46 protein-coding genes and 1 riboswitch are annotated in these 48,295 nt (G+C 72.4%); of the genes, 19 read left to right on the top strand and 27 right to left on the bottom strand.

Going from position 1 to position 48,295, the window contains the following annotated elements:
• Positions 1–106 precede the first annotated feature (106 nt).
• Positions 107–877, bottom strand: a complete 771-nt coding sequence (locus tag E1285_RS11125; RefSeq protein WP_243722716.1) for a polysaccharide deacetylase family protein — start codon at positions 875–877, stop codon at positions 107–109.
• Positions 878–1,019: 142 nt separating this feature from the next.
• Here E1285_RS11125 and E1285_RS11120 point away from each other — a divergent pair, with 142 nt between their 5' ends.
• Together E1285_RS11120 and E1285_RS11115 are read left to right on the top strand one after the other, a co-directional pair.
• The gene (locus tag E1285_RS11120) at positions 1,020–1,781 is read left to right on the top strand and encodes an ABC transporter permease (RefSeq protein ID WP_132150844.1); all 762 of its coding nucleotides are present in this window, start codon (positions 1,020–1,022) and stop codon (positions 1,779–1,781) included.
• Positions 1,782–3,038: an amino acid deaminase gene (locus E1285_RS11115; RefSeq protein WP_243722715.1), complete on the top strand. Its 1,257-nt coding sequence runs from the start codon at positions 1,782–1,784 to the stop codon at positions 3,036–3,038.
• A gap of 8 nt (positions 3,039–3,046) precedes the next feature.
• Here the strand turns inward: E1285_RS11115 and E1285_RS11110 are convergent, their stop codons facing one another.
• From E1285_RS11110 to E1285_RS11095, 4 genes are all read right to left on the bottom strand, one after another.
• Positions 3,047–3,676, bottom strand: a complete 630-nt coding sequence (locus tag E1285_RS11110) for a TetR/AcrR family transcriptional regulator (RefSeq protein WP_132150842.1) — start codon at positions 3,674–3,676, stop codon at positions 3,047–3,049.
• 314 nt (positions 3,677–3,990) lie between these two features.
• Positions 3,991–4,821, bottom strand: coding sequence for a LuxR C-terminal-related transcriptional regulator (locus tag E1285_RS11105; RefSeq protein WP_132150840.1), 831 nt, complete (start codon positions 4,819–4,821; stop codon positions 3,991–3,993).
• Positions 4,822–4,959: 138 nt separating this feature from the next.
• A complete protein-coding gene (locus tag E1285_RS11100) occupies positions 4,960–6,603 on the bottom strand; it encodes an AMP-binding protein (RefSeq protein WP_132150838.1) in 1,644 nt (547 codons plus the stop codon).
• Entirely contained in the window at positions 6,600–8,282 is a 1,683-nt protein-coding gene (locus E1285_RS11095; protein WP_132150836.1) for an AMP-binding protein, read from the bottom strand. The genes E1285_RS11100 and E1285_RS11095 overlap by 4 nt, the downstream gene beginning before the upstream one ends.
• Positions 8,283–8,522: 240 nt before the next feature.
• Here E1285_RS11095 and E1285_RS45490 point away from each other — a divergent pair, with 240 nt between their 5' ends.
• Positions 8,523–8,738, top strand: a complete 216-nt coding sequence (locus E1285_RS45490) for an EF-hand domain-containing protein (RefSeq protein ID WP_165966554.1) — start codon at positions 8,523–8,525, stop codon at positions 8,736–8,738.
• Positions 8,739–8,750: 12 nt separating this feature from the next.
• Here E1285_RS45490 and E1285_RS11085 read toward each other — a convergent pair whose 3' ends face one another.
• Positions 8,751–10,568, bottom strand: a complete 1,818-nt coding sequence (locus E1285_RS11085) for an asparagine synthase-related protein (protein WP_132150832.1) — start codon at positions 10,566–10,568, stop codon at positions 8,751–8,753.
• A 78-nt stretch (positions 10,569–10,646) separates the two neighbouring features.
• Positions 10,647–11,378, bottom strand: a complete 732-nt coding sequence (locus E1285_RS11080; RefSeq protein WP_132150830.1) for an aminoglycoside 3'-phosphotransferase — start codon at positions 11,376–11,378, stop codon at positions 10,647–10,649.
• Between the two features lie 105 nt (positions 11,379–11,483).
• Between E1285_RS11080 and E1285_RS11075 the strand changes: the two genes are divergently transcribed.
• Positions 11,484–11,939 carry a hypothetical protein gene (locus E1285_RS11075; protein WP_132150828.1) on the top strand — a complete coding sequence of 152 codons (456 nt, stop codon included), beginning with the start codon at positions 11,484–11,486 and terminating at the stop codon, positions 11,937–11,939.
• Positions 11,939–12,253: a transcriptional regulator gene (locus tag E1285_RS11070; RefSeq protein WP_132150826.1), complete on the top strand. Its 315-nt coding sequence runs from the start codon at positions 11,939–11,941 to the stop codon at positions 12,251–12,253. Before E1285_RS11075 ends, E1285_RS11070 begins: the two co-directional genes overlap by 1 nt.
• 7 nt (positions 12,254–12,260) lie before the next feature.
• Here the strand turns inward: E1285_RS11070 and E1285_RS11065 are convergent, their stop codons facing one another.
• From E1285_RS11065 to E1285_RS11055, 3 genes are all read right to left on the bottom strand, one after another.
• On the bottom strand, positions 12,261–13,496 hold the full coding sequence (locus E1285_RS11065) for a DUF6596 domain-containing protein (RefSeq protein ID WP_132150824.1): 1,236 nt from the start codon (positions 13,494–13,496) through the stop codon (positions 12,261–12,263).
• Complete coding sequence (locus E1285_RS11060) at positions 13,478–13,855, bottom strand: YciI family protein (protein WP_132150822.1); 378 nt, start codon at positions 13,853–13,855, stop codon at positions 13,478–13,480. Before E1285_RS11060 ends, E1285_RS11065 begins: the two co-directional genes overlap by 19 nt.
• Before the next feature lie 104 nt (positions 13,856–13,959).
• The gene (locus tag E1285_RS11055; RefSeq protein ID WP_132150820.1) at positions 13,960–14,781 is read right to left on the bottom strand and encodes an SDR family NAD(P)-dependent oxidoreductase; all 822 of its coding nucleotides are present in this window, start codon (positions 14,779–14,781) and stop codon (positions 13,960–13,962) included.
• 118 nt (positions 14,782–14,899) lie between these two features.
• On the opposite strand from E1285_RS11055, the gene E1285_RS11050 reads away from it, so the two are divergent.
• The gene (locus E1285_RS11050) at positions 14,900–15,493 is read left to right on the top strand and encodes a TetR/AcrR family transcriptional regulator (RefSeq protein WP_243722714.1); all 594 of its coding nucleotides are present in this window, start codon (positions 14,900–14,902) and stop codon (positions 15,491–15,493) included.
• A gap of 31 nt (positions 15,494–15,524) precedes the next feature.
• On the opposite strand, the gene E1285_RS11045 is transcribed toward E1285_RS11050, so the two are convergent.
• From E1285_RS11045 to E1285_RS11020, 6 genes are all read right to left on the bottom strand, one after another.
• A complete protein-coding gene (locus E1285_RS11045) occupies positions 15,525–16,106 on the bottom strand; it encodes a TetR family transcriptional regulator (RefSeq protein ID WP_132150816.1) in 582 nt (193 codons plus the stop codon).
• A gap of 15 nt (positions 16,107–16,121) precedes the next feature.
• On the bottom strand, positions 16,122–18,254 hold the full coding sequence (locus tag E1285_RS11040) for an MMPL family transporter (RefSeq protein ID WP_132150814.1): 2,133 nt from the start codon (positions 18,252–18,254) through the stop codon (positions 16,122–16,124).
• Between the two features lie 138 nt (positions 18,255–18,392).
• On the bottom strand, positions 18,393–19,163 hold the full coding sequence (locus E1285_RS11035) for an antibiotic biosynthesis monooxygenase (protein WP_132150812.1): 771 nt from the start codon (positions 19,161–19,163) through the stop codon (positions 18,393–18,395).
• 72 nt (positions 19,164–19,235) lie between these two features.
• Positions 19,236–19,853: a copper resistance CopC family protein gene (locus E1285_RS11030; RefSeq protein WP_132150810.1), complete on the bottom strand. Its 618-nt coding sequence runs from the start codon at positions 19,851–19,853 to the stop codon at positions 19,236–19,238.
• Positions 19,850–20,557, bottom strand: a complete 708-nt coding sequence (locus E1285_RS11025) for a YcnI family protein (protein ID WP_132150808.1) — start codon at positions 20,555–20,557, stop codon at positions 19,850–19,852. Before E1285_RS11025 ends, E1285_RS11030 begins: the two co-directional genes overlap by 4 nt.
• Before the next feature lie 77 nt (positions 20,558–20,634).
• Positions 20,635–21,288, bottom strand: a complete 654-nt coding sequence (locus E1285_RS11020; RefSeq protein WP_132150806.1) for a hypothetical protein — start codon at positions 21,286–21,288, stop codon at positions 20,635–20,637.
• Between the two features lie 107 nt (positions 21,289–21,395).
• Positions 21,396–21,619, top strand: a riboswitch (cobalamin riboswitch).
• A gap of 102 nt (positions 21,620–21,721) precedes the next feature.
• Between E1285_RS11020 and E1285_RS11015 the strand changes: the two genes are divergently transcribed.
• Positions 21,722–24,085, top strand: coding sequence for a ribonucleoside-diphosphate reductase subunit alpha (locus E1285_RS11015; RefSeq protein ID WP_243722713.1), 2,364 nt, complete (start codon positions 21,722–21,724; stop codon positions 24,083–24,085).
• Positions 24,082–25,101, top strand: coding sequence for a ribonucleotide-diphosphate reductase subunit beta (locus E1285_RS11010; RefSeq protein ID WP_243722712.1), 1,020 nt, complete (start codon positions 24,082–24,084; stop codon positions 25,099–25,101). The genes E1285_RS11015 and E1285_RS11010 overlap by 4 nt, the downstream gene beginning before the upstream one ends.
• A 52-nt stretch (positions 25,102–25,153) precedes the next feature.
• Here the strand turns inward: E1285_RS11010 and E1285_RS11005 are convergent, their stop codons facing one another.
• Entirely contained in the window at positions 25,154–25,654 is a 501-nt protein-coding gene (locus tag E1285_RS11005) for a MarR family transcriptional regulator (RefSeq protein ID WP_132150804.1), read from the bottom strand.
• A 106-nt stretch (positions 25,655–25,760) separates the two neighbouring features.
• Here E1285_RS11005 and E1285_RS11000 point away from each other — a divergent pair, with 106 nt between their 5' ends.
• From E1285_RS11000 to E1285_RS10990, 4 genes are all read left to right on the top strand, one after another.
• Positions 25,761–26,705, top strand: coding sequence for an EamA family transporter (locus E1285_RS11000; protein ID WP_132150802.1), 945 nt, complete (start codon positions 25,761–25,763; stop codon positions 26,703–26,705).
• Between the two features lie 34 nt (positions 26,706–26,739).
• A complete protein-coding gene (locus tag E1285_RS10995; protein WP_132150800.1) occupies positions 26,740–27,930 on the top strand; it encodes an MFS transporter in 1,191 nt (396 codons plus the stop codon).
• A gap of 117 nt (positions 27,931–28,047) precedes the next feature.
• Complete coding sequence (locus tag E1285_RS45485; protein ID WP_165966553.1) at positions 28,048–28,206, top strand: hypothetical protein; 159 nt, start codon at positions 28,048–28,050, stop codon at positions 28,204–28,206.
• A gap of 162 nt (positions 28,207–28,368) precedes the next feature.
• Positions 28,369–29,493: a hypothetical protein gene (locus E1285_RS10990; RefSeq protein ID WP_132150798.1), complete on the top strand. Its 1,125-nt coding sequence runs from the start codon at positions 28,369–28,371 to the stop codon at positions 29,491–29,493.
• Here E1285_RS10990 and E1285_RS10985 read toward each other — a convergent pair.
• From E1285_RS10985 to E1285_RS10970, 4 genes are all read right to left on the bottom strand, one after another.
• Positions 29,441–30,829 carry an acyltransferase gene (locus tag E1285_RS10985; RefSeq protein WP_243722711.1) on the bottom strand — a complete coding sequence of 463 codons (1,389 nt, stop codon included), beginning with the start codon at positions 30,827–30,829 and terminating at the stop codon, positions 29,441–29,443. The genes E1285_RS10990 and E1285_RS10985 overlap by 53 nt on opposite strands.
• A gap of 70 nt (positions 30,830–30,899) precedes the next feature.
• Complete coding sequence (locus E1285_RS10980; RefSeq protein WP_207946529.1) at positions 30,900–31,373, bottom strand: hypothetical protein; 474 nt, start codon at positions 31,371–31,373, stop codon at positions 30,900–30,902.
• A 273-nt stretch (positions 31,374–31,646) separates the two neighbouring features.
• Positions 31,647–32,372 (bottom strand): HEAT repeat domain-containing protein, encoded by a 726-nt coding sequence (locus tag E1285_RS10975; protein WP_132150794.1) that lies wholly within the window; start codon positions 32,370–32,372, stop codon positions 31,647–31,649.
• Positions 32,373–32,431: 59 nt separating this feature from the next.
• Complete coding sequence (locus E1285_RS10970) at positions 32,432–33,949, bottom strand: alpha/beta hydrolase (RefSeq protein ID WP_132150792.1); 1,518 nt, start codon at positions 33,947–33,949, stop codon at positions 32,432–32,434.
• A 136-nt stretch (positions 33,950–34,085) separates the two neighbouring features.
• Here E1285_RS10970 and E1285_RS10965 point away from each other — a divergent pair, with 136 nt between their 5' ends.
• From E1285_RS10965 to E1285_RS10935, 7 genes are all read left to right on the top strand, one after another.
• A complete protein-coding gene (locus tag E1285_RS10965) occupies positions 34,086–35,216 on the top strand; it encodes a histidine kinase (protein WP_132150790.1) in 1,131 nt (376 codons plus the stop codon).
• A 17-nt stretch (positions 35,217–35,233) separates the two neighbouring features.
• A complete protein-coding gene (locus E1285_RS10960) occupies positions 35,234–35,884 on the top strand; it encodes a response regulator transcription factor (protein ID WP_132150788.1) in 651 nt (216 codons plus the stop codon).
• Positions 35,885–35,946: 62 nt separating this feature from the next.
• Positions 35,947–36,240, top strand: a complete 294-nt coding sequence (locus E1285_RS45480) for a hypothetical protein (protein ID WP_165966552.1) — start codon at positions 35,947–35,949, stop codon at positions 36,238–36,240.
• A 377-nt stretch (positions 36,241–36,617) separates the two neighbouring features.
• Positions 36,618–37,475 carry an ATP-dependent sacrificial sulfur transferase LarE gene (gene larE / locus E1285_RS10950; protein WP_132150784.1) on the top strand — a complete coding sequence of 286 codons (858 nt, stop codon included), beginning with the start codon at positions 36,618–36,620 and terminating at the stop codon, positions 37,473–37,475.
• Positions 37,472–38,140 (top strand): AIR carboxylase family protein, encoded by a 669-nt coding sequence (locus E1285_RS10945; protein ID WP_132150782.1) that lies wholly within the window; start codon positions 37,472–37,474, stop codon positions 38,138–38,140. The genes larE and E1285_RS10945 overlap by 4 nt, the downstream gene beginning before the upstream one ends.
• Positions 38,137–38,754: a nickel pincer cofactor biosynthesis protein LarB gene (gene larB / locus E1285_RS10940; protein ID WP_207946528.1), complete on the top strand. Its 618-nt coding sequence runs from the start codon at positions 38,137–38,139 to the stop codon at positions 38,752–38,754. The genes E1285_RS10945 and larB overlap by 4 nt, the downstream gene beginning before the upstream one ends.
• Positions 38,751–39,479, top strand: coding sequence for a LarC family nickel insertion protein (locus tag E1285_RS10935; RefSeq protein ID WP_132150778.1), 729 nt, complete (start codon positions 38,751–38,753; stop codon positions 39,477–39,479). The genes larB and E1285_RS10935 overlap by 4 nt, the downstream gene beginning before the upstream one ends.
• 146 nt (positions 39,480–39,625) lie before the next feature.
• On the opposite strand, the gene E1285_RS10930 is transcribed toward E1285_RS10935, so the two are convergent.
• From E1285_RS10930 to E1285_RS10905, 6 genes are all read right to left on the bottom strand, one after another.
• A complete protein-coding gene (locus E1285_RS10930; RefSeq protein WP_132150775.1) occupies positions 39,626–40,534 on the bottom strand; it encodes a lysophospholipid acyltransferase family protein in 909 nt (302 codons plus the stop codon).
• Positions 40,535–40,562: 28 nt separating this feature from the next.
• Positions 40,563–42,140, bottom strand: coding sequence for a lactate racemase domain-containing protein (locus E1285_RS10925; protein WP_207946527.1), 1,578 nt, complete (start codon positions 42,138–42,140; stop codon positions 40,563–40,565).
• The gene (locus E1285_RS10920; RefSeq protein ID WP_132150773.1) at positions 42,140–43,450 is read right to left on the bottom strand and encodes an alcohol dehydrogenase catalytic domain-containing protein; all 1,311 of its coding nucleotides are present in this window, start codon (positions 43,448–43,450) and stop codon (positions 42,140–42,142) included. The genes E1285_RS10925 and E1285_RS10920 overlap by 1 nt, the downstream gene beginning before the upstream one ends.
• Entirely contained in the window at positions 43,447–45,744 is a 2,298-nt protein-coding gene (locus E1285_RS10915) for an HAD-IB family hydrolase (RefSeq protein ID WP_165966551.1), read from the bottom strand. Before E1285_RS10915 ends, E1285_RS10920 begins: the two co-directional genes overlap by 4 nt.
• 135 nt (positions 45,745–45,879) lie before the next feature.
• Positions 45,880–47,805: a histidine kinase gene (locus tag E1285_RS10910; RefSeq protein WP_132150769.1), complete on the bottom strand. Its 1,926-nt coding sequence runs from the start codon at positions 47,803–47,805 to the stop codon at positions 45,880–45,882.
• Positions 47,806–48,074: 269 nt separating this feature from the next.
• The coding region (locus tag E1285_RS10905) for a helix-turn-helix transcriptional regulator (protein WP_132150768.1) at positions 48,075–48,295 on the bottom strand (221 nt) is incomplete at its 5' end.

Here is a 48,295-nt window from a genome sequence, read left to right as displayed (position 1 = left end):
CACCACCCCCGAACCGGCCCCGGAGCCGCAGCCGGTACGGCCTTCGCAGTACCCCCGGCCCCTCGTCCCGCACAGGTAGGAGCGGAGTCGCGCGGCCTTGCCTCCGTCAGAGGGTGACGAAGGTGAGGCCGCGCTTCTTCAGTTTCGGGATGGCGTCACCCAGGGCCTTGAGGGTCTGGGAGCGGTCGCCGCCGCCGTCGTGGCACAGGAGGATCTCGCCGTCCTTGCCCTTGAGGAGGGCCTTGCGGATGCGCCGGACGCCCGGCCGCGCCCAGTCGCGCGGGTCGACGGCCCGGTCGATCGGCAGCATGTCGTGCTCGGCGGTCAGTTCGAGGATGGTCTTGGACCAGGCTCCGCCCGGCGACCGGAAGAACTGCGGCACGACGCCGGTCGCGTCGGCGATCCGGTCGTGCGCGTCGACGATCTCCTTGCGCACCTTCTTCTTCGGCAGCCCGTCGAAGGACATCGGGTGCGTCTCGGTGTGGTTGCAGATCTGGTGCCCCGAGTCGGCGATGCGGCGGGTCAGCTTCGGATGCTCCTTGACCTGCTCGCCGACGATGAAGAACGTCGCGCGGACCTCCTCCTCGGCCAGCAGGTCGAGGATCCGCGGCGTCCACTCCGGATGGGGCCCGTCGTCGAGGGTCAGCGCGATCGACTTCGGCGGCGCCGCCGGCGACAGCTGGGACAGTTCCCGGACGGGCGTCTCCAGCGCGGTCAGCTTCGCCGGCGTCCAGGCCGCGGGACGCGGTGTCGGCGTGGGGGTCGGCGTCGGTGTCGGCTTGATGGGCGGTCTGGCCCGCGGAACCGTCTGCGCCGCTGCCGACGACCCGTCCTGCGGGCGGGCGCCGTCCGCGCCGAGGGCGGTGAGGCCGGTCACCGCCCCCAAGATCAAGAGCGCTCTGCGGCGGGATGTCCCACCGGCAACATCAACCTCCACGACCTCAACGCTATCGGTGTTTTTACGGGTAAGAGGGGCTCTATGAGATCACAATCGGCTCACTTGGCGGGCGGGTGAGGGCTTGAGTGCCGCGCCCGAGGTCGGGCCGGTCCTGGGGCTCGTGCTCATCGCGCTCGCCGCGTCCGCCGCGCTGCTCGTCCGGCTCGGTCGCCTCGGGGTCGGCCGGGACATGGTGGTCGTCTCGGTGCGGGCCGCCGTCCAGCTCACGGTCGTCTCGCTGCTCATCGCGGCGGTGCTGCGCAGCGCGGGGTGGACGGCCGTCTTCGTCGCGGGCATGGTCGTGGTCGCCGCCGCGACCGCGGGACGGCGCATCACCGGGTCCGCGGTGTCCGGACGGTGGACGGTGCTGCCGATCGCCGCCGGGGTCGCGCCCGTCCTGGCGCTGCTGCTGGCCTCCACGCTGGTGCCGGCGCGTCCGGTGGCGGTGCTGCCGATCGCGGGGATCTTCATCGGCGGCGCGATGACGGCGACCGGGCTCACCGGGCGCCGCGCGCTGGACGAACTCGAGACGCGGCGCGGCGAGTACGAGGGCGGTCTCGCGCTCGGCCTCGTGCGCCGGGACGCGGCGCTGGAGGTGTGCCGCCCGGCCGCCGCGCTCGCGCTGGTCCCCGCCCTGGACCAGACCCGTACGGTCGGGCTGGTCACGCTGCCGGGCGCGTTCGTCGGCGTGCTCCTCGGCGGCGCCGACCCCGTCGAGGCCGGCGCGATCCAGCTTCTCGTCCTCATCGGCCTCCTGGCCATTGAGTCGATCGCCGTTCTCATCACACTGGAACTGGTGGCGACCGGACGCCTGCACGGCACAACATCGAAGGGAAGGTCGTAAGTGGGTATCGACGGCAAGGCCGTGGACGCGCTCGGCGACGAGCGGCTCGACTGGCGGTTCAAGGCGATCCCGGTGTCCGCGCACGGGATGACGGTCGCCGAGGCGCGCCGGGCGCGGCTGCCTCTGGACGACTTCGGGACGCCGCTGCTCACCCTCGACGCCGGCGCCCTCGGCCACAACGTCCAGGCGATGGCCGGGTGGGCGGACGCGGCCGGGCTCGACCTCGCGCCCCACGGCAAGACGACCATGGCCCCGGCCCTGTGGCGGATGCAGCTGGACGCCGGCGCGTGGGGCATCACGATCGCGAACCTGCCGCAGCTCCGCGTCGCCCGCGCGTTCGGCGTCCGCCGCGTCGTGCTCGCGAACACCCTCATCGACCCGGCCGGTCTCGCCTGGCTGGCGGCCGAGCTGGAGTGGAACCCCGAGTTCGAGTTCCTGTGCTGGGTCGACTCCTTGCGCGCGGTCGAGCTGATGGACGACGCCCTGCGCCTCACCCGCGCGCAGCGCCAGGTCGACGTGTGCGTCGAACTCGGCGGCCCGAACGGGCGCACCGGCGTACGGGACGACGGCGACGCGCGGACGGTCGCCGACGCCGTCCGCAGGGCCCCGACCCTCCGCCTCGCCGGGATCGCCGGATACGAGGGCGCCCTCGCCCACGACGCGTCCGAGGAGGGGCGCGGCGCGGTGGACGCCTACCTGCGCAGGCTCGCGAACCTGTACGAGGGGCTGGACTTCGAGACCGGCGAGCCGGTCGTGTCGGCGGGCGGCAGCGCGTTCTTCGACCAGGTGGCGGAGATCCTCGGCGCCCTCGAAGGCCGGATCGTGCTGCGGTCGGGCGCGTACATCGTCCACGACGACGGCTTCTACCGGGGCATCTCGCCGTTCGCGCGGGGCGCGGGCGGCGCCGGCTCGCGACTCCGCTCCGCCATGCACGCCTGGGCGCGCGTCGTGTCCCACCCGGAGTCCGCGCTGGCGATCCTGGACGCGGGCAGGCGCGACCTGCCGTTCGACCAGGGCCTGCCCGAGCCGCAGCTCGTCCGGGGCAAGGGGCCCGAACCGCTGGACGGCGCGCGGGTCACCGCCCTCAACGACCAGCACGCCTACCTGGTGGACGGCTCGCCCGAGATCGGCGACGTGGTCAGGCTCGGCCTCTCCCACCCCTGCACGGCACTCGACAAGTGGACGATGATCCCGGTCGTCGACGACGCCGACGCCGGACACCCCACCGTCGTCGACTACATCCGGACGTGGTTCTGAGCCCCGGCTCAGTGGTCGAGGAGCGACGCGAAGTGCGCCAGGATCGGCGCGCACAGCTTGGGGAGCGCGGCGTGCTGCCCCATCGCGACCTTCCCCGTCACCAGCGACGCCACCCCGCCGACGAGCATCCGGCACGCGAACTGGGGATCGGGCAGCGAGCGGAACCGCTCGTCCTCCGCCAGCAGCCCGCCGACGATCTCGACGAAGCCGCGCTGCACGGCGTACCGCAGCGACGTCCCGGCCGGTCCCGCGGCGTAGATCTCCAGCAGGAACGTCCGCGCCGCGCCCCCGTCGGCGGCCAGTTCCCGCAGGTAGGCGCGCAGCGCCTCCTCAAGCCGCAGCATCAGCGGCTGGTCGCGGGCCGCGAGCGCGTCGTTGACGACGCCCATGAAGCGCGCGGCCGTCGCCTCGTAGGCCGCCAGGAAGCACGCCTGCTTGTCGGCGAAATGCTCGTAGAACGTCTCGCGGGACACGTGCGCTCGCTTGAGCACGTCCGCGACGGAGGTGCGGGCGTATCCCTTCTCCCCGACCGCCTGCGTCATGCCCTGGAGCAGACGGTCCCGCTGGGAGGCCGCGACCTGTTCGCGGGTGAGGTGATGGCGCCCGCGCGGCAGCGAGGTGAAGCCGTCGGAGTCCACCCGCACAAGTTACCAACGGGCCCGGCCCGCATGAGGAAATCCATTTATCACGAACAATGCTGTTCGCCGAGCTGTTACGGTTTCCAGTGCATATCGGGGGCCGGACGTCCCTGCCCGGGAACGAGGCGGGACGCCCGTGCGATCACGGCCCGGCGCAGCCGGCACGTGGTGACCGTTCCGTCCAGGCAGTGCGCCACGGGGGCCGATCTGTCCTGGACGACGTGCGCCAACGTGCTGCTGACCCCGTCGCCGGGCCCGATCCGCTTGAAGAACCGCGCGGCCCCGCGGTTCCCCTTCAGCCCCCCGGCCTGCCCTCAGGGCAGTAGGGCGGCGCGGCGGGCGGTGGTCACCGCCTCCAGGCGGGTGTGGCTGTCTAGCTTGCGCATCGCCGAGCGCAGGTAGCTCTTCACCGTCTCGGGGAGCAGGCCCAGGCGTTCGGCGGCCTCCGCGTTGGTGCAGCCGATCGCGACGCACGACAGGACGTCCAGCTCGCGCGGCGACAGGACGGGGCGCGGGGAGCCGTCCGGCTCGTCCAGGCCGGCGGCGGCCAGGCGCAGCGACGCCTCGCGGAGCCGGTCGCGTGTCGGCTGGTCGTGAACATCCTCCGCCAGGGCCCGCAGCTCGGCGTGCACGGCCCTGACCTCTTCCCACCGGGCCGTCGACGAGCTGGGCCGCGTGCGGGCGAGCGCCTCCTCCGCCCGGTCCTGGACGGCGAGGTCCTGTTCGACGTCGCGGGCGGTCTCGACGGCGGCGCCCACGACGCGGTCGGCGAGCGACAGCGGCTCCCGCAGCGCCCCGTACAGGACGCCGCGCACCCGCCGCCGGACGACGATCGGGACCGCGACGATCGACAGCAGCCCCTCGCGGCCGACGGGCTTGTCGTAGTCGTGGCTGATCGACGCCGAGCACGGATAGTTGCTCACCCAGAGGGGGCGTGCCGTGGCCATCGCCTTGCCGCCGAGCCCGTTGCCGTGCTGGACGACCAGGCCGTCCAGCGAGTCGGTGGTGTTGCCGACCAGTTCGGTGATGTGCAGGCGGTCCTGCCCGCCGCCGGACACGGCGCCGCCGAACACCACGGGCAGGCCGGTCGTGCGCTGCAACGTCAGCACGGCCGACCGGACGGCACCCGCGTCGTCGCGCGTCATCCTGGCGGGACGACCCCTCGGGCCCCCCGGCGTAGGCGCACCCATCCTCAGAGCATGCCCCGCCCGGGACCCGTCACGAAAGGGCCGCCCGCACCAAAAGTCGAGCGTGTCCGGTGTGGCCGGCGGACACCCCCTCGCTCAGGCGTCTCCGGTGGCGGCCGCATCGTCCAGGCCGAGGATTTCGACGGCCTCGGTGCGCATCTGCACCTTGCGGACCTTGCCGGTGACCGTCATCGGGAACTCGTCCACGACGTGCACGTAGCGCGGGATCTTGTAGTGGGCGAGCTTCCCCTCGCAGAATGAGCGCAGCTCCCCGGCGGTCAGGCCCGGCGCGCCCTCGCGCAGCCGCACCCACGCCATCAGCTCCTCGCCGTACTTCTCGTCGGGGACGCCGATGACCTGCGCGTCCACGATGTCCGGATGGCCGTAGAGGAACTCCTCGATCTCGCGCGGGTAGATGTTCTCGCCGCCCCGGATCACCATGTCCTTGATCCGGCCGGTGATGTTGACGTAGCCGTCGCCGTCCATGACCGCGAGGTCGCCGGTGTGCATCCAGCGGGCCGCGTCGACGGCCTCGGCCGTCTTGTCCGGCTCCTCCCAGTAGCCGAGCATCACCGAGTAGCCGCGCGTGCAGAACTCGCCGGGCTCGCCGCGCGGGACGGTGACGCCGGTCGACGGGTCGATGACCTTGACCTCCAGGTGCGGGAGGACGGTCCCGACCGTGGAGACGCGGCGGTCGAGGGAGTCGCCCGCGCGGGTCTGCGTCGACACCGGGGACGTCTCCGTCATGCCGTAGCAGATCGCGACCTCGCTCATGCCGAGCCGCTCGATGACCTGCTTCATCACCTCGACCGGGCACGGCGACCCGGCCATGATGCCGGTGCGGAGGCTGGACGTGTCCAGGTCGTCCAGCGACGGGTCGCCCAGGACGGCGATGAACATCGTCGGCACCCCGTACAGCGACGTGCAGCGTTCGGCCGCGACCGCCTCCAGCGTCGCCCTCGGGTCGAACGCCGGTGCCGGGATCACGACGCACGCGCCGTGGCTGGTCGCCGCCAGGTTGCCCATGACCATGCCGAAGCAGTGATAGAAGGGCACGGGCACGCAGATGCGGTCCTCCGCGTCGTAGCCGCAGAGTTCGCCGACGAAGTAGCCGTTGTTCAGGATGTTGTGGTGCGACAGCGTCGCGCCCTTGGGGAAGCCCGTCGTCCCGGACGTGTACTGGATGTTGATCGGGTCGTCGGTGCTGAGCGTCCGGCCGATCTCGGCGAGGACGGACGGGTCGCCCGCCCGGCCCGACTCCACGAGCGCGTCCCACTCCGGGCCGCCGATCAGCACGACGTCCCGGAGCGCGTCGCACTCCGGCCTGACCTCCTCGATCATCGCGGCGTAGTCGGACGTCCTGAACGCCTTCGCCGCGACCAGTGTCCGGATGCCCGCCTGGTTGAGGACGAACTTCAACTCGTGGACGCGGTACGCGGGATTGATGTTGACGAGGATCGCGCCGAGCTTGGCGGTGGCGTATTGGACGAGCATCCATTCGGCGCAGTTCGGCGCCCAGATCCCGACCCGGTCGCCCTTGACGACGCCGAGTTCGCGCAGGCCGAGCGCGACGGCGTCGACGTCGTCGGACAGCCGCTCGTACGTCCAGCGGCGGCCGGTGGCCCGGTCGACGAGCGCGTCGCGTTCGGGGAACGCGGCGACCGTCTTGCCGAGGTTCGCGCCGATGGTGTCGCCGAGCAGCGGGGTGGCGGAGACGCCGGACGCGTAGGAGAGCGTCATCGCAGGTCCTCTTCGCGGAACTCGCCGGCCGGGCGGGCGTCCGCGGCCCGGTGCTTGTCGATCTCGCTCGTCCGCAGCTCGACGCGGCGGATCTTGCCGGAGATCGTCTTGGGCAGCTCGCCGAACTCCAGCAGCCGGACCCGCTTGTACGGCGACAGCTGCGCCCGGCCGTGCTCGAAGATCGCCTTCGCGGTCTCCGCGTTCGCCTCCCAGCCGGCGGCGAGCGTCACGTACGCCTTCGGCACGGCCGCCCTGACCGGATCGGGCGACGGCACCACCGCGGCCTCCGCCACGGCCTCGTGCTCGATCAGCACGCTCTCCAGCTCGAACGGCGAGATCTTGTAGTCGGACGCCTTGAACACGTCATCGGCCCGCCCGACGTAGGTGATGTATCCGTCCTCGTCCCGGGAGCCGATGTCGCCCGTGTGGTAGTAGCCGCCCGCCATCGCCTCTTCGGTGCGCGCCTCGTCGCCGTGGTAGCCGACCATCAGCCCGAGCGGACGGTCCTCCAGCTCAAGGCAGATCTCGCCCTCGTCGCCGGGCTGCCCGGTCAGCGGATCGATCAGCGCCACCTTGTAGCCGGGCACGGCACGTCCCATCGAGCCCGGCTTGACCGGCTGGCCCGGCGTGTTGGCGATCTGCACGGTCGTCTCGGTCTGCCCGAACCCGTCCCGGATCGTCAGGTCCCACGCCTCGCGGACCCGCTCGATCACCTCGGGGTTCAGCGGCTCACCGGCCGCGACGACCTCCCGCGGCGGCGTCGCGAGGCGTCCCAGGTCGGACTGGATCAGCATCCGCCATACCGTGGGCGGCGCGCAGAAGCTCGTGATGCCGCAGCGCTCGATCGTGTCGAGCAGCCGGTCGGCGTCGAAGCGCGTGTAGTTGAAGATGAACACGCACGCCTCGGCGTCCCAGGGCGCGAAGATGTTGCTCCACGCGTGCTTCGCCCATCCCGGCGACGAGATGTTCAGGTGGACGTCCCCGGGCCGCAGCCCGATCCAGTACATCGTCGACAGGTGCCCGGCCGGGTACGTGGCGTGCGTGTGCTGGACGAGCTTCGGCTTCGCCGTCGTTCCGGACGTGAAGTACAGCAGCAGCGTGTCCTGCGACATGGTGAGGCCGTAGGGCGTGAACGCCTCCGCCTCCCCGTACGCGTCGGCGTATCGCACCCACCCGTCCACGGAGTCGCCCGCGGCGATCTTCGTGAACTCGCCCTCCACACCGTCGAACTTGCCGGTGTCGGCCGAGCCGGCCACCACGTGACGGGCGTTGCCGCGCGTCAGCCGGTCCTGGAGGTCGGCCGTGCCGAGCAGCGGCGTGCACGGGATCAGGATCGCGCCGATCTTCATCGCGGCCAGCACCGTCTCCCACAGCTCGACCTGGTTGCCGAGCATCAGGATGATCCGGTCGCCGCGCCGCACCCCCGACCGCCGCAGCAGGTTCGCCACCTGGTTCGACCGCCGCGACAGCTCCGAGAACGAGTACTTCGCCTCCGACCCGTCCTCCTCCACGATCCACAGCGCGGGGGAGTCGTTGCTATCGGCGATCTTGTCGAACCAGTCCAGCGCCCAGTTGAAGCCGGTCAGCACCGGCCAGCGGAACTTCTCGTACGCGGTCGCGTAGTCATCGCGATGCGCGAGCAGGAAGTCGCGCGCCGCACGGAACTCGACTGCGGGCATGGTCTCTCCTCGAAGCCGCACGGACACCCGGTACGAAGGATGGTCGTCATGCAGGGTGACGCACACCACCCCCGAACGGGGGTACCGGCATGTTTCTTTGCGCTCCCCCTACCCGACCGCGACGAAAGGTCCCTGTCATACCGCACCCTGTGTGGCCGGCATCGAGGAATCCGGCCCGGCGGGGCCAGGGGTCTGCTTCGATGTTGTTTGTCTGGAATGTGTGTATCGAAAGGATTCGTCATGGCCGACCTCGACCCGACAGCCACGTTCAAAGAATTCGACGCCGACGGCGACGGTTACATCACTCGTGAAGAGTTCACCGCCGCCATGAAGGCGCGCGGTGAGGAGGTCACCCCGGACGAACTCGACTCGATCTTCCGGGCGGCGGACGGACGCGACGGCGACGCCGACGGCCGCATCTCGCAGGCCGAGTTCCTCGTCGCCTGGGAGCGCTGAACGCCCGGCGGGTCACGGCGTGGGGATGGGCACCGCGACGTCCGGCAGGCCGTCCGGCTCGGGCTCGCGCCAGGCGCCCGACAGCAGGACGCTCAGGGAGAGCAGGTGCCAGCTCTGCCCGGGCCGCCGCGGCGGCACCTCGGCCAGCCGCCGCTCCACCGCGCCGCGGTCGGCGATGGAGAACAGCTCGGGCGGCCCGTCGAGGATGTGCTCGCGGAACACCTCGGCCAGCTCCGGCCCGTACGACTTGCGCCAGTTGAACCCGGCGGCGCCCGTGCTCGGCGGCGTGGCGCGGCGCCGCCAGCCCGGCCATTCGCGGAGCGAGCGGGCCCGCTCGTGTTCGAACCGCCACCGCTTGCCGTCGAACGGCACGTCCCGCAGCCGGGGCGCGAGCATCCGCATGACCAGCGCGACCGGCTCCTCGCTCAGCCGCCATTCGACGGGCAGCGCCAGCGCGGCGCGCACCACCCGGTTGTCCAGGAACGGGTGGTAGTAGGCCCAGTTCATGAGCGTTGCGGTGTGCGAGCCCGCCAGCCAGCGGCCGGTCTTGTAGAACATGTGCAGCTTGTCGAGCACATCGACGCCGTCGCGCTCGTAGCGGGCGACCCACTCGTTGTAGTGGCTCTCCGCATGGGCGTTGGCGTCGTCGCTGAGGAACTCGCGCTGAGCCAGGAAGATGGTCTTGAGCCGCCGGTGGACGCCGTCACGGGTGAGATCGCCCTGGTCCGAAAGGAAGCCGCCGCGCAGCCGCTCACCACCCGAGCCGGAGCTGCGCGGCTCGGGATCGTAGGCCGCCCACCGGTTGACGCCCTCGTACGCCGAGTTCATGCCCTCGCACATGCGGACCAGCGCGTGGGCGCGCCGCAGCGGGTGGCGGACGAGGACCGCGCCGGACTTCTGCCTGTCGATCGTGACCCGGCACTCCACGCCCAGCGCCCCGGCCACCCGCTGCGCCAGCACCACGTCGGGGCTGTCGGCCAGGCCGTGGGTGGCGCCGAAGAACGGCACCTCCGCGGCGTGGCAGGCGGCGGCGATCAGCCGGCTGTCGCGTCCGCCGGACAGCGCCAGCCGCATCGGCCGGTCATGCCGCCTGAACGGCTCCACGGCGGCCAGCAGCGCCTCGGCCAGCGGCTCCACCCGCGCACGGGCCTCCTTGCGGCCGCGCGGCGCGGTCCCCTGCTCGGGCAGCGGCCGCGCGACGACGGCCCCGGCCCGGCCGCGCCGCGCGACGAACGCGGCCGCGTTCGGGACCGCCCGCACGCCCTCGAACGGCGTCTCGTCGGAGACGAGGAACCCGTGCCGCACCATCGACTGCAGCGCCATCAGGTCGTAGGCGGGCGCCGTGCGGGTCAGCCCGGTCGCCGCGGCCCGCGCCGCCAGGTGCGCCAGCAGGGCCCGGGACGCCGCGAATCGCAGCCCGCCCGCCTCGGCGTGGTAGACGGGGCACGCGCGCGTGACGGACGTGGCGGCCTCGAACCCGTCCGCCCCGGCGCGGAACACGGAGAAGCAACCGCCGATGTCGTCCAGTTCGTCCCCGAGGGCGGCGGCACCCAGCAGCAGATCGGCGTCGCCCTTGCCGCCCAGGTAGCCGCAGTAGGTCATGGCGCGGTCGCCGGAGGTGAGGATCGGCTCCGGGAACGGTTCCTCGACCGGCTCGTTGGACCAGGCCAGTAGCGCGGTGCCACCGTCCGGCGAGACCCACTCCGCGGTACGCCACCGATCAACGGGCACGGGCACGGCCTCTTCGATGGCCCACCGAGCCGCCGCGAGCACCCCGTCCGCGATCCGCTCCTCACGCTTCCACGCGGAGACGACCAAACAAGCACGCATTCGAGCACCCAACCACCACCCGGCGAACGCACCATGAACACCGAACGGCCTCCCGTGGACGTCCCCGCTGCGTAGCGGTCAGAGGAGTTCGTCCAGGAGGCGGTAGTAGTACAGGCGGCCTTCGTCGACCTCGGTGATCAGCCCGTAGGAGGAGAGGAACGCGTCCCACGCCGCCGGTCCATGGTCTTCGGATAGGTCGCGGTGGACGATGGCCAGGTCGCGGTAGCGGTCGGCGACCCCGAGGGCCGGAACATCGATGACGACGGGTTCTCCCGTGGCGAGCAGCAGGACGTTGGACGGCGCGTAGTCACCGTGGGCGACCACGAGGTCCTCTGCGGGGCGGGCGGCGAGGAGTCGCTCAAGGACGGCCTCGGGCGTGAGGCCCCGGTGGTCGGCGTCGAAGTCGTCCGCGTCCACGAGACCCTTGCGGACGAGATCGGCGGCCCTTTCCAGAACCCTCGCCAGCCGCCCGTCGAAGGGACATGTCGAGACCGGGAGTTCGTGCAGGCTTCGCAGCACCCGTCCCATGACCGAACTCGCGGACGCGGGCTCGGCGCCGTCCAGGGACGGTGCTTTCACGTCGGCCAGCACGAGAAGGCCTTCTTCGAACGCGACAACGTCGGGGACGGGGACACGTTCTTTGAGCCATCGCAGGCGTTCGTACTCGGCGAGTGCGAGCGGCCCGTGCTTGACGTAGAAGGTCTCGGACCCGGACGTCACCCTGAGGGCCGTGCCGCTCACGCCTTCATGGTCGTCCGACCAGGCTGCGTCCGGGCCGAACATCCGGCGAAGTCGGTCGGAGATCTCCATACGCACATTCTCGGGCACCGATCGCTCCCCGGAGCCCGACGGGCTACTTTCCTGTGGGGCAAGTGAATGCTACTTTCTTCATAGGAAAGTACCTGGGAGGTGCACATGAACCCTGATGAGGCCCGTGGTTCGCTCGACGAGATCCACCGTCTTCAAGACCGGACGCGAAGCGAGTACGTCCGGCACACGTTCGCCCGGCCCTACACGCTGGCGTCGGCGCTCGGCCTGTTCATCGCCCTGGCGTCGCTCGACTTCCCGCAGCCCTGGCAGATCATCGTCTTCCTGGTCGGTGAGGCGATCCTGATCGGCGTGCTGTTCGTGCAGAGGCGCCGCGCCCCCGTCCGGAGGAAGCTCACCGCACCGGAAGTGATGTTCCAGGTGGCGATGGGCGTAGCCCTGATCGGGGCCTTCATCGCCTTCAGTATCGCGGCCTCGCTGGGGGCATTCGAATTCGGCCTGCCCATTCAGCACACGATCGCCGCCGCCGCGCTCGCGCTCACGGTGGTGGCCGTCTCGGTGCCCGTGCGCCGCGTCTACGACTCGATCGTCCGTCACAGCTGATGGACGCCCGGTTCGACGAGTTCCTGCACGTTCCGGCGCGGCTGTCGATCGTCGCGCTGCTGGCCCCCGCGGGCTGGGCGGAGTTCGGCTTCATCCGCGACAGCGTCGGGACCAGCGACTCCGCCCTGTCCAAGCAGGTCTCGGCGCTCGCGAACGCCGGGTACGTCACCGTCCGCAAGAGGCGGGACGGGGCCGTGCGGCGGACACACGTGCAGCTCACCCCGCAGGGGCGGGAAGCGTTCCAGCGCCATGCCGCCGCGCTGGAGGAGATCGTCAACGCCGCCCGGTTCCCCCAGCCGCCGGCCAATGCGTGAGGACGGGCTACGGCCGGCCGGCGCGCTGTTCGAGGAACAGCCGCGCCGATGGGTCGTCGGTGAGCGCGGCCGCCTCGGTGTAGGCGGCCGCCGCGTCCTCCGGTCGTCCCAGGCGTGCCAGCAGGTCGCCGCGGGCCGCGTGGTACGGCTGGAACCGTTCTCGCTCCGGCGGCAGCGCGTCGAGCAGTTCGAGGCCGCGTTCCGGTGACTCGGTCCGCCCGACGACGGCCGCGTTCGCCACGTGGCTTCCCAGGCTGGGGGCGACGGCGATCAGCGCGGCGTAGAGGGTGCGGAGCGAGCCCCAATCCGTCTTGCCCGTGCGAGCACGGCCGCAGTGGACGGCCTGGATCGCCGCCTCCAACTGGAACCGTCCGGGTGCCTGCCCTGGCCGCTCCGCCTTACGCAGGTAGGACTCGCCCTCCGCGATGAGACGGCGGTCCCAGTCGGACGGGTCCTGCTCGTCCAGCGGCAGGAACGGCAGGCCGGGCGCCCTCGCGCGTGCCGACGCCAAGGTGAGCAGGGCGGCCAGTCCCCACGGCTCCGGCTGGTCGCGGAGCAGCGCGGCCAGGGTGACGGCGAGGTACCGCGCCTCCCCGGCGAGCGAACCGCCGTCGCCGCGTTCCGGCCACGCCAGCGTGTAGCAGCCGTACACCGCTTCGAGCACCGGCGGCAGCCGTTCGGGCATCGCCCGCCGTTCCGGGACGGCGAAGGGGATCCGGGCGTCCCGGATCCGCCGCTTGGCGCGCACCAGGCGTTGCGACATCGCCCCGCCCGGCACGGCGAACGCCCGCGCGATCTGGGCGGAGTCGAAGCCGAGGACGGCCTGCAGCATCAGCGGCGTGCGGACGTTCGCGGCGATCGCCGGGTGCGCGCACACGAAGAGCAGGGCCAGCCGCCGTTCCGGGATCTCGTCCGGGTCGGCGTCGCCCAGGGCGTGTTCGTCCAGCACGGACTCGCCGGTGGCCGCCCCCAGCGGGGCGTGGCGGCGGTGCGCGGCGGACTTCCAGAGGTCCCGCTGCCGGTTCCGCGCGACCGTGAGCAGCCAGCCCTCCGGGTTGTCCGGGACGCCGTCGCGCGGCCACGTGGTCAGCGCCCGCTCGAACGCCTGCGCCAGGGTGTCCTCGGCGAGCTCCAGGTCACCCGTGGGCGCGGCGAGCAGCGCGACCAGCCGGCCGTACGACGTCCGCGCGGTGCGCTCCGCGACGTCCGCCGCCGTCCCGCCCGTCACGCGGACGGGACCCATTTCCCGGCCTCGGTGTGCACGGCGCCGGGCCGGACCTCGACCGTGCCCCACGAGGCGGGCGGCGCCTGCCGCGCCCACTCCAGCGCGGTGTCGAGGTCCGGGACGTCGATGACCATCACGCCGCCGAGCTGCTCCTTGGTGTCGGCGAACGGGCCGTCCTGGATCCGCGGCTCGCCTCCGGCGAGCGTGAGCGTCGTCGAGGCGGCCGACGGCTGGAGCACCTGGCCGCTCACCAGGATCCCCGCCTGCTCCAGCGTGGCGGCGTAACCGTCGAACGCCCGCCTGCCGGCGGCCATCGCCTCGGCCCCGAGCGACTCGTCGGTCTCCTCGGTGTAGTGGAACAGCAGCATGTAGCGCATATCCGGCTCCTTCCCGCTGTCGCCCCGACGTTCCCGTCGTGGCGCTGACGTAGTGCTGACGTAGTGATGACGATCCCAGGGCGGGTGAACAGACATCCTGGGCGTCAGCCCGGCGCCTTCCGGCTGAGGTGCCTCCACGCCCGGTACTCCGCGGTTCGGAACCCTTCCATCTGCTGGACCATGTCGTAGGAGGCGCCGCCGACGATCAGCCGCAGCGGCGGCTCCGGCAGCTCGACCAGTTCCATGATCACGGGTGCCGCGGTGCTCGGGTCGGGGCCGGCGTCCTCGCCCCACATCTCGGCCAGTTGGGCGCGCAGCGGCTCGTACTCCGGGCGCGGTTCCGTCATCGTGGTGCCTCGCGTGAACAGGTCCGTGCCGTACCCGCCGGGTTGCACGATCGTCACCTTGACCCCGAACGGCGCCAGCTCCATCGCCAGCGCCTGGCTCAGCGAGTCGAGCGCCGACTTGCTCGCCCCGTAGAACCCGGTGGAGGCGACGCCGCCGCCGGTCCCCATTGAGGTGACCTGGAGGAGGTGGCCGGAACCTTGAGCGCGCAGGTGCGGTACGACGGCCTGCGTCACCCAGACCGCGCCGAAGAAGTTGACGTCGAACTGCGCGCGGATCTGCTCCTCGCTCGCCTCCTCGACCATGCCGAGCAGCATCGTCCCCGCGTTGTTGACCACGACGTCGAGTCGCCCGAACGCCGCCGCGGCCTGATCGGCCACCTTCTGGACGGCCTCCCGGTCGGTGACGTCCAGCGCCAGCCGTACGAGGTCGTCCGGGTGGGCGGCGGCCAGATCCGCGAGCGGGCCGAGGTCGCGTGCGGCGGCGACGACGCGGTCTCCGGCTTCGAGTGCCGCTTCGGTGAACGCCCTGCCCAGGCCCCTGGAAGCGCCGGTGATGAACCAGACTCTCGCGGTCGTCATACGATCCCATTCCTTGGTGAGACGAGACGGTTCGTCTCGTTGTGTTGGAAGTATGCGACCCGTTCCCGGCAATGTCAAGACGGACCGTCTCGTCTCGTTAAGTGCTACGCTCCCGGACGTGTCTCACCCCGGAAAGCCGAACCCGGCCCGGCGCAGCGAACGGTCCCGGCAGGCCGTCCTCGGCGCGGCGCGCGAACTCGTCTCCGAACTCGGATACGCCAAGGTGTCCATCGAGGCCATCGCGGCCCGTGCCGGCGTCGGCAAGCAGACGATCTACCGCTGGTGGCCGTCCAAGGGCGCGGTGATCTTCGACTCGTTCCTGGAGCTCAGCGAGACCGGCGAGGGGGTGCGGCTGCCCGACACCGGGGACCTCGCGACCGACCTCAAGGCGGTCATGCGGGCGACCGTCGCCGAGTTCGCCGACCCGGGGTTCGAGGCGCCCGTCAGAGCGCTCAACATGGAGATCATCGCCGATGCGGCCCTCGCGGCCCAGTACCGCGAGAAGCTGGCAGGCCCCGTCGACGAGGCCAAGAAGGAACGGCTGCGCAGCGCCCAGCAGGTGGGCCAACTCGCCGCGGACGCCGACCTCGACCTGCTGCTGGAGCTGCTCTACGCCCCGCTCTACCAGCGCTGGCTGCACCGATCGGGGCCGCTCACCCCCGAGTACGCCGACGCGCTGGTGGAGGCGACTCTCCGCGCCTTCGCCCCCTGAAACCACAGGTGGGCCACACCCTCGCGGGGCCTCAGCCGGCGGGGTCGAGGGTGGTCAGGGCTTCGTCGAGGGCTGCGGGGAGGTCCAAGGACGGGTCGTCCTTCCAGCGCAGCATGATGTCGAGCATGATGCCGAAGGCCGCGCCGGTGAGGGTGCGGACGGCGACGTCGTCAGGGCCGCGGTCCATCCGCTCGGCGAGGATGGAGGTCACCGTCCGCATGGTCTCGATGTAGTTGCCGAAGGCGGCGCCGCGCAGCGCGGGGACCGACAGGATGAGGACGGTCCGTTCACGCCCGGCGGCGAGGTCGTCCGGCGACAGGGTGACGAGCATGGTGCGGACGGCCGCGCGCAGCGTCTGGATGGGGGTCAGCTCCGGCGGCTGGGTGCGAAGCACTTCGAAGAACTCCGGGTCGGCCTCGTCGGTGATGACGAGGTCCTCCTTGGTGGGGAAGTAGCGGAAGACGGTGGTGTGCGCGACCTCCGCCGCCTGGGCGACCTGTTCGACGGTCGTCGCCTCGTAGCCGCGCTCCCGGAACAGCCGCAGCGCCTCCCGCTGGATCGCGGCGCGGGTCCTCGCCTTCTTCAGCTCCCGCAGTCCCGGCTTCGGCGCCATCACCCCGGCCCTTCGTCACTCCGTCCTGGACGTGGAGCCTACAAGCGCCGGTTCCGCGTGGAGGCGTTCGCCTTCCACGTCCACGTGGGGGATGAGGCCGTCCAGGCGGGCGGGCAGCCACCAGCCGGCGCGGCCGAGCAGCGCCATCACGGCGGGGACGATCGTCATCCGGACGAGGAACGCGTCGAAGAACACCGCGGCGGCCAGCGCGAAGCCGAACGACTGCACCATCGGCGTATCGGACAGCATGAACCCGGAGAACACGCTGATCATGATGATCGCGGCGGCGGTGACGACGCGGGCGCCGTGCGCCAGGCCGGTGACGGCGGCGTCGGTGGGGGACGCGCCGCGGACGTGCTCCTCGCGCATCCGGGTGACGAGGAAGACCTGGTAGTCCATGGCCAGCCCGAACACCATGCCGATCAGCATGACCGGCAGCAGGTGGACGATGACGCCGGACGAGTGGACCCCGAGAAGGCCGTTCAGCCAGCCCCACTGGAACACGGCGACGACCGCCCCGAACGTGGCGGCCACGCTGAGCAGGAAGCCGAGCGTCGCCTTCAGCGGCACCAGGATCGAGCGGAACACCAGCGTCAGCAGCAGGAACGCGAGGCCGACGACGACTGCCAGGTAGGGGACGAGTGCGCCCGCGAGCTTTCCGGACGTGTCGATGTCGATGGCCGTCTGCCCGGTGACGGCGACCGTGACCCCGGCGCTGGAACCGAATCGCTCGCGGACGGTGTGGATGAGGTCCTCGGTGGCTTCGCTGGTCGGTCCGCTTTCGGGAACGACGCTGAGGAGCGCGGTGTCACCGGCCGCGTTCAGCACCGGGGCCTCGACGGAGGCGACGCCGGTCAGTGACGTGACTTCCGCCGCGACGCGGTCTGCGGCCGACCTGGTGTCGCGGGGGGCCTGCACGACGAGGGTCAGCGGTCCGTTGACGCCGGGGCCGAACCCGTCCGCGAGCAGGTCGTAGGCCGCGCGCTGGGTCGTCCCGGCCGGGGCGCTGCCGTCGTCGGGCAGCCCGAGCCGCAGGCCGAGCGCGGGCATGGCCGCGACGAGCAGCGCGGCGGCCGCGGCGAGCGCCACCGGGAGCGGGCGGGACGTGACGAACCGTCCCCAGCGGCGTCCGCCGGAGGCGGTGGGACGTCCGCGGGCCAGGGCGCGGTGCCCGGCGAACCCGAGCAGGGCGGGCAGCAGCGTGAGGGCGACGAGCACCGCGATGGCCACGGTGAACGCGGCGGCGAACCCGAGCTGGGTGAGGACGGGGATGTCCATGACGGCCAGGCCCGCCAGCGCGATGATGACCGTCAGGCCCGCGAAGACGACGGCGGATCCGGCGGTGCCCGCCGCCTGTCCGGCCGCGTCGACGGGTTCCCGCCCGCCCGCGACCTCCTGCCGGTAGCGGGAGATGATGAACAGCGCGTAGTCGATCGCGACGGCGAGGCCGAGCATGAGCGCGAGCGCCGGGGTGTCGGAGTTGAGTTCGACGAAGGCGCCGGCCGCGGTGACCGCGCAGACGCCGATGACGATCCCCGCGGCGGCCGTCAGCAGCGGCAGCCCGGCGGCGACCAGCGACCCCAGCGTGACCAGCAGGACGATCGCGGCGGCCGCCACTCCGAGCAGCTCACCGGCGCCCTCCCCGGGGGGCGGCACGGCGTCGCCGCTCATCTCCACGCGCAGGCCGGGGACGGCGGCTGCCTCGCGAAGCGCGTCGCGGTCCGCGCCGGTCAGCTCGTGACCGGGGACGTCGTAGGCGACCTCGGCGAGCGCGGTCCGGCCGTCGCGCGAGACGGTGCCCCGGGCGTAGGGGGCGGCGACCTCCGCGACCTTCGGGGTCGCCTTGACCCGGGCGACCGCGCGTTCGACGGCGTCGCGGTTCGCGGGGTCGGTGAGCGGTCGTCCGGTGGGGGCGGCGAACACGATCCTGGCGGACGCTCCATCCGTGGCGACCTGCGGGAACCGCTCCGCGATCAGGTCGTTCGCCCGCTGCGACTCGGTGCCGGGCACCGAGAACGTGTCCGGGGCCGGCTGGGCCAGGACGGCCGCTCCCGACACGGCGGCGATCAGCAGGCCGGTCCACACCAGGACCACCGGCAGCCGCCGCCGGAAACAGAACCGGCCGAGCCGGGACAGCAACACCGCCATGACGAACACACCCTCTCGCTAGTTCGATAGCAAGTGTTAGTCAGATAGCGATTTCTGTCAACGTCTTGCCGAACGCGAACGTGCCGCCCTTCCGCGTGGAAGGACGGCACGTTGGATGCTGAGTCTGGATCTGGCGCGCTAGGACTCGGCCGGGATGTAGGGCGGGGCCACGCCCCAGCCCCAGTGCGGCATGGGGGCCTCAAGGGGCGGCTTCGCGTCCGGTTGCGAGTTGGTGAGGGCGATGCGGGTGCCCCACTCGATGTAGGACGTGAACGCGGCGCGGAACTCGGGGTCGCCGGGGAGGCCGATCTCGTCCGCGGCGTCCATGAGGAGGGCGACCCAGCGCCGCCGCTGCGGTTCGGCGATGGCCCTGCCGAGGTGCTGCCGGACCATGTGGTGGTAGCCGCCGCGCTCCCGGCTGTAGCGCTCCGGGCCGCGGAAGACCTCGCCCAGCCAGATCGCGACCCACTTCGGATGGTCGGCGTCCATGTGCTCGAACAGGGGCTTGAGCAGGTCGTCCTTCAGGACGTTCGAGTAGAAGACCTCGGTGAGCCGTTCGAGCGCCTCGCCGCCGCCCGCCCAGTCGTACATCGTCGGGACGGACGACCCCGCACCGAGCACGGACGTCCGCTCGTAGTGCCGCATCTCCTCGATGGCCTGGACGTACGGCTTGATCTCGGCGAAGAACCCGGGGAAGTGCTCGCCGCCCCGGAAACCCTTCATGTGGTCGTCGGCGGACGTCCAGCCGATGCGCAGGATGTAGACGGAGGGCTCCTCCACGCACCTGGACAGTTCAAAGTCCACGCACTGCGGAGCGGCGGCGAGGGAGGCGGACGCCCGCCCGTAGGCGGTCTCGAAGGCCTCCGTGTCCTGCGGGTCGATGCGGTAGCGGATGTACTCGACGATCATTCGGCCCCCAGGGGTGCAACCGGTCGGGTGAACACTGTAATCCAGTAATCACCCGACCGGTCGCGGAAACGATCAGTCCCCGGAGGCCGGGGAGCGGCGGAACCAGGCGACCGCGCCGGCGGCCGCCGCGATGACGAGCGCGATCAGGCCGATCCACAGCCAGCCCGACGACCCGCCCGAGTCCCCGGTGCCCGCGGCGTTCGTCGCGGACGGCTCCGGGGCAGGGGGCTCGGCGGCGGCGCTGGAGGGCGCGCTGGGCCCGTCGCCGGGCGACGCGGCCGGCGCGCCCTCGACGGTGAACGTGTAGGTGCCCTGGATCGGATGCCCGTCCGACGACACGACCCGCCAGGCCACCGTGTACTCGCCGTTGGGCGGTGCGCTGCCGAGCGCGGCCGTGACCTTGTTGTCGACCGCCTCGGGCTCCCCGGCCTGGTACTCCTTCTTCGACGCGTCCGTGACGATCACGCGTGGCAGCCGCACCGAGCCCGAGAACGTCAGGACGATCTCGGACGGCGCCTCGACCGTCGCGTCCTCCTTGGGGCTGGAACCGGTCAGCGTGTCGTGCGCCGCCGCCGGAGTCGCGGACACCACCAGGACCAGCAGCACCGCGGCGGCGCCCGCCACGGCGAGCCTCGCCGCGCGCAGCAGCGGCCGCACGGCCCGCACCGAGCGCTTCACCGGGCGGTTCATGACCGGCTCCGAGCGCGCGTCAGGCCGAGGCCGCCGACGCCGACGCCGATCACTCCGGCGGCGATGCCGAGGCCGCCGAGCAGCCGGGCCGTCCCGTCGTCGGACGTCGCCTCCGCCGCCTCGGCGGGCTTCTTCCCGGCGACGAGCCCGGCCGTTTCCGTGCCGCCCTCCGGGAGCAGCTTGAGCACCGGCGCGGGATGCTCGGGCTCGGCTCCGCCCTCGACCGGCGGTTCCTCCCACTTGACGACCTCGCCGTTCGAGTACGTCTGGTCGGCCTTGAAGACCATCTGGTCGGTGCCGGTAGGCAGCTGCCCCATCGAGACGTCGAACTCCTGGAACTGGCCGGGCTCGATCTCGCCGCCCGTCCAGGTGATCTTGCTGACGGCCTCGGTGAGCTTGCCGCCGTGCGCCTCGATCGGCTCCGGGAGCTCGGACTTCTCCACCTTCACCTTCCAGCCGGGAGTGGGGCGGACCGACACCGACGACAGCGGGTGCTCGGCGGGCAGGTGCACGACGACCTCGGTGGTGGACGCGTTGTCGCGCTCGTTCGGTACCCGGAACGCCACCTTGGCGTACGAGCCCTGCTCGGCGGAATCGGGGTTGGCGGTGACGTGCGCGGACGCGGCCGTGGCCAGCCCGACCACGGATATGGACGACAGCGACGCGATGGCGCCGGCTCTGCGGACATGCGGAGCGAAGGACATGACGGAACTCCGTTCGAGTCGTACGAGAGGGAACCGGATGCGCCGGGAACAGGCGTCCGGTGACGTACGGCGCTCGCTCAGCCGGGGGCGAGCACCCTCGAACGCGGCGGGGGACCCCGCCTGACGACCTGGTGCCGCAGGACGCGGCCGACGGCCATGACGGCGGCGGCAGCCGTCACCACCGGGGTACGCCGCGGGGGCGCGGCGGGTTCGACGGTGAGGAGGGCGATCAGCAGCCGGATCGGACGGTCCGCCGCCGCGGCGACCCGCCGGGCCAGCGACCACGCGGCCCGTTCGCCGCGACGCAGCCACCACGCCGCGACCAGCGCGGCCATGGTGTGCGAGAGCGTCATCGCCGTCCCGCCCGAGCCGTGCGCGACCGGGAGCATGACGTCCGTACCGGCCTGCACGGCCGCCCCGTGCATGGCCCCGTCCATGCTTCCGTGCATCGCCGTGGAGTGGTGGTACATCGGCTCGGACGCGGCCGTGAACAGGGCGTGCAGCGCGAACTGGCCGCCGAGGAGACCGCCCAGGATCGTCGCCAGCGAGCGTTCGTGGCCCGCCAGCATGAGCGTCACGCCCAGCACGGCGCAGAACCCGGCCGCCGCCGCCCAGACCGGAACCGTCCCCGCCGCCAGCACGTGCCCGACGATCGCAAGCGTCACGCACACGGTGGCGAACACCACCGCGCGTGCGGTTCGGAACGCGGGTCGCGGGACATGCGGGGACATGGCGCCACCATCCTCCCACCCGGGTCGCCGCGACCGCAGCCGACCCCGCCAATCCACTCCGACACGCCCAACATCTTGGGGTTGCGCAAAGATCGCGAACTAGATGTAGGGTCGAGTCCCGTGCTGGTCCGCCCCCGCCGTTTCGCGGCGGGGGCGGCGTAAGAGGGAACCCGGTGCGAGTCCGGGACTGCCCCGCAGCGGTGAGCGGGAACGACCGCCGTCAGGAAGCACTGGGCCGTCCGGCCCGGGAAGCGACGGCCAGTAGGACGCGCCTCGTCCAGAGGCGCGGCGCCCGCGAGTCCGAAGACCTGCCCGCACGTTGTTCGTCCAGGCCTCGCGGGTGGGCCGGGGACGGAGCGCGGCGCGCCCCGGCAGGGCGGCTCGCGTCCCGTTCGCACGCCTCCGCGAGGCGGCTTGCGAGGGGAGAGAGCACGTGACACAGGACCTGGCCGCGCCACCGGCACCGGCACCGGCACCATCACCGGCACCGGCACCGCCCGCCGAGATCATCGCCGAGGTGGAGGCCGCCTGCGCCGGGATACCGGACGTCGAGGCGGGACGGGTGCTGGCCGCCGTCCGGGCCGGGAACGGGACGGACACGGCGGCCCTGCGGGACCTCGCGATCGGCGAGGCGGGCGCGCTGGTGCCCGCCGAACCCGGATACTCCAGGGTCGCCGCGCGGCTGCTCGGCACCCGGATCCGGGACGAGGCGCGTGCCGCCGGAGTCCGGACGTTCGCCGAATCGGTCGCCGCCGCGCACCGGGAGGGGCTCCTGGCCGGCGCCCCGGCCGCGTTCGTCGCCGCCAACGCGCCCGCGCTCGACGCCCTCGTCGACGAATCGGCCGACGACCGCTTCGAGTACTTCGGCCTCCGGACCCTCTACGACCGGTACCTGCTGAGGCATCCGCGGACCAGGCTCGTCCTCGAACGCCCGCAGCACTTCCTCCTGCGCGTGGCTTGCGGTCTCTCATATCCCGACGAAGTCGGGCCGGGGGGTGTGGGGGGTCGTCCCTCCTCGGGAAGCACCGAGTCGGTGGACGACGCGGCCGAGCTGTACGGCCTGCTCAGCACGCTCTCCTACCTCCCCAGCTCGCCGACGCTGTTCAACTCCGCCGCCCGCCGCCCCCAGCTCTCGTCGTGCTTCCTGCTCGACTCGCCCCGCGACGAGCTGGACTCGATCTACGAGCGGTACGGGCAGGTGGCGCGGCTCAGCAAGTACGCGGGCGGCATCGGGATCTCCTGGACGAAGGTGCGGTCGCGGGGCTCGCTGATCCGCGGCACCAACGGGCACTCGAACGGGATCGTCCCGTGGCTGCGGACGCTCGACTCGTCCGTCGCCGCCGTCAACCAGGGCGGACGGCGCAAGGGCGCGGCATGCGTGTACCTGGAGCCGTGGCACGCCGACGTCGAGGAGTTCCTGGAGCTGCGCGACAACACCGGCGAGGACGCGCGCCGCACCCACAACCTCAACCTCGCCAACTGGATCCCGGACGAGTTCATGCGCCGCGTGGAGGACGACGCGACGTGGTCGCTGTTCGACCCCAAGGAGGTCCCCGAACTGGCCGACCTGTGGGGCGACGCCTTCGACGAGGCGTACCGGGCGGCCGAGAAGGAGGGCCGGTACGTCCGGCAGCTCCCGGCCCGCAAGCTGTACGGGCGCATGATGCGAACCCTCGCAGAGACCGGGAACGGGTGGATGACGTTCAAGGACGCCGCCAACCGCGCCTGCAACCAGACCGCCGAGCCGGGCCAGACCGTCCACCTGTCCAACCTGTGCACGGAGATCCTGGAGGTGACCAGCGACGGCGAGGCGGCCGTCTGCAACCTCGGATCGGTGAACCTGGCCGCGCACGTCGGCCCGTCCGGCATGGACTGGGAGCGGCTCCGCGCGACCGTCCGCACCGCCGTGCGGTTCCTGGACCGCACCATCGACCGCGGCTACTACCCGACGCCCGAGGCGGAGGCGGCGAACACCAAGTGGCGCCCCGTCGGGCTGGGGGTGATGGGTCTGGCCGACGTGTTCTTCACCCTCCGCCTCCCGTTCGACTCGCCGGAGGCCCGCGACCTCTCGGCGCGCATCTCCGAGGAGATCGCGCTGGCCGCCTATGGCGCGTCCGCCGATCTGGCCGCCGCCCACGGCCCGCTGCCGGCCTACGACCAGACCCGCACGGCCCGCGGTCAACTCCACCCGGACCATTTCCCGGACGCGGAGCCGTCCCGTCCCGCCGAATGGGACAGGCTCCGGGAGCGCGTCGCCGAGGTCGGCCTCCGCAACTCGCTCCTCATCGCCATCGCGCCGACGGCCACGATCGCGTCCATCGCCGGCTGCTACGAGTGCATCGAGCCGCAGGTGTCCAACCTGTTCAAGCGCGAGACGCTTTCCGGTGAGTTCCTGCAGATCAACGCCTACCTGGTGGACGATCTGAAGTCACTCGGTCTGTGGACCCCGGCGGTGCGCGAGGCGATCAAGAAGGCGAACGGCTCCGTCCAGGGCCTCGTCGATCTCCCGGACGAGCTGCGCGCCCTCTACCGGACGGCGTGGGAACTGCCGCAGAAGTCCCTGATCGACCTCGCCGCCGCCCGCACCCCGTACATCGACCAGTCCCATTCGCTGAACCTGTTCATGGAGACGCCGACGATCGGCAAGCTCTCCTCGATGTACGCCTACGCATGGCGGCAAGGCCTCAAAACGACCTACTACCTGCGCTCCCGCCCGGCCACGCGAATAGCGCAGACAACGGTCGCGGCGGCCACCTGCTCCCTGGAGAACCCCGAGACCTGCGAGGCCTGCCAGTGAGCGCGCGAAACGGCAACGCCATGCTGCTCGACCCCGGCATGGACCTGACCCTGCGGCCCATGCGCTACCCCGACTTCTACGAGCGCTACCGCGCCGCGATCCGCAACACGTGGACGGTCGAGGAGGTGGACCTCGCGTCCGACCTCGTGGATCTGGCCCGCCTCACACCTGCCGAACTGCACCTCGTCCACCGTCTGGTCGCCTTCTTCGCCACCGGCGACTCCATCGTGGCGAACAACCTGGTGCTCAACCTCTACAAGCACGTCAACGCCCCGGAAGCCCGCCTCTACCTGTCGCGGCAGTTGTTCGAGGAGGCCGTCCACGTCCAGTTCTACTTGACGCTCCTGGACACCTACCTGCCCGACCAGGATGAGCGGGTCAAGGCGTTCGCTGCGATCGAGCACATCCCGTCCATCCGTTCCAAGGCCGAGTTCTGCTTCCGCTGGATCGACTCGCTCGGCTCCCTGGACGAGCTCCGTACGGCCGACGACCGGCGTACGTTCCTGCTGAACCTCATCTGCTTCGCGGCGTGCATCGAGGGCCTGTTCTTCTACGGCGCCTTCGCCTACGTCTACTGGCTGCGTTCCCGCGGCCTCCTGAACGGCCTCGCCTCCGGAACCAACTGGGTCTTCCGGGACGAGTCGATGCACATGGAGTTCGCGTTCTCCGTGGTGGACACCGTCCGAGCCGAAGAACCCGAACTCTTCGACGACGCTCTGACCGGCCAGGTCGTCCAGATGGTGGAAGAGGCCGTCCAGGCGGAACTCGACTTCGCCCACGACCTCTGCGGCGACGGCCTTCCCGGCATGAGCGCGGACGACATGCGCGCCTACCTCGAGTACGTGGCCGATCAGCGCTTGGTCCGCCTGGGCCTCCCGGCCCGCTACGGCACGGCGAACCCGTTCGCCTTCATGGAGTTGCAGGACGTCCAGGAACTGTCCAACTTCTTCGAACGCCGGGTCTCGGCCTACCAGAGAGGCGTGGAGGGCAGCGTCGCCTTCGACGAGGCGTTCTGAACCGACCGGCCTTGCAGTGGTGCCCGTCCCGGGGTCCTCCTGGGGCGGGCCACTACTTCAGGGATGTGTCGCCGAACGATTCCAGGAGGCCCCGCAGTACACCCGCCAGTTGCTCCCGCTCCTGCGGGCCGAGGGACTCCAGGAGGCGCGCCTCGTTCGCCGCGTGCAGCGGGAGGATCTCCTCGATCTTCGCCCATCCCCGCTCGGTCAGCCGGACCCGTACCGACCGCCGGTCGCCCTCGTCGCGGATCCGCTCGACGAGGTCCTTGGCGGCCAGCCGGTCGATCCGGTTCGTGATCGCGCCGGAGGTCACCATGGTGGCCTTGTTCAGGGCGCCCGCCGTCAGCTCGTAGGGCGGGCCCGACCGGCGCAGCGTGGCCAGGACGTCGAACTCCCATTTCTCCAGCCCGAACCCGCCGAAGAACTCCTTGAGCTCGCGGTCCAGGAGCTGCGACAGGCGGGAGATCCGTCCGACGATCCCCATCGGCCAGACGGCCACGTCGGGTCGCTCCCGCTTCCACTGTTCCAGTACCTGGTCCACCGCGTCGCCCATCGCCGGTCCTCTCCACGCTAGAAATCTTAACGTTCATCTACTTGACGTTGAAGCTCATCGCGGGTCATTATCTCAACGTTGAGATTATGAGTGGAGAGGCAACGAGATGTCCAGTACCACGCCAGGCGCCTCCGGGACGGTCGCGCTCACCGCCCTCACCCCCATCGTCTGGGGATCGACCTACGCCGTCACCACCGAGCTCCTCCCGCCCGGCCGTCCCCTGCTGACCGCGCTGCTGCGGGCCCTGCCCGCCGGCCTGGCGCTGCTGGCCATCACCCGGACCCTGCCCCGCGGCGCGTGGATCGGGCGGGCCGCGATACTCGGCGCCCTGAACATCGGCGCGTTCTTCCCGCTGCTGTTCCTGGCCGCCTACCGGCTCCCCGGCGGCGTCGCCGCCGTCCTGGGCGCGGTCGGCCCGCTGTTCGCGCTCGGCTTCGCGGCCATGCTGCTGTCCGAACGGCCCACGAGCCGGAAGGTCCTGGCCGGGCTCGCCGGGATGCTGGGCGTGAGCCTGGTCGTGCTGCGCGCCGACGCGGCCCTCGACACCGCCGGGATCATCGCCGGGCTGGCCGGAGCCGCGTCCATGTCCGCCGGAACCATCCTCACCAAGCGCTGGGGACGGCCGGAAGGGGTCGGGGCGCTGGCCTTCACCGGCTGGCAGCTCACCGCCGGCGGCCTGCTGCTCCTGCCCCTGGCCCTGCTGGTGGAAGGCGCGCCGCCCGCGCTCGACGGGCACGCCATCGCCGGCTACCTCTACCTCGGCGTCGCCGGCACCGCCGTCGCGTACTGGATCTGGTTCCGCGGCATTTCCCGCATCCCCGCCACCTCGGTCGCGTTCCTCGCCCTGCTGAGCCCGCTGTCCGCGGCCGTCATCGGCTGGGTCGTCCTCGGCCAGGCGCTCTCCCCGCTCCAGCTGCTGGGCATGGCCATCGCCCTCGGCGGCACCCTGCTCGGCCAAGCCCCCGCGAAGACCCCGGCACCGCCCGCCGCCACGCCGCCCACCGCCATGAAGACCCCGCGGAGCCGGGCGTCAGCCGACCTGGCCGCCTGAGACCGGCCGGCCGATCCAGAAGGAATCGAGAACCATGAACCCCATCGACGCGCCCGCGTCCACCGCCCCCGTCTCCGAGCACGTGTCCCTCAAACGCTGGCTGGCCGTGGTCGCCGTCGCGGTCGGGACGTTCCTCGTGGTGACGGCGGAACAGCTGCCCGTCGGCCTGCTCACCTCCGTCGGCGCCGACCTCGGGATCTCCGAGGGCACCGCGGGCCTGATGGTCACCGTGCCCGGACTGGTCGCCGCCGCAAGCGCGCTGCTGGTCCCGGTGGTGATCGGACGCCTGGACCGCCGCGTGGTCCTGCTCGGCCTGATCACGCTGATGGTCGCGGCCAACGTGCTGTCCTTCCTGGCCCCCAACTTCCCGATCCTGCTGGCCTCGCGCTTCCTGGTCGGGATCAGCATCGGCGGGTTCTGGGCGCTGGCGGCGGGCATCGCCGTCCGGCTGGTCCCGGACAGCCACGTCCCCCGCGCCACCTCGATCGCCTTCGGCGGCGCCACCGCCGCCAACGTCCTGGGCGTCCCGGCCGGAACCCTGATCGGCGGGCTCACCGACTGGCGCATCGCGTTCCTCACCCTGGCGGGACTCGGCCTCCTGGCCATCACCGCGCTGTTCGCGCTGCTGCCGAAGATCCCCGCCGCCGGCTCCATCCGGCTCGGGGCCCTGCTCGGCCTGTTCGGCAACCCCGTCGTCCGCGCCGCCACCATGACGACCTTCCTGCTGGTCAGCGGGCACATGGCGGCCTACACCTTCGTCAGCCCCATCCTCCAGGACGTCTCCGGCATCAGCGAGAACCTCATCGGCCCCCTGCTGCTCGTGTTCGGCGCAGCCGGCATCGTCGGCACCTTCGTCGCCGGAGCCGCCGCCGGACGCAACGTCCGCGCCACGATCGTCGCCGTCAGCGTCCTGCTCACCCTCGTCCTCGTGCTCTTCCCGCTCCTCGGCACGACCCAGGTCACCGCCATCGCGTTCCTGATCCTGTGGGGCCTGGCCTTCGGCGGCGTCCCGGTGGGCGTCCAAATGTGGATCTTCAAGGCCGCACCCGACCACGCCGAAGCCGCCACCGCCCTCAACACCGTCCTGTTCAACCTCGCCATCGCCGTAGGCGCCCTGCTCGGCGGCTTCGTCGTCAACGCAGCCTCCACCACCACCGTCCTGTGGTTCGCCGCGATCTTCACGGCCCTGACCTTCCTGGCCGTCCGGAGCGGCCGGAAGGCGTGACCCGCCGGCATGTCCGGCGAGGCGGCGCCGAGGGGAAGGTCTCGCCAGACGGCACGTTCCGAACTATCGAGAGCGGGCAGGCGTTGAGGGGGTAACGCTAGGCCCAGGAGGAAGAAGATGGCTTCCATCGTCGACCGGATCAAGAAGTTCATCCAGAGCCCGCAAGGGCAGAAGGCGCGGGCCAGGGCGGAGGGGATGGCCCGAAATCCCCGCACGCAGGCCAAGGCCCGCCGCCTGCTCACCAAGTTCCGCGGTGGCGGCGGAGGCCGCCACTGACCGCGACTCCCCCGCACCGATCGGCGAAGGCTCCGTTCCACTCCCCGGGACGGAGCCTTCGCCGTGCCGAGCCCCGCGTCATGATCGCGGATCCTGGGAACCGCCGGGGCCGGAGGACCGCCTAAGCGGTGATCCTTTCGCCGCCGCCCCGGAGACCTCCTCATGACCACCGAGATCGTCGTCGTCACGTCGCCGCTGACCCAGATCGCCGAGTTCGGTGGTCTGCCTGTGCTGGACGCGGCGCCCACACAGAGCAGCTGGAACCTGCGGCAGGACGCCGTGAAGGCGCTGGGTCGCCTTGGCGCGGCCGTCCCGCCCCATCTCGAGCCCGATGAGGATCGTGACGCCGCGCGCCTGGCCGCGGCGCTCGGCGACCCGGGTTCGGTCGCGTGGTGGCTGCCACTCGTGTCCTGGGAGGACGACGCTTTCCGCTACGCGGACGACCACCTGGACTGGCTCGTACGGCAGGTGGGCGGCGAGGCGATCACCACGCTGGTGATCGGCGGCATCGTCGACCACCTCCAGGCCGAGGACGACGGAGAGGAGCCCGTCACCGGACCCCGTCCCCGGACCTTCGCCGCCCCCGCGAAGGAGGATCCGTCGAGCGACGAGGAGGCGCTGCCCGAAGCCGTCCAGGCACTGGCGCGGCGTGCCGCGGACCTTCCGAACCTGCGCGCCCTCTACGTCGGGGAGATCGACACCGGCCAGCAGCACCACTGCGAGGACGTCGACGTGGCGGCGCTGCTGGAGGCCTTCCCGCGGCTGGAAGAGCTCACCGCGTGCGCCTTCCTCTCGCTGCGGTTCCGGGCCGCCGAGCACGCCCGCCTGCGCCGCCTGGGGCTCCATGGCGCGATGTTGGACGACGAGATCACCGGCCTCGCCGCCAGCGCGCTCCCCGCCCTCGAACACCTGGAGCTGTGGTCGCAGGAGCAGATGGACGATGCGCCGGACCCGGGCGAGCGGGAGGCGTTCGGCCTGCTGTTCGGGAGCGACACGATGCCGCGCCTGCGCCATCTGGGCCTGCGCGAGTTCACGTTCGTCGACGAGCTGGTCGAGGAGCTGGCGGTCTCGCCCCTGCTTCCCCGGCTCCACACTCTCGACCTGTCCCGCAGCGCGGTCACCGACAAGGGGGCGCGGACGCTGCTGACCGGCGGCGCCTTCCAGGGCCTCACCCGCCTGGACCTTCGCCGCCACTACATGTCCGCCGAGATCGCCGAAACGGTCCGCCAGACGTTCACCACGGCAGGCGTGGACGTCGACACCAGCGACGGCGGCCACCCCGGCTGACGCGATCCGTGCGTTCGCCGGTCGGGGCCGTAACCCGGCGGTTCATCAGGTGGAGGATGAAGACGCCGCCGAGGTAGGCCAATAGTGCCTGCGTCGGGAGGCCGGTCGGGGCGTGGAAATCCGGGTCCGCCAATGTGACGCCGACCAGCCCGGTCAGCGCGGCTGCCAGGCCCACGATGGTCAATGCCGTGTACGTCCGCTCGTGCGTGCCACGGTGCGGGGGTGTGGCCGTACGGGCGGGGCGGAGTCTGCCGCGCCACTCGATCCAGCCGAAGAGCGCCATCAGGACGGCGAGGACGATCGCCAGGAACGCCAGCCACGGAAGCCGCAGCACGATCCACTCGGCCGACCCGATCGGCGGCTGCGGGAAGACGCCCGTCGGGTAGAGGACGCCCGCGGCGACCACCACCGCCGTCATATGCCACAGGAACACGGTCAAGATCACCGCGTTGACCCCGACCACGGCGGTCCACACGCGGGGACGTCGCAGCCACCGGTCGGCCCGGTCGCGTAGCAGCAGCACCAGCCCGGTCTGGGCCGCCGCGAGGGACAGCAGCGCCACGGTCGGCGGGGAGGTGTTCTGCACCTCCGCGCCGGGGACGGCGACCATGCTGACCGGGTACGGGCCAGCCACCGTGAGCAGCACAAGGCAGCCCAGCCCTCCGGCCAGCAGGGGCAGGGCGACCTTCCGCCGCGCCGGCAGCCGCCCGTCCCGCCAGGCGAACCCGAGCTGATGGACGGCCAGCCACATCAGGACGAGATTGGCCGTTCCGCCGTGCGGCACGTCGAAGCCCAGCCGCAGGACGTCGCCGACTCCGACCAGCACAGCCAGCACGACGGGGACCGCGAGCCCCCATCGCCGGTGCAGGGCGTACATCACGGGGGCGAGGACGACGACGCCCACGTAGACGGCCAGGAACCACAGCGGGATCCTGGCCAGCCAGACCGCCCGTCCGATCAACTCGGGGTCGGCGCCAAGAGCGCGGGCCGGCATCGCCGCTCCCGCCAGCACGACGAGGAACGCCGTGGTGGGGCGCAGCAGCCGGTCCGTCCGGCTCAGCAGCCAGTCCCGCCACCCCACGCCGCGTTCTCGGGACGACCCCAGCGACGCCGCATTGGCGAATCCCCCGACCAGGAAGAAGACCGGCATGACCTGGAAGATCCACGACAGCCAGTGCACCCAGCCCAGGACCTCCAGGACGTGGACACCGTCAAGGCCGCCCCGGTCGTAGGTCACCACCGCGGCGAGCCAATGACCGGTCACCACCAGGAGGATCGCGACCGCGCGGAGCAGATCGGCCCAGCGTTCCCGGTACGCCGGCGTCCGCTCCGCCAAGCCGCGCAGTGTGCCGGGCGGCCGAGAATCGCCTACGACATCGCCGGACATGGGCGCGGGGCCACCGTTCCTAACCAGTACCCAGGCGGTGGTCGGCGGTGCCGGACAGGTCGTAGCCGAACCGCATCGGGGCGCCGACCGGGTTGCCGTGGGTGTCCAGGCGGTAGGCGGCCAGGTGGTCGGTGTTGGTGTCGACCCCGACGATGCCGCGGGCGCGGGCCGTCTCGAGCGGGACCGCGGGGATGGCGGGGCGTTGCCAGGACGCGGTGAGGTACCAGCGGTCCCGGCCGGTGTCGTGGTGGATGCGGTAGGCCACCGCCCGATCGGCGCGGATCCGGTCGGCCCACTCGGCGCCCCGGTGCGCGAACCGCACGCGACAAGTCAGGACGTAGCGGCCGTGCGGCGCGTTGGCCAGATGCGCCAGCGGTGCGGGCAGCCTGACCGATACTTCGCCGTCGGGAGTGACGCAGATGGCATCGTCCACGCCGGGGTGGGCCGTCGCGGGGACGGCGTCAACTCCTTCGACGATGACAATCTGCGACACGGCAGGTACTTTAAGTCATTATCTTCGAACACGCAATCGACTTGCCCGTGCGGCTGCCGCGCCGGCGCCCCGCAACATATCCTCCGGCCACCGGTACACAGCGAACGGAGCCCTGCGCACCACTCGTTCCACCGACTTCATGGCCATGCCTCACGTCCCTCATGAACGGCTACCGACACTCATGAAACCAACGGTTGTGAACCCCCTCGTCCGCAAGCATTGCCCTCCGGGAGAGAGCTCAACCGTCTGCCAGGCGCGGCCCGCAGGAGCGGATCATGGCGATCCGTGCTGCTTGGGAAGTTGGTTCAGGGCGATGGCGGCCCATTCGCGCACTTGCCGGTCGGGGTCGTTGCGGAGCCGTATGACGTGCGGGACGGCGGCGGCGGACTCGGTGTGGCCGAGCGAGCTGAGCACCGATATCCGCACATCCGGGTCGCGGTCCTTCAGTGCGGCGGCCATCGCGTCCATGGCCTCCGGGAGCCGCCGGGCGAGCCGGCCGGCGGGGCCCGCCGCCGCGGACCGGACGCGGGGATGCGGATCCCTGAGCGCGGACGCCACCCGGGGAAGGTCGTCGTCGGAGACGATGAAGTCCAGGGCCCAGACGCCGGTGGCGCGCAGGGCGGCGTCCTCGGCGCCGACCAGGGCGAGCACTGCCGGGCGTGCCCGCGCAGGTTCCTGTTCGAGCAGCTCGCAGATGACCGTCTGGAAGGTGTCCTGGTCGTCGCCCAGGTCCCGGGCCGAGGCGCGCAGCAGGACAGGCAGCGCGCCGAGCCCGGCGATGCCCGCCAGAACCTCCCCGATCACGTCACGCCCGTAGAAGTGCCCCCGCTCCAGGAAGGCCTCCAGGTGCCCCTCCAGTTCGGGGACCAGCGCGGGATCGGCGCCGTCGATCAGCGCACCGGTCAACTCGGTGATCTTGTCGAACTCGTCATCGAGATCCCGGTCCTCTTCCGGACCCTCCCCCTGAAGCAGGCGTATCAGCTGAGCGAGAAGCGACATGGCCGTCATCCTGCCGGTAATGGACCTGCGCGGCCACGCCTTCGGCCTCGGGCGGCGGATCAGGGGCGGCAGGTCGGGTCGGCGGCGGGAAGGGTTCCGGTGGCCAGGTAGGCGTTGACCTTGGCGTCCACGCAGCCGTTGCCGTATTCGCCGTAGATCCCGTGGGCGGTGGTGCCGCGCAGGGTGAGCAGGCGGGAACCGGTGAGCGCCCGGTGCATGGCCTTGCTGCCCTCGTAGGTCGTGGCGGTGTCCCCGGTGGCGGACACGATCAGCGCGGGGGTGGAGTTGCCGACGCGCGTGAGGCGCTCGCGCGGCCGGCCCGGCCAGAAGGCGCAGGGCCAGATGTTGTTCTTGAGGGGGCCGAAGAGGGGGTGGCGGGCGCGGCTGCGCTGGACGTCCTTCCAGTAGGTGCCGGGGTCGCGCGGCGCGGCGCGGTCGCCGCAGGTGATCGCGGCGGCGGGGCCGGCGAGCGGGGAACCGGCGCTGGTCAGGACGAACGTGAGGAGTCCGTCCAGTTCGGGGCCGGGGGCCGCCGGGCGGCCGTGTGCGGCCTCGTTCAGGGTCCGGACGGTGGAGGCGAACTCCGCGCGGGCCGCGGGGCGGTCGTCGCCGGAGCCGGTGGAGAGGATGTACGGGACCGCCTGGTCGTCCACCTCGTAGGGGCCGACGCGCAGCGGGCGGTCCTGCGCGGCGGCGACGATCGCGTTCACGGTGGCGAGCACGCGGGCGCGGGTGGCGCCGAGGCCGTAGGTGCCGTGACGTTCGGCGGCCCAGGCCGCCCAGCCGCGCAGCGCGCGTTCCCCCTCGTCCTCGGTGCCCCGCATCGCCCTGGGGCCCCACTTGGACGGGTCGCCCGCGCTGTCCAGGACGACGCGGTCGGTGCGGCCGGGGAACATCTGGGTGTAGACCGCGCCCAGGTAGGCGCCGTAGGAGTAGCCGAGGAAGGAGATCCGGCGTTCCCCGAGGGCGCGGCGCACGAGGTCGATGTCGCGGGCCGTGTCGCGCGTGTTGGCGTACGGGAGCACGTCGCCGTGGCGCCGGGCGCACCGCTCGGCCAGGTCGCGCTGCACCGCCGCCTGGTGGTCGAACCGGGCGCGGGTCGGGCCGGCGGAGCGGATCCACATGCCGATGGGCCAGCCGCAGTCGAGCGGCGTGCTGCGCCCGACGAAGCGCGGGTCCAGACCGACGATGTCGTAGCGGGCGGCGACGTCCTTCATGGCCGCGCGGGTCTGCAGGGGCATCCCCAGCGTCGGCTGTCCGGGGCCGCCGTTGTTGAGGACCATGGTGCCGATGCGATGCGCCCGGTCGGTCGCGGGGAGGCGGGACAGCGCGAGCTTGATGGTGCGGCCGCCGGGCCTGGAGTGGTCGAGCGGGACGGTGAGTTCCGCGCACCGTGCGCCCGCCCGGTCGAGGTCCCGTCCGACGGCGTCGTCGGGTCCCTGGGCGCAGGGCTTCCAGTCGAGCGGCGGGGGCGCGCCGCCGTCGGCTCTGGCGAGGGGTGAAACGGCGCCGGACAAGGCGATCAAGGCGAGTACCGGGAGCAGCCCTCGGCGGGCCCGCGCAATCGTCGGTTTCATGGCCGGGGACGCTAATGCGGCCCGGCCGAACGCACGATACGGCCAGCCGCACGCGCCTACCTACAGTCCGCTGTAGTGCCCGCCAAGGACCGGTAGCGGACAATGCAATCCAAACCCGGGTCGTGAGGGGGTGCGCATGCGTGACCGGGCAATCTCCGGCTCGGCCTACCTGCTGGGCACGCTGGCCACCGCCGTGGCCACGGCGCTCGCGTTCCCGGTGCTGCTCGCACCGCCGGCGGCGCGGGGCTGGGCGGCCTGGCACCGGCGGCGGGCCGGCGGGCTGCTCGGCGTTCCGGCCGACGGGCGGCCGTCCACGCGGCGCCGTCTCGCCTGGGCGGTCGCGCACGTCGCGGTCGGGTTCCCGCTCGGGCTGGCCGCGCTGATATGCCTGGGCAACATCCTGGTCGCCCTGGTGGCGTTGCCATTGTGGTGGGCGTTTCCCGCCGACGAGCGTCCCACCCTGGTGTCGTTCTTCGATGTCCCTGTGGGCGATTGGACGACCGCGCTGGTCGGGGGCTCCGTTCAGATCGCCGTCCTCGGTGCGGCGGCCTGGTGGGTGCTCCCGGCGCTGGCGCGGCTCCACGCGCGGCTGTGCCTGGCGATGCTCGCGCAGTCGGACCGCGAGCGGCTCACCGAGCGGGTCGACGTGCTGACCAGGAGCCGGGTCGGCGTGGTCGACGCCCATGGCGCGGAGCTCCAGCGGATCGAACGCGACCTGCACGATGGGACGCAGGCGCGGCTGGTGGCCATCGCCATGCAGCTGGGCATCGCCCGGGAGGCGCTGACCGACGACCCGGACACGGTGGCGACGCTGATCCGGCAGGCGCACGAGACGGCGGAGGAGGCGATGGTCGAGCTCCGCACGGTGCTCCAGACGATCTACCCTCCGATCCTCGCCGACCGCGGGCTCGACGGGGCGCTGACGGCGCTGGCCGCCCGGTCGAGCGTGCCGGTCCGCATCGAGCTCGCCGGCCTGGGCGCGCTCCCGGCGACCGTGGAGGCGGTGGCCTACTACGTGATCGCCGAGGCGCTGACGAACGTGACCAAGCACGCCGCCGCCACGCGGGCGGCCCTCCGGGTCGAGCGCGCCGGCGACGTGCTGTCCATCGAGGTCACCGACGACGGAAGGGGAGGCGCCGACGGGGCGCGCGGCACCGGGATCACCGGGATGCGCCGTCGGGTCGCCGCCCTGGACGGCGCCGTCCGCCTCGACAGCCCGCCGGGCGGCCCTACCACGCTCGCCGTCCAGGTGCCGTGTCCACGGTGATCGCTTGAGGAGGTCCAGTGCGGGTCGTGATCGCTGAGGACAACGTCCTGCTGTCCAGCGGCCTGGAGCTGCTGCTGGCGGCGAAGGGCTGCCAGGTCGTGGCGGTCGTGGGCGACGGCGAGGCGTTCCTCGACGCCGTCACCGAGCACCGTCCCGACATCGCCATCGTCGACGTGCGGCTGCCGCCGTCGTTCCGCGACGAGGGAATCCACGCCGCGCTGCGGGCCCGCCGCGAGCACGGCGCGCTGCCGGTCCTGGTGCTGTCGCAGTACGTCGAGCGCGAGTACGCCGGCGAGCTCCTCTCCGACGGCCGCGGCGGCATCGGCTACCTCCTCAAGGACCGCATCGGCCGGGTGGCCGAGTTCGTCGACGCCCTGCGCCGCGTCGCGGCCGGCGGCACCGCCATGGACCCCGAAGTGGTCGCCCAGCTCCTCGCGCGCCGCGCCGGCGCCCCCCTGGACACCCTCACGTCCCGCGAACGGGAGTCGCTCGCCCTCATGGCGCAGGGCCACGACAACACCACCATCGCCGAGCGGATGCGCATCTCCGACAACGCCGTCCACAAGCACGTCGGCAACATCTTCGCCAAGCTGGGCCTGGCACCGGACGACTCCGGCCACCGCCGCGTCCGCGCAGTCCTCGCCTACCTGGACGGCGCACCGCCATGACTAGGCTCTGAACTTTCGGGGGTGGGCGGTCGTTGGACCGTAGAGGCAGGGGAGGAATCACGATGGCTTTGATTGATCGGATCATGCGGTTCGCGCGGGGGCCTCAGGCGCAGAAGGCTCGTGCCAAGGCCGAGCAGGCCGCGCGGAGCCCGCAGGCGCAGAAGGCCCGTGCCAAGGCCGAGCAGGCCGCGCGGAGCCCGCAGGCGCAGAAGGCGCGAGCCAAGGCCGAGCAGGCCGCGCGCAGTCCGCAGGCGCAGAAGGCGCGAGCCAAGGCGGAGCGGTTCGTGAACGATCCGCGCAACCAGGAGAAGGCGCGCAGCTTGATGGCCCGCCTGCGTGGCGGTCGCCGCCACTGACCCGGTGAGTGTCCGGCCATGGGCCCGCTTCCCTGTGGAGCGGGCCCTTCGCTTTGCCGACCGAATGGTATTGCCTGATAGACGTAACTGCGATTATCTTGCAATAGTGGCCTTATGGCTGATTACGTCGAGATGCTCTGGTCGCTCGTCGACCGGACGGACGTCCAGGCCCGATTCGGCGCAGCCCGCAACTGACGGGAAGGAGCGCCGAGACCCACGGCGCCCGCCAGGCCGGGATCGTGCTCAGAACCTTTCCTCGCGGCCCGGCGGGCGCCGTGCTGTGTCGTGCCGCGGGAAGTCGCCCGTCGGATGACGGATTCGGGGTGGGGGGTTCGCGCCTAGCGTCCAGGCGGAGGACTACGCCGAAGGAGATCCCCATGGCCGACAGGCCCGTTTCGCGGCTCCCGGACACGCCGAAGGTCGCGGCGTTGCGCGGGGCGCTGGCCTCGCTGCCGGGGGCCGTGGTCGCCTACTCGGGTGGTGTGGACAGTTCGCTGCTGGCCTACCTCGCGCACCGGGAGCTAGGGGAGCGGGCCATCGCGGTCACCGCCGACTCCGCGTCGCTGGCCCGGTCGGAGCTGGCGGACGCCCGCGCCCAGGCCGCGCGGCTCGGGATGCGGCACCGGGTGGTGACGACCGGCGAGCTGGACGACGAGCGGTACTCGGCCAACGGCGCCGACCGCTGCCGGTTCTGCAAGGAGGCCCTCGTCTCGGTGCTGAACGCGGTGGCGGCGGAGGCGGGGGACTGGCCCGTCCTGCTCGGCGTGAACACCGACGACCTCGGCGACCACAGGCCAGGGCAGAGCGCCGCCCGCCGGATGGGGGCGCGCTTCCCCATGGTGGACGCGGGCCTCAGCAAGGACGATGTGCGGGATGCCGCGCGTGGGCTGGGGCTTCCTACGTCCGACAAGCCCGCGTCGGCCTGCCTCTCGTCGCGTCTCGCCTACGGCGTGCCCGTCACCCGGGAGGCGCTCCGGCGGGTCGAGGACGCCGAGGACGCGCTGCGCCGCGCCGGATTCGGCGGACGGTTCCGCGTGCGCGACCAGGGCGGCGACCTCGCGCGGATCGAGGTGGAGGCCCAGGACATCGCGCGTGCCGCTGAGCGGGCGTCCGAGATCGCGGCCCTCCTCAAGGGTGCCGGTTTCCGCTACGTGACCCTGGACCTGGAGCCGTACCGGCAGGGCAGCCACAACGCCGTGCTCGGCCTTCCCCGCGTGCGGGTGGCCGCCACATGACCGCCGACATCGATCAGCTGGGCTTCGCCCGGGTCGACATCGGGCGGGGCCGCCGCCGTGGCCATCCGGAGGCGGTGTTCTGTGAGGGCAAGACGACGGCGGAGGTCGTCGCCATCGCCGAGAGCCTGGTCCGCGCCGGCGCCACCAACGTGCTGGCCACTCGTGCGCCGGCCGAGACCCTCCTCGCGCTGCGCACGGCGTTCCCCGGGACGGTGGTGCACGAGCGCGCCCGGCTGGCCGTCCTGTCCCCGGTCGCGGGACGCGGCGCCGGACGGGTCGAGGTGGTGTGCGGGCGGCCCGAGGACGAGCCCGCCGCCGAGGAGGCCGCGCTGGTGGCGGAGGCGATGGGAAGCCGTGTCGTGCGGCGCTATGACGCGCCCGTCCACGATCCCGCCGCCCTGCCCGGCTGGCTCCGCGAGCAGGACGGCCCCGAGGTGCTCATCGTCGCGGACGGGACCGGCGGGGCGCTGCCCACGCTGGTGTCCGGCCTGGTCGGACGCATGGTCATCGCGCTGCCGACGTCGGCGAGCGGTGAGCTGCCGGGCAAGGCCGCGCTGCTGTCGGCGCTGAACGCGTGCTCGCCCGGCGTGGTCACGGTCAACATCGACAACGGGTACGGCGCCGGGTACGCCGCCCACTTGATCAACTCCCGGGGGCACGAGTGAGCCGCCCGATCGCCGCCGCCCACGCCGGGGACCTCGGCCCGGAGCGGATACGCGAGCGCGTCAAGGAACTGCTCGCCCGCGACGCCGAGGCGGCCTTCCTCCGGCAGGCCTCCGAGCGGCAGTACGAGGCGGCGCGCGAGGCCGCCTCCGATGCCGTCCACCACCGGCGGTCCGGGCTCGTGGTGCTGAACCCGCCGCGTCCCCGGCCCTGCTCCCATGTGCCGCTGCCGGTCGCCGTCGTCTCGGCGGGGACGGCCGACCTGCCGGTGGCGGAGGAGGCGCTGGTCGCGGCGACCACGTTCGGCCTGGCCGCGACGCTGACCGCCGACGTCGGCGTCGCGGGACTGCACCGCCTCCTCGCGGTGCGCGAAGAACTCGACGAGGCGCGGCTCCTCATCGTGGTCGCCGGCATGGACGGCGCGTTGCCCTCGGTCGTGGCCAAGGTGTCGTCCCGCCCGGTGGTGGCCGTGCCCACCAGCGTCGGCTACGGCAGTTCGGACGGCGGCCTCGCGGCCCTGGCCGCCCTGCTCACCTCGGGCGCGCCGGGCCTGGCCGCCACCGGAATCGACGACGGCCTCGGGGCCGCAGTACTAGCGCGGAGGTTGCTCACGTGACGAACGTCGCCTACTTCAACTGCTTCGCCGGAGTGGCCGGCGACATGGCCCTCGGCTCACTGCTCGACGCGGGCGCCGACCTCGGCGAGGTGCGCGCCATGCTCAAGGGCCTGGACGTCCCCGGCTGGTCCCTGGACACCGAACGGGTGTCGCGGCGCGGCATCGCCGCCACCCGCGCCATCGTCGGCGTGGATGACGACGCCGTGTCCCGGACGCACGCCGTCATCGAAGACCTCGTCGGGGCGGCGCCCCTGCCGGGCCGCGTGAGAGACCGGGCCCTCCAGGTGTTCCGGACCCTCGCGGAGGCCGAGGGAGCCGTGCACGGCACGCCCCCGGAGGACGTGCACTTCCACGAGGTCGGCGGCCACGACGCGATCGTCGACATCGTCGGGACGTGCGCCGCCCTGGAGACCCTCGGCGTGGACGAGGTGCGCGCCGCCCCGATCCCGGTCGGGCGGGGCTTCATCCGCTGCCGCCACGGCCTGATCCCGAACCCGGGCCCGGCGGTCGTCGAACTCCTGGCCCGCGCCCGCGCACCGATCCACGGGCACGACATCGACGCCGAGATGGCCACCCCGACGGGCACCGCACTACTGGTGACCCTCGCGGCCGAGTTCGGCCCGATGCCCGCGATGACCGTCACCGGCAACGGCTTCGGCGCGGGCACGAAGGTCTTCGGCGACTTCCCCAACGTGACCCAGGCCGTCCTCGGCGAGACCGCCTGACACGAGGTTGCTCTGGCGCAGGGCCACCCTGGCGCGGGGCCACCCTGGCGCAGGGTCGCTCTGGCACGAGGTCCTTCTGGCGCGCGGAGCGGGCGCCGCCGGGCTTCGTTGGCCGGGGCGCCCGCGTTCCAGCGGGGACGGGGTGGTCAGCGGCGGCGCCAGATCCGGTGGTGGCGGGTCGACGGTTGCGCCGGGCGGGTCGACTCCCACTTGCGGCGCCACTCCGACGCGTCCGGTCCGCGCGGGGCGCGGCGGCGGTCGGGGGAGTGCATCGACGCCCACCAGCCCTCGTCGTGCTCGACCCACAGGCGGCCGACCTCGTCCTCCAGGCGGGCGTTGAACGCGCCCGTCGACTCGTCGGGCCCGGGGTCGAGCGGGCGGCCGTACCGCACCGACACGACGGGGCGGCCCTTCTTCGGCCAGAACCCGCCGCGCGGCATCGCCTGGTGGGTGCCGCGCAGCACCAGCGGGACGGCCGGTATGCCGTTCTCGCGGCACAGCAGCGCGGCGCCCATCCGGAACCGGCGCGCCCAGCCGTCCGGCGACCGGGTCCCCTCCGGGTAGATGAGCAGGCTCCACCCGTCCTGGATGAGTTCGGAGGCGAGGTCCAGGGACCGCTCGACGCCGCGCCGCTCGATCGGGAACGCGTTGAAGGTGAGTGCGGTGGCGATCGCGCGCCAGCGGGCGTCGAAGAAGTAGTCGGCGGCCGCCGCCACCGCGACCTGGCGGCGCACCTGGACGGGCAGCGACCCGAGGATGAGCGGCGTGTCGAGGTGGCTGGCGTGGTTGGCGACGAAGACGGCCGGGCCCTTCATGCCTTCGAGGAGGTCGAGGCCGTGGATCTCGGGTCTGGTCTGGCTCCACGTGACCGTTCTCAGCAGGCCGTCGAACGCGACCGTCCGGGCGGCGGCGGCGAGCGGCGTCCGCGCCCATTCGGTGGGGAACGACCGTGCCCGCGGCGCCTCCGTCCACGGCTGCGCGGAGCGCGGGGCGGGGGCGCGTCCGCGCCAGTCGCGTCCGCGCCGCAGCAGGCGGACCTCCTGCACGAGCTTCATGCGTCCCCCACTCATAGAACGGCCCCCCTCATCGGACGTCCGCCAGGGTCATCGGCGGGGTGTGGAGGTAGGTGAGGCTGGGGCTGCGGCCGACCGACTCGCCCGCCATCTCCAGCGCGTCGGCGAGGCTGCTGGCCGCGCGGAACCCGAGGCGCGACGCGACCTTCCGGTCGGCGCCCACGCAGATGACGTCGCCCAGGTGGGAGAGGGCGTGCGCGCCCCAGTACCACATGTAGAACGGGTGGACGCCGTGGTAGGCGTACGAGTTCCGGTACAGGTGGACGTACCAGGGGTCGGTGGCGTACTGCTCCTCGAACTTCGTCTCGATCGTCGCCGGGTCCGTCGTCTGCGTCAGCACCTCCTCGTAGAAGTCGATGTAGCTGGGGTGGTGCAGCGGGTGGAACTCCGACTTCATCGGGTGGTACATGATGAGGGCGCCGCCCTCGCGTACCAGGGGCTTGTTCCGGTACATGTTGAAGTAGTAGCCGAGCCCCAGGCTGTACACGAGGATCGGGTTCATCACCGAGTTGACGTTGTAGGGGCACAGGTACGGCAGGCCGAGCATCAGCACGTCCGACTGGCCGTGCACCTCGGTCATCTGCTGGCGGTGCACCGCCGCGAGGGTCCGCTCGTGGACCTCGTCGGTGGCGCCCGCGTGGACGCCGGTGACCCCGTACGGCGCCCGCATGTTCTGCCACACGCGGTGGCGGGCACCGGCCGGGGCGAGGTCGTTGGCGCGCTTGGCGGCGAGGAACTTCGCCTGGTCCTTCAGCGTCCACTCCCACTCGCGCTTGTTCAGGAACTCGAACGGCGACGGGAACTGGTCGTTGTTGAGGGTGCACTCGATGTGGAAGACCTTCACCGACTCCGACAGCAGCTTGTGCATCCGGTCGTAGGAGTGGTGCATCGCCGAGTTCGGCGGGTCGTTGAACGAGCGGGACTCTCGCAGCGTGTGGACGTTGTGGTGGTGGCGCAGGCTCTTGTACGAGGCGAGCCCGACCGCGACGGACTTCGCGCCGCCGTTCATCGCCACCAGGTTGATGTTCACGTACACGAGCAGGTCGCTCTCGGCGGCCCGCTTGTTGATCTCGACGTCCTCGCCGTGCCGGGTCTGCCCGAGCGCCTTGAGGTCGTCGCGGTCCTCGGCGTCGTGGTTGCGGAGCTTGTCGGGCCAGAAGGAGTCGAAGACCCGCTCGCCGACGATGTGCTTGATCTCCGCGGGCGTCATCCGGCGGTGCAGGGCGTTCCCGGCGATCAGCTCGACGTCGTCGACGCCGGCGGCCGCGGCCATCTCGAGGACCTGCTCGATCACCCGCTGCCGGACGTCGGGCGCCCGCATCGGCGGCAGCGGCAGCGACAGGTCGTCGAACACGATCGTCAGCCGCATGCCGGAGCTCAGCAGCTCGGGCAGCGGCTCGCTGCCGAGCGGATGCAGCAGCGCGTTCCGGATCAGGCCGTTCACGTCGCGGACGCCGGGCAGCGAGTCCGGCGGGTAGATCACGCGGGTGCCGAGCGGGAACCGCTCCAGCCGGAACCCCTCCCCTTCGTGCACGAGGATCGGGGGTGTCCGCTCGTCCACCTCCAGCACGAGTCCCGGTCTGCTCATTAATCGGCTCCTTCGCGATCGAGATGGTCGGTGCTGTCGCCGTCGAGCGGAACCGCGGCGCCGCTCAGCGCGGGGGCGCCGCCGTTCCGGGGGGCTCTGCCGCCGTGGAGGGCCGTGCTTTCCCGCGTGGCGTCGCCGTTGTGGGGAGCGAAGGCGATCTTGACGCTGCCCGAGCGGCCGGCGGACAGCGCGTGCGACAGCGCGTCCCGCCAGCGGGTGAGGGGGTAGACGCTGTCGACGAAGCCTTCGAGGGCGTCGTGGGAGGCCAGGTCGATCGCGGCCTGGAAGTCGTCCGCGCCGCGGCTGGCGTAGGAGCCGACGATGTTCAGCTCCCGGAACCAGGCGGGCGTCAGGTCGACGGGCTTGGACGGCATGCCGGACAGCAGCACGGTCCCGCCCGCCCGGACGAGCCGCAGCGCCGTGTCGAGGCCCTCGCCGCCGGTGCATTCGACGACGATGTCCGCGCCGCCGAGCAGGTAGCCGGGGCCGAGTTCGGGACGGACGAGGGACCCGCCGGTGATGCGGCGCAGCCCGCGCAGCGCCGCCGACGGGTCGATCGTCTCCGTCGCGCCCAGCTCCCGCGCCCGCCGCCGCTGCCCGCCGTGCCGGGCGATGACGGTGATCGGCCCGGCCGGGGTCAGCTCGCGCAGCGCGAGGACGGTCAGCAGCCCGACCGTCCCGGCGCCGACCACGACGATCGAGGTGCCGCGCGGGACGTCGATGCGGCGGACGGACCGCACCGCGCACGCGAGCGGCTCCGCCAGCACGGCCCGTTCGGACGGCAGCGAGTCCGGTACCCGGTGGAGTTGGCTGTGGTGCGCGACCAGCCGCTCGGACCAGCCGCCTCCGGTGTCGGAGCAGAAGCCGGTCTGCAGCCCCGAGGAGATCCGTCCGGCGTTCACGTGGTCGCACCGGTTCTCGTGGCCGCTCGCGCACGGCGGGCACGGGCCGGTCCCGCGCGCCCGGCACGGCAGCACCGGGTCGATGACGACGCGCGTCCCGGCGGGCATGTCGTCGGTGCCGTCGAGGAGTTCGGCGACGACCTCGTGGCCCGGCACGAACGGCATCGACGTCAGCGGCCCCAGGTACGGGGACACCTTCCCGGCGGCCATCGCCAGGTCGGACCCGCAGATCCCCGACAGGACGGTCTTCAGCCGCACCCATCCGGGCCCCGGTGTCCCCGGCGGCTGGCGGTGCGACAGGCGCAGCGGCGCGAGCGAGGGGACGGCGGCGGGGCGGAGCCGGCCGGGCAGCCGGGCGGCGGCGAGGTAGCGGGCGGGCGAGCGATGGTACTCCAGCGCCAGGATCATCGCGCCTCCTCCAGTGCCGCGTCGAGCAGGGTGGACACGGCCCCGGTGTCGCCGTCCCAGTCCGCGATGGCCCAGCGCTTCTGCTTGGCGTGCCGGTACAGCCGGGGGTCGGGGTTGACGGCGACGGGGTTGCCGACCTGCTCCAGGACGGGCCGGTCGGAGTAGTGGTCCCCGTACGCCCAGCTCCCGGCCAGGTCGACGCCCTCCTCGCGGGCCCAGGAGCGCAGCCACGCGGCACGCGCCTCCCCGATGAGCGGGGGCCGTTCGAAGTGCCCGGTGTAGTGGCCGTCGACGACGCGGAGCCGGGCGGCGAGCACGTCGTCGAACAGGGTGCGGAGCGGCTCGACGAAGACGTCCACGGTTCCGGTGAGCAGGACGGTCCGGTGCCCGGCGGCGCGGTGGGCGCGGATCCGGCGGATCGCCTGCGGCCAGGCCCGCCGCAGCAGCACGTCCGCCAGCCGGTCCCGGGCCAGCGCCCGCAGCTCCTCCTCGTTGGCGCCCTCGTACCGGCGGACGAACTCGCGCAGGAACTCCCCGCGGTCGCGGTGCTCCATGCGCATGTACTTGGGCGCGGACTTCAGGACGGGCAGCAGCGTCCCCGGCCAGGTCCGGACGGGGACGTCCAGCAGCCGCGCCCACAGGTGCGCCTCGACCACGTCGGACGCGACGATCGTGCCGTCGAGGTCGAACACGGCGGCGACGTCCCGCCGCTCCTCGAACCGCACCGCGGGCGGCGCCGGGCGCGACGTCACCGCCGGGCGCGGCTCCGGGTGGTGCGGCGGGGCGAGGCGGAACGCGGCGGTCACGGCGGGGCAGTGCACGTCGCGGAGGTAGTGCGCCCAGTCGATGACAGCCGAGTCGCAGCCCTCGCCGTCCGGGAGCGTCCGGTCGAGCGCGAGGGTGCCGGTGTCGGCGTAGACGACCTCGGCCGCGCCGTACGCCCCGTACAGGTCGCGGTAGCGGCGCAGCATCCGGACCTCGCGTCCCTGCTTGTGCAGGTTGCGCTGCCAGCCGCGGGTGCGTTCGCCGCTGGGCAGCATCATCAGGGCGCGTTCGGCGATGTCCATCGCGCGTTCCGCCGTGCCCAGCATCTTCTCGGCGCGGCCGTCGCTGAGCAGCGTCACGTCGCGGGGGCGGATCGCGCCGCGCCCGTCGGTGCCGGGCAGCGGATGCTCGGTGTAGTACTCCTGGACGAGTTCGACGAGCCGCTGCAGCGTCAGCGGATTCCGGGCGCCGGACCCGACGTGGTAGTAGGCGGCCTCCCCCGGCTCGGGCACCGCCGCGGCGGCGGCGAGCAGCGCGTTCACGACCATGTCCACCGGGATGATGTCGACGATCCCGTCCGGGATGCCGGCGAGCGCCCGCAGCATCCCCTGCCCGTAGGCGAGGATCAGCGGGTCGGCCATCTTGAACCCGTCGATCCAGCCGGGGTACGGGTGCCGCAGGGCGCTCTCCACGATCGCCGGGCGGACGATCGACAGCGGTAGGTCGCGGGCGGTCTCCTCGGCGGCGCGTTCCCCGAGGGCCTTGGTGAACGTGTACACGTCGGGCCAGCCGAGGCTGCGGGCGCGCTCGCGCCCGTAGTCGGTCAGCCGGCTGTCGACCTCCTCGCGGCGGCGGCGCTCGGTGTCGGCGGCGACGGCGGTCGGCCCGGCCTTGCCCTGCTCCTTGAGCGCGGCGGCGCGCAGCCGCCCGAGGATCTCGGGCCGCCGCGAGTCGCGTTCGACGGACCGGCGCGCCTCGACCGCGTACTCCAGTTCGGTGGGCCAGTCGATCGCGTGGTCCAGGGTCGTCTCGGGGACGATCCCCTTCCGTGAGCCCGCGACGTAGGCGGTGGAGACGTGCACGATGTGCGGGGTCTTCCCGGCGCGTTCCCCCGCGCGCCGGACGGCTTCGTACAGGTTGATCGTGCCGACGACGTTGGTGGCGAACGCCTCGTCGATCGGCGGGTCGAACGACACGATGGACGCGCCGTGGATGAGCACGTCCACGTCGTCCGGCAGTTCGGGCACGGACTCGGTGATGTCGGACGAGACGACCCGTACCCGGTCCCGGACGATCGCGCGGGCCTCGTCGTCGCCGACCCGCTCCCGCCACGGCGCGAACACCGGCTTGGCGACGACTTCGTCGAGCCGCTGCTCCGCGGTCATGCCCGGCCGCTCCCGCAGGATCGCCACGACCCGGGTGTCGGGGTAGCCGGACAGCAGGCGTTCCAGGAGGGCCTGCCCGATGAACCCGGTGACGCCGGTCAGCAGGACGGTGCGCCCGGCGAGGTTCGGGCTCGCTTCGCTCATGCGTGTCTCCTGCGAGGGGGCGACCCCCCGCACCCCCCGGTTCGCTTCGCTCATGCGGCACGCTCCCTGTATGCGGCGGTGGCCGGGGTGGAGGCCAGCGGGGGAATGCGGTGATCCTGCGTCATGCCCGGAACGCTAGGCACGGAAGGGAAGAGGCGAATCCGTCATCTGACGGGGCTCTTCCGCCGCGCCCGCGCCCGGGGCGCCCGCGATCAGGGGGATCTCCGCGACGAGCGTGAACCCGCCGTCGCCGTCCGTCCCGGCCGAGAGGGAGCCGCCGAGCGCGCCGGTCCGCGCGGTCAGGTTCGACAGCCCCTTGCCCGTGCCGGGGTCGGTGCCGGTGAACGACGGCGGGATGACGCCGTCGTTGCCGACCGTGAGCCGCACGATCCCGTGGTGGACGGTGACCGAGATGTCGCAGCGTTCCGGATGCGCATGCCGCAGGACGTTGGTGACGGATTCGCGCAGTACGGCCGCCAGTGCCCCGTCTACCGGTGAGGACGGCGGCAGTTCCGGCAGGTCGGGCAGGTGCAGGTGGACCTCGGCGCCGGCGGCCGCGAGCGCGGCGCGTGCCGACACCGCCTCGTCCCGCAGCGACAGCGCCCGGTCCTCCTCGGCGACCGCGCTGGCCTCCGCCTTCGACCGCTCGGCCAGCGCCGCCAGCTCGCCCAGCTCGCGCCCGGCCCGCGCCGGGTCGGCGGTGACGAGCCGCCGCGCCAGCTCCGCCTTGACCGTGATCGTCGACAGCCCCAGCCCGAGCAGGTCGTGGACGTCCCGGGAGATGCGCAGCCGCTCGTGCAGCGCCGCCATCCGCGCGAGCCGCTCGCGGGCGACGTCGACCTCGCGGGCCAGCTGCGGGAGCCGGTACAGCGCGTACACGACCACGCCGATCTGCACCGAGATCGCGGACGTGTAGAGGTAGAACAGCGCCCCGTACGACGCCCACAGCGCCGGGACGCACCACGCCGCGATGGTCAGCGAGAACAGGATCCACGCCCACCGCCCGCGCGACACCAGCAGCACCGACCCGGTCGCCAGGCACGCCATCGTCGCCCACTCCTTGCCGAGCAGCGCGTACGGCACGAAGATCAGCAGGACCTGCGCGGAGAGCGTCCACCGCCCGCCCCTCGGCCGCCGCCCGCGCAGCACGGTCGAGGAGTGCCGGAGCTGCAGCGCCGAGATCGCGGCCGCCACGACCGCCGCCGCGCCGGTCATCGCCCAGGACCCGTCCGGTGCGGTGTGGACGTACATGACCTGCTGCCAGCCGAAGCCCAGCGTCACGAAGAGCAGGATCGTCCAGGCCAGGCGGGACTGCGTCACGCGTCCCGGGCGGTGCTCTCTGGGGGAGGGGCCCTGGAGCGCGCCGACGATCGACCGGACGTCCGTGGCGGCGCGCCGCGCGGTGCGGGCCACCTCGTCGAGGTCGGTGCGCGCGGCGGCGGCGTCGACCGGCAGCCGGTCGCGGGCGCGCCGGCTCAGCACCTCGATCCGGGTGAGCGCGGCGCCCAGCACCGCGCGCAGGCTGCCCGCCGCCTCCAGCCGCTCCCGCGCCGCCGCGGCCGCGGCGAACTGCGCCCGGGTGGCGTGCAGTTCCCGGACGAACCCGGACAGCCGCGTCAGCGCGTACATCGACAGCCCGACGTACATCGTCGCCATCACGCAGAACGACACGTCCTGCGCGGACCAGCCCTGGTAGTACCGCAGCAGGCCCTCCGCCGCCAGGACGAGGCCCACCATGAACCACGACAGCGGCGGACGCAGCAGGAGCAGCATCGCGCCCGCGAGGAACCCGCCCACGATGGGATACCAGTGCGTGCCGAACACCGCCAGCGGCAGCAGCGCCAGCGCGGTCTGCACCGTCAGATGCGTGACGATCACCCACCGGCGGGGGTGCTGGGAGCGCGGCCCGTACAGGACGAGCAGCCACTGCACCCCGAAGATGCCGGTGATCACGAGGACGGCCGACAGCAGCATGTGGGACGGGCCGGTCTCCGCCTGCTTCAGCAGCCGGGTCTGCAGCATCAGCACCAGGTACATGCCGGTGATGACCCGGGCGAACAACGGCGTCCGGCCGGCGAGGCCCCCGGAAGGTGCGGGGCCCGCCGGCTTCTGTCGTCGCCGAACGGATCCGTCCCATCGCGCTACGTTCACCGGCCCCCCAACGCCGCCTCTTCGGATGATGAAGCGGCGAGGCCACACGATCAAGGCAAATAATCGGCTGAATATTTTTGTGGCGGAGACGCCAGGGCTCGTCAGGTGATATCGGGAGATGTCAGACCGGCAGCGCCGGCCGGGCTGCAAGCCGGGGCGGTACGGATCAGCCGGGACGGTCAGGCGGGACGGTCCGCGCCGGCCTCCAGGGCCGGGACGCACCGGTGCAGCTCGGCGCGTGAGGCGACACCGAGCTTCGGGAACGCCTTGTACAGGTGGTACGCGACCGTGCGGTGGCTCAGCCGCAGCCGGGCCGCGATCTGCCGGTTGGTCGCGCCGGTCATCGCCAGCCGCACCACCTGCATCTCCTGCGCGGTCAGCCGCCCCGGCGGATCGTCCC

Source organism: Actinomadura sp. 7K507 (assembly GCF_004348425.1).
Classification (GTDB): Bacteria; Actinomycetota; Actinomycetes; order Streptosporangiales; family Streptosporangiaceae; genus Spirillospora.
Note: the sequence above shows the minus strand (reverse complement) of the source record. Positions and strands in the feature narration are given on the sequence as shown.

Coding starts and splice junctions, on each gene's coding strand:
- E1285_RS11080 (WP_132150830.1), bottom strand. CDS start 11,378: ATGGAGATCTCCGACCGACTTCGCCGGATGTTCGGCCCGGACGCAGCC.
- E1285_RS45480 (WP_165966552.1), top strand. CDS start 35,947: ATGGCTTTGATTGATCGGATCATGCGGTTCGCGCGGGGGCCTCAGGCG.
- E1285_RS11075 (WP_132150828.1), top strand. CDS start 11,484: ATGAACCCTGATGAGGCCCGTGGTTCGCTCGACGAGATCCACCGTCTT.
- E1285_RS45485 (WP_165966553.1), top strand. CDS start 28,048: ATGGCTTCCATCGTCGACCGGATCAAGAAGTTCATCCAGAGCCCGCAA.
- E1285_RS10975 (WP_132150794.1), bottom strand. CDS start 32,372: ATGTCGCTTCTCGCTCAGCTGATACGCCTGCTTCAGGGGGAGGGTCCG.
- E1285_RS11045 (WP_132150816.1), bottom strand. CDS start 16,106: ATGGCGCCGAAGCCGGGACTGCGGGAGCTGAAGAAGGCGAGGACCCGC.
- E1285_RS10945 (WP_132150782.1), top strand. CDS start 37,472: ATGACCGCCGACATCGATCAGCTGGGCTTCGCCCGGGTCGACATCGGG.
- E1285_RS11025 (WP_132150808.1), bottom strand. CDS start 20,557: ATGTCCTTCGCTCCGCATGTCCGCAGAGCCGGCGCCATCGCGTCGCTG.
- E1285_RS10990 (WP_132150798.1), top strand. CDS start 28,369: ATGACCACCGAGATCGTCGTCGTCACGTCGCCGCTGACCCAGATCGCC.
- E1285_RS11105 (WP_132150840.1), bottom strand. CDS start 4,821: ATGACGCGCGACGACGCGGGTGCCGTCCGGTCGGCCGTGCTGACGTTG.
- E1285_RS11055 (WP_132150820.1), bottom strand. CDS start 14,781: ATGACGACCGCGAGAGTCTGGTTCATCACCGGCGCTTCCAGGGGCCTG.
- E1285_RS10930 (WP_132150775.1), bottom strand. CDS start 40,534: ATGAAGCTCGTGCAGGAGGTCCGCCTGCTGCGGCGCGGACGCGACTGG.
- E1285_RS11085 (WP_132150832.1), bottom strand. CDS start 10,568: ATGCGTGCTTGTTTGGTCGTCTCCGCGTGGAAGCGTGAGGAGCGGATC.
- E1285_RS11065 (WP_132150824.1), bottom strand. CDS start 13,496: ATGGGTCCCGTCCGCGTGACGGGCGGGACGGCGGCGGACGTCGCGGAG.
- E1285_RS11060 (WP_132150822.1), bottom strand. CDS start 13,855: ATGCGCTACATGCTGCTGTTCCACTACACCGAGGAGACCGACGAGTCG.
- E1285_RS11000 (WP_132150802.1), top strand. CDS start 25,761: ATGTCCAGTACCACGCCAGGCGCCTCCGGGACGGTCGCGCTCACCGCC.
- E1285_RS11035 (WP_132150812.1), bottom strand. CDS start 19,163: ATGATCGTCGAGTACATCCGCTACCGCATCGACCCGCAGGACACGGAG.
- E1285_RS11100 (WP_132150838.1), bottom strand. CDS start 6,603: ATGACGCTCTCCTACGCGTCCGGCGTCTCCGCCACCCCGCTGCTCGGC.
- E1285_RS11030 (WP_132150810.1), bottom strand. CDS start 19,853: ATGAACCGCCCGGTGAAGCGCTCGGTGCGGGCCGTGCGGCCGCTGCTG.
- E1285_RS10965 (WP_132150790.1), top strand. CDS start 34,086: ATGCGTGACCGGGCAATCTCCGGCTCGGCCTACCTGCTGGGCACGCTG.
- E1285_RS11070 (WP_132150826.1), top strand. CDS start 11,939: ATGGACGCCCGGTTCGACGAGTTCCTGCACGTTCCGGCGCGGCTGTCG.
- E1285_RS11020 (WP_132150806.1), bottom strand. CDS start 21,288: ATGTCCCCGCATGTCCCGCGACCCGCGTTCCGAACCGCACGCGCGGTG.
- E1285_RS11095 (WP_132150836.1), bottom strand. CDS start 8,282: ATGCCCGCAGTCGAGTTCCGTGCGGCGCGCGACTTCCTGCTCGCGCAT.
- E1285_RS10970 (WP_132150792.1), bottom strand. CDS start 33,949: ATGAAACCGACGATTGCGCGGGCCCGCCGAGGGCTGCTCCCGGTACTC.
- E1285_RS10915 (WP_165966551.1), bottom strand. CDS start 45,744: ATGAGCGAAGCGAGCCCGAACCTCGCCGGGCGCACCGTCCTGCTGACC.
- E1285_RS10920 (WP_132150773.1), bottom strand. CDS start 43,450: ATGATCCTGGCGCTGGAGTACCATCGCTCGCCCGCCCGCTACCTCGCC.
- E1285_RS45490 (WP_165966554.1), top strand. CDS start 8,523: ATGGCCGACCTCGACCCGACAGCCACGTTCAAAGAATTCGACGCCGAC.
- E1285_RS10995 (WP_132150800.1), top strand. CDS start 26,740: ATGAACCCCATCGACGCGCCCGCGTCCACCGCCCCCGTCTCCGAGCAC.
- larE (WP_132150784.1), top strand. CDS start 36,618: ATGGCCGACAGGCCCGTTTCGCGGCTCCCGGACACGCCGAAGGTCGCG.
- E1285_RS10925 (WP_207946527.1), bottom strand. CDS start 42,140: ATGAGCAGACCGGGACTCGTGCTGGAGGTGGACGAGCGGACACCCCCG.
- E1285_RS11040 (WP_132150814.1), bottom strand. CDS start 18,254: ATGGCGGTGTTGCTGTCCCGGCTCGGCCGGTTCTGTTTCCGGCGGCGG.
- E1285_RS11005 (WP_132150804.1), bottom strand. CDS start 25,654: ATGGGCGACGCGGTGGACCAGGTACTGGAACAGTGGAAGCGGGAGCGA.